This is a genomic window from Streptomyces sp. NPDC051569 (assembly GCF_044454085.1).
GTDB lineage: Bacteria > Actinomycetota > Actinomycetes > Streptomycetales > Streptomycetaceae > Streptomyces.
This window is the reverse complement of sequence record NZ_JBITDJ010000026.1, coordinates 1-56,478: the sequence shown is the minus strand read 5'-3', so window position 1 is coordinate 56,478 and position 56,478 is coordinate 1. Positions and strand designations below refer to the sequence as shown.

The following is a 56,478-nucleotide window of genomic DNA, read 5'->3' as shown; positions in this document are numbered from 1 at the left end:
TCGGCTACCTCGCCCCCGTCCTGCTCGGCGCCGGTCCCGCCGCCCTCGCCGACGCCGGAATCACCACGATCGCCGGGGCGTTGCGCCTGCGGATCACGGAGACCGTCCGGATCGGCACGGACCTGCGCGTCACCGCCGTACCCGTTCCGGCCGTTCCCGATCCGGCCGTACCCGATCCCACCACCTCCGGCACCGCCGTTTCCGGCGCCGCCGTCCCCGCCGTCCCCGGCACCCCCACCAAGGAGCGTTGAGTGTTCACCGGAATCGTCGAAGAACTGGGCGAGGTCACCGCCGTCGAGAATCTCGGTGACTCCTCCCGCTTCCGGCTGCGCGGCGCGGTCGTCACCGACGGCGCGAAGCACGGCGACTCGATCGCCGTCAACGGTGTCTGCCTGACCGTCGTCGACCTCGACCAGGGCGAGTTCACCGCCGATGTGATGGCGGAGACCCTGAACCGCTCCAGCCTCGGCGCGCTGGAGACCGGCTCCCGGGTCAACCTGGAGCGGCCCATGGCCCTCGGCGGGCGGCTCGGCGGGCACATCGTCCAGGGGCACGTGGACGGCACCGGCACGATCGTCGGGCGCAAGCCCTCCGAGCACTGGGAGATCGTCACGATCTCGCTGCCCGCCGCCCTGACCCGCTATGTCGTCGAGAAGGGCTCGATCACCGTGGACGGCGTCAGCCTCACGGTCGTCGACGCGGGCCCCGACCACTTCACCATCAGCCTCATCCCCACCACCCTCGCGCTGACCACCCTCGGCATCAAGGGACCCGGGGACCCGGTCAACCTCGAAGTCGACGTCATCGCGAAGTACGTCGAGCGACTGCTCGGCGACGGGAGCGCCGCCGCGACGGGTATCGCCGCTGCCGCCGGGAACGCTGCCGCCGGGAACGCCGCCGGGACCGAGCAGACCCAGGAGACCGGCCGATGAGCGCCGTGACCTGGCTGAACGGCGAGGCCTTCGCGGCCTTCGGCCAGCACATCGTCTGGTCCGACATGATCGGCAACGTCATCGGTCTGCTCGCGCTCGCGCTCGGCTGGCGGCGTTCGATCTGGACCTGGCCCGCCCAGTTCCTGTCCGGTCTCATCCTGGTCGGCGCCTACGCCTCCGCGCAGCTCAGCGGCGGCGTCGGCAAGCAGCTGCTGGTCATCGTCGTGGCGCTGTGGGGCTGGCGCCTGTGGCAGCGCGGCGGGCAGCGGGCCCAGGACGGATCCATCGCCATCCGGTTCGCCACCTGGCGCGAGCGCGGGGTCCTGCTCGCCGGTACCGCGCTCGGCACCCTCGCGGTCGGCGGCCTGTTCGTCGCCGTTCCCGAACTCTCCTGGAACCCCTGGCCCGACGCCTACATCTTCGTCGGCACGCTGGCCGCCATGGTCGCCCAGGCCCGGGGGCTCGTCGAATTCTGGTTCGCCTGGCTCCTCGTCGACGTCGTCGGCGTGCCCCTCGCGTTCAGCAGCGGACTCGCCTTCTCCGGCTTCGTGTACCTGATCTACCTGGCCCTCGTCCTGTGGGGCTTGCGTGACTGGTGGCTGCGTTCCCGCGCCGGCGCCACGCCTCTGGAAGGAGCAGCAGCATGACCGCACTTCCCACCTGGTACTCCACCGACAACGTCGAGGACCTCTCCCTCGACCCGGTGGAGCAGGCCATCCGCGACATCGCGGCGGGCCGCCCGGTGGTCGTCGTCGACGACGAGGACCGCGAGAACGAGGGCGATCTCGTCATCGCCGCCGAGAAGGCCACCCCCGAGATCGTCGCCTTCATGATGAGCGAGTGCCGCGGACTGATCTGCGCCCCCATGGAAGGCGCGGAGCTGGAGCGGCTCGAACTCCCGCAGATGGTCGACCACAACACCGAGTCGATGCGGACCGCCTTCACGGTCTCCGTGGACGCGGCGCCCGCGCACGGCGTCACCACCGGCATCTCCGCCGCCGACCGCGCCACCACGCTCCAGCTGCTCGCCACCGGCGACGCCGTGCCCGGTGACTTCGTACGGCCCGGACACGTCTTCCCGCTGCGCGCCAAGCCCGGCGGGGTGCTCGTACGCAACGGCCACACCGAGGCGGCCGTCGACCTGGCCCGGCTCGCGGGCCTGCGCCCGGCCGGCGCGATCGTGGAGATCGCCGGCGAGGACGGCGTGATGCTCCGGCTGCCCGAGCTGATCCCGTTCGCCCGCAAGCACGGCCTGACGATCATCTCCATCGAGGACCTGATCGCCTACCGCCGCACCTCCGAGCCGACCGTCCGGCGCGAGGCCGAGGTCCGGCTCCCCACCGCCCACGGTGAGTTCACCGCGTACGGCTACCGCTCCACCGTCGACGGCGTCGAGCATGTCGCCCTCGTCCACGGGGAGATCGGCGACGGCGAGGACCTGCTGGTCCGCGTCCACTCCGAATGCCTCACCGGCGACATCTTCAGCTCGCAGCGCTGCGACTGCGGCCCCCAGCTCCAGGCCGCCATGGCGCGCATCACCGAGGCCGGCCGCGGCGTCGTGGTCTACCTGCGCGGCCACGAGGGCCGGGGCATCGGGCTGCTGTCCAAGCTGCGCGCGTACGAGCTCCAGGAACGCGGGCGCGACACCCTGGACGCCAACCTCGAACTCGGTCTGCCCGCCGATGCCCGTGACTACGCGGCGGGCGCCCAGATCCTCGACGACCTCGGGGTCCGCGGTGTACGGCTGATGACGAACAACCCCGACAAGACCACCGCGCTCGTCCGGCACGGCCTCCGGGTCACCGGACGCGAGCCCATGCCCGTCCAGGCGGGGGAGCACAACCTCCGCTACCTGCGCACCAAGCGCGACCGGATGGGCCATGACCTGCCCTGGCTCGACGGCGCCGCCGGCGCGTCCGCCTGCGGCAACCAGTAGGACGACCGGCAGCACCTGTCGATCCGGCACGACCTGCACGACCTGCACGACCTGCACGACCTTCAGACCCAGCGACAACCAGCTTCGAGGAGAGACGTGAGCGGCAAGGGCGCACCCGTACTGACGGTGAAGAACTGCGGAGACCTCCGGGTCGCCGTGATCGCGGCGCAGTGGCACGAGAAGATCATGGACGGCCTCGTCGACGGCGCGCTGCGCGCCCTGGGGGAACTCGGCATCGACGAGCCGACGCTGCTGCGCGTCCCCGGCAGCTTCGAGCTACCGGTCGTCGCCAAGGTGCTCGCCGGACGCGGCTACGACGCGATCGTCGCGCTCGGCGTCGTCATCCGGGGCGGCACCCCGCACTTCGAGTATGTGTGCCAGGGCGTCACCCAGGGCCTCACCCAGGTCGCGGTCGACAGCGGCGTGCCGATCGGCTTCGGTGTCCTCACCGTCGACACCGAGCAGCAGGCCCTGGACCGGGCGGGGCTGGAAGGCTCGTACGAGGACAAGGGCCATGAGGCGGTCACCGCGGCCGTCGCCACCGCGACCACCCTCCGTACCATCTCCGAACCCTGGCGCTGACCCTGGAGCCCGGGGCCCCGCGCGGCCGCGTAAAGTGAGCGCCACCATGTCCAAGAAGACGTTCGAGGAGCTCTTCACCGAGCTCCAGCAGAAGGCCGCCAACGGCGACCCCGCCACTTCCCGTACCGCCGAGCTGGTCGGCAAGGGCGTCCATGCCATCGGCAAGAAGGTCGTCGAAGAGGCGGCCGAGGTGTGGATGGCCGCCGAGTACGAGGGCAAGGAAGCCGCCGCCGAGGAGATCTCCCAGCTCCTCTACCACGTCCAGGTGATGATGGTCGCGCGCGGAATCTCCCTCGACGACGTGTACGCCCACCTCTGAGCCGTTCCCGCACCGAACAGCAGCCCCACCCGGCCCGCCGGTACGCCCAACCGTCCCTCCGTACAAAGGAGTCCGACCTCATGCTGCGCATCGCCATCCCCAACAAAGGTTCCCTGTCCGGACCTGCGTCGGCGATGCTCCATGAGGCCGGCTACCAGCAGCGCAAGGAGTCCAAGGAACTCGTCCTGGTCGACCCGGACAACGACGTCGAGTTCTTCTACCTCCGCCCGCGCGACATCGCGATCTACGTCAGCTCCGGCCGGCTCGACATCGGCATCACCGGACGCGATCTGCTGCTGGACTCCGGCGCCAACGCCGAGGAGATCCTCCCGCTCGGCTTCGCCCGCTCCACCTTCCGCTACGCCACCAGGCCGGGCACCGCGAGCGGGGTCGAGGGCTTCGGCGGCATGACCGTCGCCACCTCGTACGAGGGCATCGTCGCCAAGCACCTCGCCGACAACGGCGTCGACGCCGCCGTCGTCCACCTGGACGGCGCGGTCGAGACCGCCGTCGAACTGGGCGTCGCCCAGATCATCGCCGACGTGGTGGAGACCGGCACCTCGCTGCGCAACGCGGGCCTCGAAGTGATCGGGGAGCCGATCATGACGTCCGAGGCGATCGTCATCCGCCGCACCGGCGCGGACGCCGACGAGCCGAAGGTGCGGCAGTTCCTGCGCAGGCTCCAGGGCGTCCTCGTGGCCCGTACGTACGTGATGATGGACTACGACTGCCGCGCCGAGCACCTGGAACGGGCCGTCGCCCTCACCCCGGGCCTGGAGTCGCCGACCATCTCCCCGCTGCACAACGAGGGCTGGGTCGCCGTCCGCGCGATGGTCCCGACCCGGGACGCGCAGCGGATCATGGACGATCTGTACGAGCTGGGCGCCCGCGCCATCCTCACCACGGCCATCCACGCCTGCCGCCTCTGACCCCGGGAGGACCGAGAACTCATGACCGCCCCCGCGCACCGGCCGGAACCGCCCGTCCTGCCCGTCACCTTCCGGCCGACGCGTACCCGGGCCGTGCTGCTCTCCGTCGGCGCGGTCATGTTCGCCGTCATCACCGCCGTCGCCCTGCTGCTGGACATGACCGGAGGATCGCGGATGAGTTTCATCCTCACGGCCCTCCTCATCTTCGGCGTGCTCGTGCTGCTCAGCCGCCCCCAGGTCGTCGCCGACGAGAGCGGGGTGACCGTCGTCAACGTCACCCGCACCCGCCGGCTGGCCTGGGCGGAGATCCTGCGGGTCAATCTGCGTCCCGGCGACCCCTGGGTCTTCCTGGACCTCAGTGACGGCACCAGTCTGCCCGTGCTGGGCATCCAGCCCGGCATCGCCAAGGCGCACGCCATCCGCGACGCCCGCGCCCTGCGCGCGCTCGCCGAATCCCGCTCCGCCGTCACCGACATCGGCTGAGCCCCTGCACCTGCGCGCCCCGACTTGTTTACTCTGGTGGCGGTGGCGCCGAGCGCGCCCCGCCCCGCATCCGACGGCCGCTCACCGGCCCGTGGGGCACCTGCGACCCGAGGAGTGATTCCCTCCAGCAATGGACGGATCATCCGGTAGTACTTGCGCCGCCCCCTTCGACGAGGCGGCGGCATGACCATCCCCCTTCTGCTGCTCGCCGCGGCATTCCTCCTGATCCTCGCCAACGGCTTCTTCGTGGCGGCCGAGTTCGGCCTGATCACCGTGGACCGTCCGGACGCCGAGCGCGCGGCCGCCGCCGGCGACCGCCGGGCCCGTACCGTCGTCAGATCGCTGCGGCAACTGTCCTTCCAGCTCTCCGGCACCCAGCTGGGCATCACCATCACGTCCCTGGTCGTGGGCATGCTCGCCGAGCCCGCGCTCGCCCAGCTGCTGGACGGCCCGCTCGCCGCGACCGGACTGCCCGACCGGGCCGTCTCCGGGGTGGCGGTGGTCCTCGGCATGCTGTTCGCCGCCGCCGTACAGATGGTCATCGGCGAACTCGTCCCCAAGAACTGGGCGGTCTCCCGGCCGCTCCAGGTGGCACGGTTCGTCGCCGGACCGCAGTACCTGTTCGCGCGCGTGTTCCGGCCGGTGATCTCCCTGCTCAACACCGTCGCCAACCGCCTCGTCCGGATGCTGGGCGTGGAACCGACGGACGAACTCGCCTCCGCCCGCACCCCCGGCGAGCTGGTCTCCCTGGCCCGCCACTCGGCCCGGGCCGGCACCCTCGAACAGGACACGGCCGACCTGTTCGTACGGACCCTGTCACTCGGCCGGCTCACCGCGGAGCAGGTCATGACGCCCCGCGTGAAGGTGAGCGCCCTGCAGTCCGACGCGACCGCGGCGGACGTCCTCAACCTGACCCGCGCCACCGGCCTGTCCCGCTTCCCGGTCTACCGGGACCGCATCGACGAGATCGTGGGCATGGTGCATCTCAAGGACGCGCTCCGTGTGCCCGTCCAGGAGCGGCTGCACACCCCCGCCGGACAGATCGCCGTCCCGGCGCTGCTGGTGCCCGGGACGCTGCCCGTGCAGCAGTTGCTGGAGCGGCTGCGCAGCGAACAGCCCATAGCCGTCGTGGTCGACGAGTACGGCGGTACGGCCGGGGTCGTCACCCTGGAGGACATCATCGAGGAACTGGTCGGCGAGGTCCGCGACGAGCACGACGCCGAGGGCGACGGCCGGCCGGAGCTGGCGCCCGTCGCACCCGAGGACGGCAGGCCGGCCTGGGAGGCGGACGGCAGCGCCCGTGTCCTCACCCTGCGCCGGATCGGCCTGGAGGTGCCCGACGGTCCGTACGAGACCCTGGCGGGCCTGGTCGCCGATCTGCTGGGACGTATCCCGGCCCCCGGTGACCGGGCCGAGCTGCCCGGCTGGCGGCTCTCCGTGCGCCAGGTGGACCGCTACCGCGCCGAACGGGTCCGGCTGGTCCGCACGGTGGACGCCCCGGCCGGCGCGACGGCGGACCTCCCGGCCGATGCCCCGGCCGATGACCTGACAGGGGCCCCGGCGGGCGCTGTCTCCGGTATACCGGCCGGCGCACCGGCCCAGGCCCTCCGGACCCCTCAGGTTCCCGCGATGGCGGAGGGCCCCCGATGACCGCCCTGCAACTCCTCTTCGCGATAATCCTGGTGCTCGCCAACGGCTTCTTCGTGGGCGCGGAATTCGCGCTCGTCTCCGTACGGCGCAGTCAGATCGAGCCGCACGCCGCCCTCGGTTCCGCGCGGGCGAGGCAGGCGCTGTACGGCCTGGAGAACCTGCCGCAGATGATGGCGGCGGCGCAGTTCGGCATCACCGTCTGCTCCCTGACCCTCGGCGCGGTCGCCGAGCCGACGGTGGCGCATCTGCTCGAACCCCTTTTCCACGCGGTGCGGCTGCCCGAGGGGCTGATCCATCCGCTCGGGTACGTCATCGCCCTCGCGCTGGTCGTCTTCCTGCACCTGGTCATCGGCGAGATGGTCCCCAAGAACCTCGCCATGGCCGCCCCGGAGAAGACCGCGCTCTGGCTCAGCCCCGGCCTGGTCGGCTTCGCCCGGCTGTGCCGCCCGGTGACCGCCGCTCTCGGCGCCTGCGCCCGGCTGGTGCTGCGGGCCTTCCGCGTCGAGCCCAAGGACGAGGTGGAGGCGGTCTTCACCAGCGAGCAGCTCAATCAGCTCGTCGAGGACTCCGGCCAGGCCGGACTCCTCGAACCGGAAGCCCAGGAACGGCTGGAGGACGCCCTGGAGCTGGGCAGCCGCCCGGTCACCGACGTCCTGCTCCCCAACGCCACGCTGGTTACCGTGGCCCCCTCGGTCACCCCGCGCGAGATCGAGGAGCTGACGGTACGCACCGGCTACTCCCGCTTCCCGGTCTGCGCGGAGGGGCGCGGGGCCTTCATGGGCTACCTGCACGTCAAGGACGTCCTCGACCTGGAGGCCGGCGAGCGGGCCGTACCGCAGCACGTCTGGCGGCCGATGGCGACGCTCCGGGCGGAACTCCCGCTGGACGACGCCCTCACCGTGATGCGCCGCGCCGCCACCCACCTCGCCCAGGTCGCGGACGCGTCCGGGCGGGTGCTCGGCCTGGTGGCGATGGAGGACGTCCTGGAAATGCTGGTCGGCGAGGTACGGGATCCGTCCCACCGGGAGGGCGGGCCGCGGGCGGCCCTGCTCGGTGAGCAGCGCTCCGACCAGGCCGGCCAGGTCCTGGCGCGCTGAGCGCACACGTGACGCGGCTCCCCGGGCCCGGCGGAGGTCACGGCCCGCCGGAGCCCATGGGGGCCGCGTCACGTGTGTCCGTACGTCCGGCGGCCGTCGGCGGCCGCCCGCGTGCCGCCTCAGACCGGGCCCAGCGGGCCCTCAGACCGGGCCCAGCGGTCCGCGCCCCGAGAGCACCTCTCCGTACGCCTGCATCAGGTCGGGCAGCCGCAGCGTGGCCAGGTCGTCGCGGCCGGGCGTGCCGGTGTAGCCGGAGAGCCGCAGATCGCGGTACGCGCAGCTCTTCTCGTACAGCGTGCGGGCGAAGCGGCCGTTGCCCAGCTCGTCGATCCAGCCCTGGTCGACGACGTGCCCGCTGATGGAGTGCAGCTCGTCCGCCGCTTCCTCGTCCCAGACGTCGCCGTTCTCGGCCGCCAGTACGCCGCCGATGGCGGTCAGTTCGGGCGGCCGGTAGCTGGGGAAGTCGACACGGCTGGTGAAGCGGGAGGACAGGCCCGGATTGGTGGCGAGGAGCCGGTCCATCCCCTCCGGATAGCCGGCCAGGATGACGACGAGATGGTCGCGGCTGTCCTCGGCGCGCTTCAGCAGTACCTGAAGGGCCTCGTCGCCGTACGCGTCACCCTTGCTGTAGGCGGAGTTGGAGAGGCTGTACGCCTCGTCCACGAAGAGCACCCCGCCGATCGCCGAGTCGATCAGCTCGTTCGCCTTGACGGCGGTCTGGCCGAGGAACTCACCCACCAGATCGGCCCGTTGGGCCTCGACCAGATGATCGCCGCCGAGCAGCCCGAGGGCGTAGAAGATCCGGCCGAGAATGCGCGCGACGGTCGTCTTGCCCGTGCCGGAGGGGCCCGAGAACACGAAGTGGCGCTTCGGCGGCTGGACGGGCAGCCCCTGGCCCGCCCGCAACCGGGCCATGTTCAGCTGTGCGGAGACCGCCTTGACCTGCCGTTTCACCGGCTCCAGGCCGACCATGCGCTCCAGCTCCGCCAGCGCGTCGGCGAGCAGCTCCGGATCTGTCGGGCCCTGCGGGAAGCGCGGCGGCCGGGGCCGCGCGGGGCGTGACGCCTTCTCCCGTACACCGTCGGGCACGACGGCCGGACCCGGGCCGCCGAACTGCGGCCCGCTGTCCGGCCCCGGAGCTGAGCTCGGGCCCGTCCCCGCCTCGCCGCCGAGCAGCGGATCGGAGCCCCCGGGGCCCTCGGTCCCGCTCCGCGTCTCCAGCGCGTCCAGGGTGTCCAGCGCGCCCGGCGTGTCCAGGCCGAAGCCGGCCAGTGCCACCGAGGCGCGGCCCACCGGATCGTCCGGTCCTTCGAACGCGTCGTACCCGTCGTATCCGTCGGAATCGGTGATCGCCGCGAGTCGGGCCGCGGTGTCCATGAACGCCGGATCCAGCCGGTGCACGGCCCGGTAGAGCGGCAGCGCGGCGGCGCTGCGCCCGGTGCCCTCATGGGCGCGTGCCAGCCAGTACCGCAGCTCCTTGCGCTGCGGCTGCTCGCTGCGGCAGCGCATCAGGGCCGTGGACAGCAGCGGCTCGGCCTGCCCGTACATCTCCAGCCTGACCCGGGCCATCCCGCCGAAGAGCCCCGCCTCGGTGCCCAGCAGCGGGTCGTCGACGAGCGGTTCGGTGTGCCGTACCAACTGCTCCCAGTCCTTGATCAGATAGGAGCGGCAGGCATGCAGGAAGCGCACCTGGGGATCGGCGTCCACGGGCGGGAGGCCCGCGAGGGCCCCGTCCAGCTCCGGCACATGACGGCCGTCGAGCCAGTGGGAGGCGTGGGCGAGCAGCAGATCGCGTCCGCTCTCCAGCACCGGCTGGACCCACCAGCCCAGCCAGTACCAGGAGTTGAGGGTGCGGCGGTGACGGGCGCGCTGTTCGCCGAAGCGGCCGCGGTGGCGGTACATGTGCAGCAGGGCGGTGGTGGTGTCGACGCGCAGCGCGTGCAGTCCGAGCCAGCCGTCGGCCATCCCGGGATCGAGCTGTACGGCGGCCTTGAACTCGTCCTCGGCCTGGGGATACGCCCCCATGGTGTAGGCGTCCACGCCGCGCATCCAGGCGAGGTCGGCCGGGGCCGGAGGGCCCTGCGAGCCGGTGCCGGTGTCCATCAGGTCCCCCAGCGTGCCGAACCACCTTGTCGCGGACGGGAATTGACCGCACTGAGAGCCATCGTACCTGCGCGGAGGGTGCCGGAGGGGTGTCCGGCCGGGGGCGTCATTCCCGGACGGTGGCGGTGACCCAGGGTGAGTGGGGGCGGGGGAACGGTCCGGGATGAGCCGCCGGAAACGCGGAACGAAGCCCCCGATCACGGGGGAACAACCGGGGGCCTCGCGTCCACGGCGGCTCCGAAAAGCCGCACATCGAGAACGTAGGACGTGTCCCGCCCCCGGTCAAGCCGCACAGGAGCGTGCGCGGGGAGAATGTCCGACCGCTCAGTATGGTGGCCGAATCCGATCACTGTGGGTGAGGTGATGAGGCGATCCGGCGGTCGCGCCCGGCCCTGGAGCCATCACGTACCCCTCCTGCCCCTCGCGTACCAGGGTGTCGGCGAAGGGGCGGGACGGGTCCGCCGCGAAGTGGCGAGTCTCCGCCACCGTCCAGCCGTCCCAGAAGGCGGCCTGCGCGGGTCCGTCCCGCCGCCTGCCCCGCTCCCAGGACGCCTCGGGGCCCCTCTCCATCCAGAGCAGGCGGGCCAGATACGGCCGCAGCGCCCGGCGCCCGGCCCCGACTCCTTCGACGAGGACGACCGGGGCCGGCTCCAGGGCGCGCGGCGCCCCGAAGGTCCGCAGGGTCCAGTCGTACGGCGCGTACCGCGCGGCCGAGCCGGCCGCGAGCGGCTCGATCACCTGTGCGAGCAGCCTCGGCATCCAGGCGAACAGCTCCTCGTGCGTCGCCATGTCGTCGAGCCGGAGTACGGGGGCGTCGCCCAGTGCCACCGCGAGCCGTCCCGCGAAGGTGCTCTTGCCGGAGCCCGCGTGACCGTCGACGGCGATCAGCCGGACGGGACCGCAGGAGGGCGGCAGGGCCCGCAGGACCGCCGCGGCGTCGGTCAGCTCGTTCATCCGTCCCACCCTACGAGGTCCCCGGGCGCGCCCGCCGTCGCGCCCCGCTGTACCGCCGCAGGTCACGCCACTGGTCGAGACCAATATTGCTCGCGCGACGCGGTCCGAATCGCTGGCCGTACCCCGACGCGAACCGCGATAGTTGGGCCACTGCCGAGCAGTTGTCGTCTCTCCGCACTCGACCCGCCTTCGACCGGAGGTCTCATGACCAGCCCCACTCCGCGCAGAACAGTGCTCGCCGCCGCCTTCGCGGTCGCGGCCGGAGCCGGGGCGGTGTCCGCCGTCCCGGCGGCCGCCGCCTCACCGGCCTCCCCTTCGTCAACTCCTGCCCCGACGGCCCCCGCCGCCCCCACCGCCCCCAAGTCTCTCGTGGACAACGCCTTCTGGACCTCGTACGCCGACTGGCGCTCCGGTGCCGCCCGGGGCACCCGCGCCGTGGCCGGCGCCCGGCCCTCGCTGGTGATCGACACCCCGGCGGGCCGCAGCGACTACACCGACCCCCACACCGGGAAGGCCGCCACCTGGGAGTACGCGAGCTGGACCTCACCGCTGCACCGCTCGAAGGTTCCGGCCACCGAGGTCATCGCCTCCTGGAACGCCGCGACCCCGGCCGGCACCTGGCTCCAGATCGAGCTGCGGGGCCGGTACGCGGACGGCACCGAGACCCCGTGGTACGTCATGGGCCGCTGGACCTCCGGCGACGGTGACGGGGACATCCGCCGTACGTCCGTCGACGACCAGACCGACGGGCGCAGCAGCATCTGGACCGACACCTTCTCGGTGGACGACCCGGCGAGCGGGCTGCGCCTCGCCTCGTACCGGCTGCGGCTCACCCTGTACCGCAAGCCCGGCACCCGGCTCACGCCCGTGGTCCACCGGGTCGGCGCGATGGCCTCGGACATCCCGGACCGGTTCACCGTCCCGGCCTCCGCGCCGGGGCTCGCCCGCGAGCTGACCGTGCCGCGCTACTCGCAGAACGTCCACGCCGGGCAGTATCCCGAGTACGACAACGGGGGCGAGGCCTGGTGCAGCCCCACCTCCTCGCAGATGATCATCGAGTACTGGGGTCGCACGCCCTCCGCCCAGGACCTGGCCTGGGTGAACCCGGACTACGCCGACCCGCAGGTCTGCCAGGCGGCCCGGCACACCTACGACCACCAGTACACGGGCTGCGGGAACTGGCCCTTCAACGCCGCGTACGCCGCCACCTACCGCTCCCTGAGCGCCGCCGTCACCCGGCTCGGCTCGCTCGCGGACGTGGAGACGCTCATCCGCGCCGGTATCCCCGTCATCACCTCGCAGTCCTTCCTCAAGGAGGAACTCACGGGGGCGGGCTACGGCACGTCGGGCCATCTGATGACCGTCATCGGTTTCACGGCCGAGGGCGACATCATCGCCAACGACCCGGCCTCGCCCGACGATCCGGCCGTACGCCATGTCTACCGCCGCTCCGAGTGGGAACAGATCTGGCTGCGGACCAAGCGCCACAACGCCGCCGGCACCGTGGTGTCCGGAACGGGCGGCGTCTGTTACGTCTACTGGCCGGCCGAGCCGTCCACCGCCCAGCGCCATGCCCTGGAGTCCGTGGGCCTGCTCTGATCCCGGCCCGCGTCCGGGTGGCCCCCGGGAGGAGCGGACACAGTGCCGCCCGCCGGGGGCAACCGCGGGTAACCACCCGTCAGGAGCCCCACGCGTCTCTGCGATACTGCGGGGATTCCAGGGCAACCCCGGGACGAGGGTGCGAATTTGAGTAGTAGTCAGCAGCGTGGCAAGTCCGCGCGATCGCAGGAGCGCCGCTCCGAACTCATCGCGATCGGGCGGAAGTTATTCGCCGACAGGTCATACGACGCGCTGTCGATGGACGACATCGCCCAGCAGGCCGGGGTGGCCAAGGGGCTGATCTACTACTACTTCGCGAGCAAGCGCGGCTACTACCTGGCCATCGTCGAGGACTCCGTCATCGAGCTGGTCTCGCTCGCCTCCGGCGGAGCCGAACTGCCCCGTACCGCACGCGTGCAGCGCACCGTCGAGGCCTATCTCAGCTTCGCCCAGCAGAACGAGGCGGCCTACCGCACCATCATCACGGGCGGCGTCGGCTTCGACACCGAGGTGCAGGCGATCCGCGACGCCGTGCGGACGGGACTGGTCGCGACGGTCGCCGAAGGCGCCTACGGACGCCAGGACATCCCGCACATCGCCCGGCTCGCGCTGCTCGGCTGGCTCAGCAGTGTCGAGTGGCTGACGCTCGAATGGCTGGAGTGCCAGGAACTGCGGCTGGAGATCCCGCGCGACCTGCTGGTGCGGATGCTGCGCCATACGCTGAACACCATCGAGGAGTTCGCTCCGGAGTGCCCGGCGCCGCCGCCGGACCACGACTGGCGGCCGTTCACGGGCCTCGCGGAACCCTGGGAACCGAAGCGGGACCTCCCCCCGGCCTGACACCGGGCGCGGAGGCGGGGGCCGGCGCCCAGCGGGCGGGACGCGGGGGCGGGGGCCGATGAGGCACCCCGCCCCTTTCCGGACCCCGCGGTCCGGACAGGCGCTAGCTGATCGCCCTGATCAGTTCGCCGTCGGTGGTGTCGCCGCTCAGCTCCCAGAGGAAGGTGCCGCCGAGGCCCTGCTCGTCCTTGTACGCCATCTTTCCGGCGATGGTGGCGGGCGTGTCGTAGCTCCACCACTGGTCGCCGCAGAAGGCGTACGCGGTGCCGGCGACCGTCCCGTTGGCCGGGCAGCTGTTCCTGAGGACCTTGTAGTCCTCGATGCCCGCCTCGTACCTCCCGGGTGCCGCGCCCGTCGCGGCGCCTCCCGGCTCCTTCCGCGTGACGCCGGACCAGCCGCGGCCGTAGAAGCCGATGCCCAGCAGCAGCTTCTCGGACGGGATGCCCAGCCCCTTCAGTTTGCTGATCGCCGCGGCGGAGTTGAAGCCCTCCGTCGGGATGCCCTCGTAGGAGGTGAGGGGCGAATGCGGCGCGGTGGGGCCCTGCGCCGCGAAGGCACCGAAGAAGTCGTAGGTCATCGGGTTGTACCAGTCGAGGTACCGCGCCGCGCCCGCGTAGTCGGCCGCCTCGATCTTTCCGCCGTCCGAACCGTCGGCGGTGATGGCCGCCGTCACCAGGTCGGAACCGAACGCGTCGCGCAGCGCGGACGTGAGGTTCCGGAACGCGTCCGGCCCGCTCGTGTCGCAGGTCAGGCCGCAGGAGTTGGGGTATTCCCAGTCGATGTCGATCCCGTCGAAGACATCGGCCCAGCGCGGGTCCTCGACCAGTTCGTGGCAGGACTGGGCGAACGCGGCCGGGTTCCGGGCCGCCTCGGCGAAGCCGCCGGACCAGGACCAGCCGCCGAACGACCAGAGGACCTTCAGCCCGGGGTGCAGCGCCTTGAGCTCGCGCAGCTGGTTGAAGCTGCCGCGCAGTGGCTGGTCCCAGGTGTCGGCGACGCCGTTCACGCTCTGGTCGGCGGTGTACGCCTTCTCGTAGTCCGCGTACGAGTCGCCGACCGCGCACTTTCCGGCGGTCACATTGCCGAAGGCGTAGTTGATGTGCGTGAGCTTGCCGGCCGAGCCGGAGGTCTCGATGTTCCTGACGTGGTAATTCCGGTCGTAGACACCCCAGTCGGTGAAGTAACCGACCACTTTGCCGTTCGCTGCGGGGGCTGCGGGGGCTGCGGGGGCTGCGGGGGCCGTCTGGCCGGCCGAGGCGCTGCCTCCGGCGAGCAGGGTCACTCCGAGAGCGGCCGTGCAGGCGGCGGCGACCAGCGCCCGGAGGCGGGCGCGGGGGCGGTGGAGTCCAAGCATGGTGTCTCCTCGTGGGGGAGGAAGAGCGAGTGGGGGGACGAGTGGGCGAGGGGTGAGTGGGGGAGGGGTGAGTGGGCGGGGGGTGAGTGGGGAAGGGCGAGCCGGTGAAGAACCGGAGGCGGAAAGCCGCCACATACATGACATGAACCCGTCATGTATTGACGAGGACATTAGAAGGACTAGACCACTCGGTCAATGGTTCGGACCAAGTTCCCCGGGGTGCGGGGGACTTCCCAGGAATTCTTCACCCGTGACGAAAGCCCGCCGATCGGGGATACTCAACGCGCCACAGCCGCTGGTCAGCCGCTTCCGCGATCCGGGAGGGCAGCATCGGCTGGGCACAACTGCCGTCCGGGGGCACCCCCGGACTCCAGCCGGCGGCGCCGTCACACCCTGCGCGCGCGACCGCCGTACCGCCCCGAGAGGGAGGAGAGCGCCGCCATGCCCGACCGCGCCCCGCGACCGGTGGAACGACAGCTGCCCACCGAGGAGGCTCAGGACCTCGTCGCACTCGTCCGCGACATCACCCAGCGCGAGATCATCCCCAAGGCGGCCGAGGAGGAGGAAGCGGGACGGTTCCCCCGCGAAGTCTTCGATCTGCTCTCCGCGTCGGGACTGCTCGGCCTCCCGTACGACTCCGCCCACGGCGGCGGGGATCAGCCGTACGAGGTCTACCTCCAAGTGCTCGAAGAGCTCGCCGCGGCCCGGCTCACCGTCGGCCTCGGCGTCAGCGTGCACTCGCTCGCCTGCCACGCCCTTGCCGGTTACGGCAGCAAGGAACAGCGGACTGAACACCTCCCCGCCATGCTGGGCGGCGGGCTCCTCGGCGCCTACTGCCTCTCCGAACCCTCCGCCGGCTCGGACGCCGCCTCACTGCGCACGAAGGCGGTACGGGACGGGGACGACTGGGTCATCACCGGCACCAAGGCATGGATCACCCATGGTGGCATCGCGGACTTCTGCACCGTGCTCGCCCGCACCGGCGGCGACGGAGCGCGGGGCATCACGGCCTTCCTGGTCCCCGGCGACGCCCCCGGCCTGACCGCGGCGCTCCCCGAGAAGAAGATGGGCATGAAGGGCTCGCCCACCGCCCAACTCCACTTCGACGGCGTACGGGTGGCCGACAGCCGACGGCTCGGCGAGGAGGGGCAGGGCTTCGCCATCGCGCTCTCCGCACTCGACTCCGGCCGCCTCGGCATCGCCGCCTGCGCGGTGGGCCTCGCCCAGGCCGCCCTCGACGAGGCCGTCGCCTACGCCACCGGACGACTGCAGTTCGGCAAACCCATCGCGGACTTCCAGGGGCTGCGCTTCCTGCTCGCCGACATGGCCACCCGGATCGAGGCCGGACGCTCGCTCTATCTGGCCGCCGCACGCCTGCGTGACGCCGGCCGGCCGTTCTCCCAGCAGGCCGCCATGGCCAAGCTGTTCTGCACGGACGCGGCGATGCAGGTGACCATCGACGCCGTGCAGGTGCTCGGCGGCTACGGCTACACCACGGACTTCCCCGTGGAGCGCTACATGCGCGAGGCGAAGGTGCTGCAGATCGTCGAAGGGACCAACCAGATCCAGCGCATGGTGATCGCCCGCCATCTCGCGGGCCCCGAGACCCGCTGACACCGGAGGCGGGGCCTGTCCCCCGCCCGGGTCCGGCTCGGTCCCGCCCGCCTCAGGGCAGGGAGAGCCCCCGCACCGCGACGGTGCGGGGGTTCCGTGGCGTCAGGCCGCGTGCCGCCGCATGACCGGCACCTTGAACGGGCGCGAGCCGGGGCCGCCGACATGCGAGAAAGGCTGCGTCCGCCAGTCGAGCCCCTGAGGGAGCGTCAGCAGCAGTGCGGTGTCCTGCTCCTGGGCCTCGGACGTCTCGTCGTCGACGGGCTGGGCGTCCGACGCCGCGCGGCCCGTCCCCGAGCACACCGAAAGCACGAACGGATTCCACGGCGAGGGGCACAGCGCGTGCTCCGGCAGGACGTCCTCGTCCGCCAGCAGCGCGATCGGCTGCGCACAGTCCGGGCACATGACCCGGTACATCTCGAAGGTGTCGTAGAAGTCAAAATCGTCGCTCTCGTCGAGATCGACGGGCTCCGATTCGCTACGTTCGGCGCGCTTCAGGCTCTGCATGGAGACATTCCCCCTCGGGTGGGCCGACCAGGCATGTGTGGTCTCGACCACAGCAAGCAATTCCCTCCGCGCGAGGCGGGTAACCGCGCGGCCCCGAAGGACCCTGCCGCGAACCTGTGGTGTTCGTCACATGCCGGCCGTGGGTGCCTCCCGGAACCCCCGCCGACTGTGCCGGAAGCGGCCCGGGGCCATAGGTTGATCCGTATGGAGGAGCTGGATCGTCAGATCGTGGAGTTGCTCGTCAAGGACGGCCGGATGAGCTACACCGACCTGGGCAAGGCCACCGGCCTGTCCACCTCGGCGGTGCACCAGCGGGTACGCCGGCTGGAGCAGCGGGGAGTCATCCGCGGTTACGCCGCCGTCGTCGACCCGGAGGCGGTCGGCCTGCCGCTCACCGCGTTCATCTCGGCGAAACCGTTCGACCCCAGCGCCCCCGACGACATCGCGGAACGGCTCGCCGGAGTCCCCGAGATCGAGGCGTGTCACAGCGTGGCCGGAGACGAGAACTACATCCTCAAGGTACGGGTCGCCACCCCACTGGAACTCGAACACCTGCTCACCCGTATCCGCTCCCTGGCGGGCGTCTCCACCCGGACCACGGTCGTCCTCTCCACCCCCTACGAGTCCCGGCCGCCGTCCTTCTGACACCGGCTCGTCCGCCTCCGGGGCGCCGCGCGTTCCCGCCCTCCCTCCCGGCGGCGGCGTTCCTTCGGTTCACTCGCCGGGGTGGTTTGCACTGGTTCGGCTCGCTCGCCCACGTGGGACCCGGTTTCCCGGTCGGAGGCGTCACGCGGGAGACTGGTCGGCATGACCGAGAGCGCCGCCCCCCAGAGCGAACACCGCACCGTGCTGTTGCGCGGTGGAGAAGTCCACAGCCCCGCCGATCCCTTCGCCACCGCGATGGTCGTTGAACGCGGCCATGTCGCCTGGGTCGGCTCGGAGGGCGCGGCGGACTCCTTCGCCCCCGGTGTCGACGAGGTCGTCGACCTCGAAGGCGCGCTCGTCACCCCCGCGTTCACCGACGCCCATGTCCACACGACGGCCACCGGGCTCGCCCTCACCGGCCTCGACCTTTCCGGTGCCCGGAGCCTGCCGGAGGCGCTCGGTCTCGTACGCGCCCACCGCGCCGCACACCCCGAGGACCGGATTCTGCTCGGTCACGGCTGGGATTCCGCCCGCTGGCCCGAACAGCGCCCACCGTCCCGCGCCGAGCTCGACGAAGCCGCGGCCGGCCGGCCGCTGTACCTGACGCGGATCGACGTCCACTCGGCCGTGGTGACCACCGCGCTGCTCGACCTGGTCGCCGGCGTCACCTCGCTCACCGGCTACCACCCGGACGCCCCGCTGACCGGCGCCGCCCACCACGCCGTGCGGGCGACGGCGTACGGCGCCGTCACCGCGCGGCAGCGAGCCGACGCGCAGCGGGCGGCCCGCCACCGGGCCGCGTCCCTCGGCATCGGCAGCGTCCACGAGTGCGCGGGCCCGGAGATCTCCGGCGAGGAGGACTTCACCGCGCTGCTGAGGCTGGCCGCCGAGGAGCCGGGACCGCGCGTCCACGGGTACTGGGCGGAATCGGTCACCGACGAGAAGGGTGCCCGGCGCGTGCGCGAACTGGGCGCCGTCGGAGCCGCCGGTGATCTCTTCGTCGACGGTTCGCTCGGCTCCCACACGGCCTGCCTGCACGAGCCGTACGCCGACGCCCCCCACACCGGTACCGCCCACCTCGACGCGGCCGCCGTCGCGGCCCATGTGGCCGCCTGCACCGAAGCCGGACTCCAGGCCGGATTCCACGCCATCGGCGACGCCGCGATCAGCGCGGTCACCGAAGGGGTACGGGCCGCCGCCGAGCGCCTCGGCCTGCCGCGTATCCGGGCCGCCAGGCACCGCGTGGAGCACGCCGAGATGCTCACCCCGGCCACTGTCGCCGCCTTCGCCGAACTGGGCCTCACCGCCTCCGTCCAGCCCGCCTTCGACGCGGCCTGGGGCGGCGAGGACGGCATGTACGCCCAGCGGCTCGGCGGCGAGCGCGCCCGTACGCTGAATCCGTACGCCGCCCTGCTGCGCGCCGGCGTCCCGCTCGCCTTCGGGTCCGACAGCCCGGTCACCCCGCTCGACCCGTGGGGCACCGTGCGGGCGGCGGCCTTCCACCGCACCCCCGAGCACCGGATCTCCGTCCGGGCGGCGTTCACCGCCCATACGCGCGGCGGATGGCGCGCCCTCGGCCGGGACGACGCGGGCACGCTGGTGCCCGGCGCCCCCGCCGACTACGCCGTCTGGCGCACCGAGGAACTGGTGGTCCAGGCCCCCGACGACCGGGTGGCCCGGTGGTCCACCGACCCCCGCTCGGGAACGCCCGGCCTGCCCGACCTCACACCGGGCCGCCCGCTGCCCGTATGCCTGCGGACCGTCATCGGCGGCCACACGGTGTTCGTGCGTCCGAACGAGTGACGTACGGACATTTCGCACCGCCGGCCGGCGCTTCCCGCCGTCTGCCGCGACCTGCGGCTCTTCCCCGCTGACCTGGTGATTCGGGCCAACACCGCAGGTCGGGCGGCTGTTGACAGTAGGCAGTCACCGGCCGGTAGGTTCGGCCGGGTCCACCAAGGACGTCCGTCCGGCGGCCTCCACACAGTCGTCGAACGCCGCTGGGCCATGGGGGGTGTGCCGCACCGGCGCACCGCCGCTGGGAGCCAGGTCCAGCACCCGCGTCACGGGGGCGAGGGAAGGTGTCAGCCGGCCGGCAGGTGCGACCCGGATGGGGCCCCGGCGTTCAGTAGACAACGGCTTTCGGTCGACCCGCAGCCAGCGGGTCCCAGGTCGGCCCGAAGGACGCCGGGTCCCGATCCGCAGGAGCGCTTCCGCGCCCCGCGTCGCGTAGGAAATACCTCTTCGGCACCCGATCTCCGGACATCGGCCCCCGGTCGGTCCGACACCCGGCCACCATGATGACCGAGGGGGGCGGCGCGCTCGCTAAGGTGGTGCTCCGGTGTGCAGCGACGACATCGGCGTACAGCGACTAAGGGGCAGCAGTGGACGACGGTGGTCAGCGGCGGTACGGACCGCTCGGCACGGCCTTGGTGATCATCCCGACCTTCAACGAGGCCGAGAACATCAAGCCGATCGTTGCCCGGGTGCGCGCCGCCGTGCCGGCGGCCGACATCCTCATCGCCGACGACAACAGCCCCGACGGCACGGGCAAGATCGCCGACGAACTGGCCGCCGTGGACAGCCAGGTGCGCGTACTGCACCGCAAGGGCAAGGAAGGGCTCGGCGCCGCCTACCTGGCGGGCTTCCGCTGGGGCATCGACCACGGGTACGGCGTCCTCGTCGAGATGGACGCCGACGGCTCCCACCAGCCCGAGGAGCTGCCCCGCCTGCTGACCGCGCTGAAGGGCGCCGACCTCGTTCTCGGCTCGCGCTGGATGCCCGGCGGCCGGGTCGTCAACTGGCCCAAGACCCGGGAGCTGCTGTCCCGGGGCGGCAGCACCTACTCACGGGTCCTGCTCGGCGTCCCGATCCGCGATGTCACCGGCGGCTTCCGCGCCTTCCGTACGCGGACCCTGGAGGGGCTCGGCCTCGACGCCGTCTCCTCCCAGGGCTACTGCTTCCAGGTCGACCTGGCCCGCCGCGCGGTCGCGGCCGGGTTCCATGTGGTCGAAGTGCCCATCACCTTCGTCGAGCGCGAGCTGGGCGATTCCAAGATGAGCCGGGACATCGTCGTCGAGGCGCTGTGGCGCGTGACGGCCTGGGGCGTCGAGTCCCGGGCGAACCGATTCCTCGGCCGTAAGACCTCCGGTCCGGCCTGATCATTTCGATCACCCCGGTACGCGCTCCCGGCCCCTGCCCAGGCACACTGGGGGTATGACGACCGCTCCGCCTCCCCGGCCCGTTCCCCAGCGTCCCCGCTCGCGCGCCCGCGCCTTCGTGCCGCTGGCCGTCGCTGTCTGGTTGGCGCTGGAGATCTGGCTGCTGATCACCGTGGCCGATCTCGCGGGCGGACTCACCATCCTGTTCCTGCTCGTCGGCGCGTTCGTGCTCGGCGCCGTCGTCATCAAGCGCGCCGGCCGCCGGGCCTTCGGCAATCTCACCGAGACGGTGCGTCGCGCGCAGCGGCAGCAGCAGGAGCACCCGGGCGAGCCCCTCACGCCCGATCCGGAGGCGGGGAAGAACCGCAACGGCTTCCTCATGCTGGGCGGCCTGCTGATCATGATCCCGGGACTCGTCACGGATGTGCTGGGGCTGCTGCTGCTCATCCCGCCGGTACGGACAGCGCTCGGCGGATACGTGGAGCGGTCCCTGGAACGCCGGATGAGCGGGATGGCCGCCCCGGGCACCCTGGGGGACGCCTTCCAGCAGGCCCGGATGCGCCAGCCGGACGGCAAGGTGGTCCAGGGAGAGGTCATCAAGAACGACGACCCCCGGCGCCCGAGCCGCCCCGGCGACGACGGCCCGCGCCCGCCGCTGGCCCCGTAGACCCGCCCCGTGGACCGGCCCCGTGGACCCCGCCGAAAGCGCGATCCGCGGGAAAGCGCACAGCGGAAGCGCACAGCGAAAAGCCGCAGGCTGCGGCACACACTCGGTGTGACGCAGCCCGCGGCTGTTCTGTTGTCGCTCGTTGTGCGGTGGTTACGCGGTCAGGCGGACTTCCGGCTGTCCCGCGGGTGCACGGCGATGTTCATGGCGCCGGAGCGCAGGACCGCCAGCCTCTCGGCCAGCACCTCCTCCAGCTCCTCGCGTGTGCGCCGCTCCATGAGCATGTCCCAGTGCGTACGCGCAGGCTTGCCCTTCTTCTCTTCGGGGCCATCCCCGTCCACCAGGAGTGCCATGGCGCCACACGCCTTGCACTCCCACTCCGGCGGAATTTCCGCCTCTACCGAGAACGGCATCTCAAATCGATGTCCGTTCTGGCATGCGTACTCCACCGCCTGGCGCGGGGCCAGATCGATGCCGCGGTCCGTCTCGTAGCTGGTAACCACAAGTCGCGTGCCGCGGAGAGCTCGCTCACTCATGAATCGTGCCTCCCGGGCTTGTCGCCCACAGGACAGGTGTCGCTGTCGTCGTCATCCGGTCAACGTCCGGTCGGCGGTAAAGATTCCCGTTCCGGGTCATGCGTCGCCCGTCGTGCCGCCCCTTGTTCTACCCACCAGTGCCCGGTTTGTCACATCTGGCAGAGGATGTCACCTAGCGAATTGAATTCTTCAGTACGCAGTAACGGTCCGCCTGGCAGGCCAAACGCGTACACTACCGCCCTTTGACTTCAACGTCTAAATCCGCGCCGGTACGGGGTTTCCCGCGGCGGCTATCGCCCGCCCGATCGGAACCCTCGCGAGCAGGCCGAACCCGAGCAGGAAGAACACCACCAGCGAGATGATCGCATCCCGGTAGCTCCCGGTGAGCTGATACGCGAGCCCGAACACCAGTGGCCCCAGCCAGCTCAGTCCCCGGTCGCTCATCTCGTACGCGGAGAAGTACTCGGCCTCCTTACCGCGCGGCACCAGATGCGAGAACAGCGAGCGGGACAGCGCCTGGCTGCCGCCCAGCACCAGCCCGATCGCCGAGGCCAGCAGGTAGAAGGCGACCGGCGCCCCCGCGGGCAGGAAGTACCCGGCCCCGAGGATCAGCGTCCAGACGGCCAGGGACGCGAGAATGGTCCGCTTGGCGCCGTACGACCGGGCCATCCGGCCCATGCCCAGGGCGCCCGCCACCGCCAGGATCTGCACCAGCAGCACGGCCGTGATGAGAGTCGTCTGGTCCAGGCCCAGCTCCTCGGAGCCGTAGATCGAGGCCTGGGAGATCACGGTCTGGATCCCGTCGTTGTAGACGAGATAGGCGAGCAGGAAGGAGAGCGTCAGGGGATGCCGTCGCATGTCCCGCAGCGTCGTCATCAGCTGCCGCCAGCCCGTGCCCACGGCTCCCTCGCCGCTCGGCGGCAGCCTGCGGTCGCGCAGCCTGCGGAGCGGGACGAGGGTGAAGGCGCCCCACCAGACGCCGGCCGAGGCCAGACAGATCCGCACCGCCGTCGATTCGGATACCCCGAAGGAGTCATGACCCGTGTAGAGGACGAGATTGAGCACCAGGACGAAGGCGCCCGAGGTGTAACCGAAGGCCCAGCCCCGCGAGGAGACGGAGTCCCGCTCCTCGGGCCCGGCTATCTGCGGCAGATACGCGTTGTAGAGGACCATCGAGACCGACAGGGAGGCGTTCGCCACGATCAGCAGCAGCGCGCCCAGCAGATAGCGGTCGCCGTCCAGGAAGAACATGCCCGTCGTGGCGGCCGCGCCCAGATAGGCGGCGACGGCGAGCAGTGGTTTCTTGCGTCCCGTACGGTCCGCCGCCGCGCCCGCCAGCGGCATCACCAGCACCGCCACCACGACCGACACCGAGACCGCGTACGCGAAGACCGACCCGGCGCGCACGGGGACGCCCAGCGGATGGACGAAGCCGTCCGCGTCGGCGGCCGCTTTCGCCACCGACGTCAGATACGGGCCGAGGAAGACCGTGAGCACGCTCGTCGAATAGACGGAGCAGGCGAAGTCGTAGAAGTACCAGCCGCGTTGCTCGCGCCGGCGGTCCGCCGCCGCGCTGTCGTCGGCCCGGTCCACGGTGTCAGCGGTCACCCCGCGCCCCCTCGCTCTCCCCGTGCGGACGTCCTGTCCGCCCCGCCCGGTCACTGCCAGACCCCCCGCGCGGTGAACACCGCACGCAGAACATCCAGTTGATCGGTCATGATGCCATCCACGCCGAGATCCAGGAGCGCCGCCATCCGCTCCGGTTCGTTGACCGTCCAGACATGGACCTGCAGGCCGCGCGCGTGTGCCGTCCGCACGAAGCGCTCGTCCACCACCCGGATGCCGTTCTGGCTCTCCGGGACCTGTGCGCAGACCGCGCCGGTACGGACCGGGGCGGGGATTCCGTACGAGCGGAGCCGCAGGCCCAGTACGCCCCGTACGCCGTACGAGGTGGCGAGCCGGGGGCCCGCGAGAGCGGCCGCGGCGGCCACCCGCGCCTCGGAGAAGGAGCCCACACAGATCCGGTCCCAGCTGCCGGTCCTGCGGATCAGCTCGATCAGCGGGACCAGGGCGGGCGCGGCCTTGATGTCCACGTTCCAGCGCGCCTCGGGAAACTCCTCCAGCAACTCCTCGAAGAGCGGCAGCGGTTCACTCCCCGCCACCCTGGCCTGGCGCACCTCGTCCCAGGGCAGGTCGCCGATCCGGCCCCGGGCGTCCGTCACCCTGTCCAGGGTCGCGTCGTGGAAGGCGACGAGCCGGCCGTCCGAGGTGGCGTGCACATCGGTCTCGAAGTAGCGGTAACCGAGTGCGGCCGCGCGCCGGAACGCGGCGGCGGTGTTCTCCAGGCCGTCCGCCGCGCCGCCGCGATGGGCGAACGGGATCGGTGCCGGTCGGTCCAGGTAGGGGTGGGATACGCGAGTCACCGCCGCAGTATGGCCTGCCCAGGTGACCCGGTGGTGACCACCGCGCTGCCACCGTCCGCCGCCGGGACGGCGAAGACCCGCAGGAAGAGCTGGGCGAGAGGTCCGATGGCCAGGGCGTACGCCACCGTGCCGATCCCCACCGTGCCGCCGAGCGTGAAGCCGGTGGCGACGACCGTGAGTTCGATCGCCGTGCGGACCAGTCGGACCGAGCGGCCGGTCAGCCGGTGTACGGCGGTCATCAGGCCGTCCCGTGGACCCGGGCCGAAGCGTGCCGCGATGTAGAGGCCGGTGGCCGCGCCGTTGAGGACGATGCCTGTCCCCAGCATCGCGGCCCGGACGGCCGTGCCGCGGCCGTCCGGGATCGTGGCGAGGGCGGCGTCCAGCGCGATGCCGACGGCGACGACATTGGAGACGGTGCCGAGCCCCGGGCGTTGCCGGAGCGGGATCCACAGCAGCAGGACGGCGGCGCCGACGGCGATCGATACGACGCCCATGCTCAGCCCGGTGAGCCCGGCCAGCCCCTGGTGCAGTACGCCCCACGGCTCAAGCCCGAGGCCGGCCCGGACGAGGAGCGCCGCGCTCACCCCGTACAGCGCGAGACCGGCGTAGAGCTGGGCCAGTCGGCGGGGAAGATGAAGTCCGCGAAAATCGGACGGGATGGACATATTGCTGCCCCCGGATGCGATGGTGGACTGACACATGTCACTCTGTGGCTGGTCGGAGGAGGCCAACCATGGCCAATTCGGGAAAGGTGGACTGACTTTCATGGTGCAGTGGACCTCGGCGGTCGGAGCAGCTCAGCTCGCCCGGCAGCTCAACGCTCAGCAGCGGCCCGCCGGCCCCGGTGCCCGCCGTCCCTCGGCCTACCAGGCCCTCGCCGACGGCATCCGGCTGCTCGTCCTGGAAGGCCGGGTCGCCGTGGCAGCCCGGCTCCCCGCCGAACGCGAACTGGCCCTCTCGCTGTCCGTGAGCCGCACGACCGTGGCGGCCGCGTACGAGACGCTGCGCGCCGAAGGATTCCTGGAGTCCCGCAGGGGCGCGGGCAGCTGGACCGCCGTACCGGCCGGCAATCCGCTGCCGGCGCGGGGGCTCGAACCCCTGCCGCCGGAGTCGCTCGGCTCGATGATCGATCTCGGCACCGCCGCGCTGCCCGCCCCGGAGCCGTGGCTGACCCGGGCCTTCCAGGGGGCGCTGGAGGAGCTCACGCCGTACGCGCACACCCACGGCGACTACCCGGCCGGGGTGCCCGCGCTGCGGCGGATGCTCGCCGACCGCTATACCGCGCTCGGCGTTCCGACCATGCCCGAGCAGATCATGGTCACCACCGGCGCGATGGGCGCGATGGACGCGATCTGCCATCTCTTCGCGGGCCGGGGCGAGCGGGTCGCGGTCGAGTCCCCCTCGTACGCGAACATCCTCCAGCTGATGCGGGAGGCGGGCGCGCGGCTGGTGCCGGTCGCCATGGCGGAGGGGCTGGCCGGCTGGGACGTGGGGCGCTGGCGCCAGGTGCTGCGGGAAGCGGCCCCCCGGCTCGCCTACGTCGTCGCCGACTTCCACAACCCGACCGGCGCGCTTGCCGACGAGGACCAGCGGCGCCGGCTGGTCGACGCGGCGCGCTCGGCGGGCACGGTGCTCGTCGTCGACGAAACCATGTCCGAGCTGCATCTGGAGCCGGACATCGACATGCCCCGGCGGGTCTGCGCCTTCGACCCCGCGGGCAGCACGGTGCTCACGGTCGGCTCGGCCAGCAAGGCGTTCTGGGCGGGCATGCGGATCGGATGGGTGCGCGCGGCGCCCGATGTGATCAGGTCCCTGGTCGCGGCCCGCGCGTACGCCGACCTCGGCACCCCGGTCCTCGAACAGCTCGCCGTCGACTGGCTGATGCGGACCGGCGGCTGGGAGGAGGCGGTCGCCCTGCGGCGGGCCCAGGCGCGGGAGAACCGGGACGCGCTGGTGACGGCGGTACGCGCGGAGCTGCCCGGCTGGGAGTTCGACGTGCCGCGCGGCGGGCTGACCCTGTGGGTGCGGACCGGCGGGCTGTCGGGCTCGCGCCTGGCCGAGGTGGGTGAACGGGTCGGCGTGCGGGTGCCGTCGGGGCCGCGCTTCGGGGTCGACGGGGCCTTCGAGGGGTACGTGCGGCTGCCGTTCACCGTGAGCGGCCCGGTCGCCGTCGAGGCGGCGGCCCGGCTGGCGGCCGCGGCCCGCCTCGTGGAGTCCGGGGCGAAGGCCGGCACGGATGTGCCGCGCACCTTCGTCGCCTGACGGCCTGGCGCCGGATCAGCCCCTGGGGGCGGCCGCGGACACGGGGAGGCCGGCAGTCAGCCCTCCGCCGGCACCGTGGCGGGGGCCGGTCCGTCGACGCGGTCCGGTTCCCCGTCCGGCACCCGCTCGTGGGCCGGTTCCTGCTCGTGCGCCGGTTCCTGCTCGTACGCCGGTGCCTGGTCGAGCGGAGTGTGACGTTCCGGCAGCAGGTACAGCACGGCCCGGCGGTGCGCCTCGCTCGTCGCGTCGTCGTACGGGTCGGGCGTCGCCGGGACCTGGAGCCTGAGCACCGGGCCGGTGCCGAGCCGCGCGTAGCCCCGGCCGGGCGGGATGTCCGGCGTGGGCGTGGTGTGCGGCGGCGCCCCGAGTACCGCCTCCAGCTGGAAGGGCGCGGCGGGCCCGAGGACGACCCGGGCGGGGGTGTGCGTCCGTACGGTCTCGCTCAGTGCGTCCAGATGGTCGAGCTGCTCGGCCACGACCACCGTGACCTGCGCGGCTCTGCCGTGGCGCAGGGGCACCTGCAGCAGCTGCTGCGGATCGGGCCGCCCGTCGGCGGCGGCGAGATGCCCGAAGACGCTCGGCCGGTCCACCAGGATCCACAGCGGCCGTTTGGTGTCCTCGGGGGCGGGATGGCCCGACTGGCGGGCGCGGTTGGCGGCGATGAGCCGGCGCTCCGTCTCGTTCGCGGCCCATTCGAGGCTGGAGAGCGCCCCGGCCAGTCCGCACTCGACGGCCAGCACCCCCGCGCGCCCCGTCAGGCAGGCGAACTCGCCGGTGCCGCTGCCCTCCACGATCAGGATGTCGCCGTGCTGGAGTGCCTGGAGGGCGAGGGAGCGCAGCAGGCTCGTCGCGCCGCTGCCCGGCCGGCCGACGACCAGCAGGTGCGGTTCGGTGGAGCGCGGGCCGGTGCGCCAGATCACCGGGGGCGCGTCCCGCGTGCCGTCGCCCGACAGGACCGGGACGGTGCGCTGGACCGCGCCGTCGTCGGTGAAGCCGAGTACGGACTCGCCGGGGACGGTGACGAAGCGCTGGGCGGCGATGGCGGTGGACAGCGCGGGAAGTACCCGCATCACCAGCACATTGCCCTCCTCGTCCCAGTCGAAGAGGTATTCGCGGCCGCGTCCGGACTTGGCGTGCAGCAGTTGCTCGATCCGGGCGCGTGCCTCGGGCTCGCCGTCGGGGAAGTACGGCGGATACGCCACCTGGAGCTGGGTCAGGCGTCCGTCGCCGTCGAAGGCGTGCTCACTGAAGGCCGTACTCCACGCGCCACCGTGGGTGAAGAGCGGACTCGGGTCCTCCGGTACGGAGAAGTAGGGCACCAGGGCCTCGTAGAGGGACTGGAGCCGCTTCACCTCCGCTTCGTCGGGCCCGGTCCGCACGGGCGTACGGTCCCGTCCCTGCCAGCCGGCCACGGCCATCACCGAGATCAGGGCCAGCAGCGGCCCGTACGGGATGAGCGCGACCACCAGGACGCAGGCCGTGGTCAGGAACAGCGCGGGACCGCGCCGTTCCCTGGGCGTACCGGCCCATTTCCGGCGTCCCGCGGCGGCCAGCAGCCGCAGACCACGCACGATCGTGATCAGCGGATGGAGAACGTCGGTGGCGCTGTCGGCGGCCGAGCGGGCCAGGTCGCGACTGCGAGCGATCCGGTCGCTGCCGCTGCTCAGAATGCGGGGGAGTGGTCGCCGGGCCACGTCTGTCTCCTGACGGTGCGGAAGGGATGGGCGAGTGTCAGAACTTGATCCCGCCCAGGAGGCCGGCGAGGCTCGCGCCGCCGGCCGTGATGCTCGGCGCGATGGCGGTGCCCGCCAGGTAGAAGCCGAAGAGGGCGCACACCATCGCGTGCGACGCCTTGAGCCCGTCCTTCCTGAAGAAGAGGAAGACGATGATTCCGAGCAGCACGACGCCTGACATCGACAGAATCATGAGGGTTCTCCTGGTTGAGGGGACAGTCACCATGAGTTCTTCCAGGATCACCGAAAGTATCTATGCGACAAAAGGTGCAAATGAGTGAAATGTCAGCTATTTCACTGCACTGGCCTACGTCGGAACGCTCCCCGGGTGGCGGACCGACCGGAGCGCCTGTCGCGCTCCGCCCGCGCGATGATCCCCGGCGCGGGGGTGCCCGGCCAGGCCGCCGTACGGGCAGTAGCCTGTCGGTTCACTCGTATGGCACCCCTGCCGTACGGGCAGGTCAACGGCGTGAAAGGCGGCCCATCGATGAGCGAAGCACCGGATTCCGAGGTGATCGCGCTGGCGACGAAGATCTTCGGTCTGGCCCGGCAGGGCGAGACGGCACCGCTCATCGCCTATGTCGAGGCGGGAGTCTCCCCCGACCTCTCCAACGACAGGGGCGACTGCCTGGTCATGCTCGCCGCCTATCACGGGCACGCGGAGACCGTGGAGGCGCTGCTCGCACGCGGCGCCGACCCGGACAGGACCAACGACCGTGGCCAGACCCCGCTCGCCGGCGCCGTCTTCAAGGGTGAGGACGCGGTGATCCGCGCGCTGCTGGCGGGCGGGGCCGATCCGGCCGGAGGGACTCCCTCCGCCGTGGATACCGCGCGGATGTTCGGGAAGGCTGACCTCCTGGAGTTGTTCGGAACCCAGTGACATCGGACACCGTACGATCGGCCGGCCATCGGGGGCGGCGGTAGGAAGGGGCCGGGGCCGGTGGCCACCGGCGCCCGACTCCGCTTCCCGCGTGCCGGTGGGTCTAAATGTGGTCGCGGTGGCGAAATGGCTGGGTCATCATGACGTCGGGCCTGCGAGAGGCCACCGACGAGAGGCAGGGAAGATGATTCGCACCAAGCGGAAGACGACAATCGGCCGAACATGTTGCCGCGCTGCGTAGGCATTCATCCCCCCGGTCGCGTCGACAGCTTGATGTGAGGCTTTTCCCATGTTTGATCCAGTCATAGCGCCGAGCGGCACCCTGCTCGGCCTGTTGCAGAGGGGCCGCGGCGACGGCACGCTGCACGCGCTCGCCGCGCCCCGCGCGGAGGCGCTCGCCGCCCTCAACCACTGCGTACTGAACGACCCGCGCCACGACTGGCAGGTCGAGAACCGCTCGCTCTACTACGCGCGTCTGTACCTGGATCTCCACGGCGGTCTCGACGCCGTCGACCACCATCTCTTCCGGGCCGAGGACCACTTCGACACCGAGGAGTCCAGGACCGGGCTCTCGCTCTCCGTACTCGGCCACCTCGCCTCGTACGGCCGGGCCGACGCCCTGGACCTGCTGCGCCGCTACGCCGCCGTCGGTGCTAACTGGGCCTGGGCCCTGGACGAGCTGGCCCTGCGGGACGACGACGCGGGGCTGCGCGCGCTCGCCCCGCCCATCCTCGCCCGCTTCCCCGCGACCCCGGAAGGCGAGGCCGAGCTGGCGTCCGCCGTACGGGACGCCTTCGAGCCCCGGCCCTGGCGGCTCTGGGCGGACGACCCGCGCGAGGCGGTCGGCGCGCGGATCAGGGCGGCCGGCGAACAGGGCTCGTTCGACCGCTGGCAGCGTCAGCTGCGGCCGGCCGGACCCCGCCCCGGCTGGAGCGTCCAGGCCGTCTTCGACTGGGCGCAGCAGGCACTCGAACGCGGCGCGGTGCTCCATGTGCCCGCCGCCCGGTGTCTCGCCGCCGTCGCGGGACCCGGCGACCGCCCGATGATCGTGGAGGCCGCCCGGGGCGGGCCCGACGGCGCCCGCTGCGCGGCGCTCCACTATCTCGCCGAGATCCGCGACCCCGTCGTCCTCGACCTCATCGAGGCGGCGGCGCTCAGCCCTGACCGCACCGTCGCCGACGCCGCTGTCTCCGCCTTCGAGCGGATGGCGGGCGGGGAGGCCGTCGACCGCGCCCGCGGCTGGGTGCACCGGCCCGACGCCCTCGGCGCCTCCGCCGCCGGAGTGCTCGCCACCCGGGGCGGCACCCAGGACACCCAGCTGGTGCTGGGCGCGCTGCGCGAGACCGTACGGGCCGACGGGCCCGACGCCCCCCTGCTGTGGACCCTCGTCGACGGCGCCGGCCGCCTCGGCATCGTCTGCGCCGCACCCGTACTGCGCCATGTGTACCGGGAGACCGCGTCCTCACAACTGCGCGGGCGCGCGGCACGCGCCCTGGCCGCCACCGACCCCTCCTACGCCACCGGATTCGCCGTCGAATGCCTGTGGGACTGCGAGGAGACCACCCGGGAGGTCGCCGCGCTGCACGCCGAGACCGCGGACGTACGGGTGGCGGAACGGCTGCGGCGACTCGCCGCGGACCCCGCCGAGGAGGCCGAGGTGCAGACCGCCGTACGCAGCCGGATCGGGCCGGACACCGCAGCGCTGTGAGACGGCCCGTAGCCGCTCTGTGGACACCCTCGGAGACGTGAGACCCGCCTCGAACGGGGTGAGGGCCCGCCGTCGCGGGCCCTCCGGATCGCTCCTGCGACAACTCGGTGGCCGCGTTCCTGGCGGGCCCACGGCGCCCCGCTGCCGCGCGTCCCGGCACCGGGACCCGGCTCTGACGGAGCGCCGCGATGACCACGAGGCCCGGGAGACCGGCGCCTGGTGGTGCCTCGGGGAGCCGGGCCGATCCGGCCCACCTCAGCGCCGTACCGCCACGAAACGCACCGGCGTCCCCGGCGCCGCCTGCGCCGCCGCCGCCAGGTCCCGCGCCCCGACCACCCCCACCACCGGATAGCCGCCGGTCGTCGGATGGTCGGCGAGGAACACCACGGGGCGGCCGTCCGGCGGCACCTGCACGGCCCCCACCACCATGCCCTCGCTGGGCAGCTCGGCGGTGACGGCGCGCTCCAGGGGCGGTCCTTCGGTGCGCAGCCCGATGCGGTTGCTCGCCGACGACACCCGGTACGTCCGCGTGACCAGCGTCCGCAGCGCCCCGCCGGTGAACCAGTCGTCGCGCGGCCCGAGCCGCAGACGCAGCACCAGTTCGGCCGGCGGAGCCACGCACGGCACCCAGTCGACCGGCGCCGCCGGGCCGGCCGGGGGCCCCAGCGGCAGGACGGTCCCGTCCCGCAGCGGTGCGGGGCCGAGGCCCGACAACAGATCGGTGGCGCGGCTGCCGAGGACCGGTTCGACCACGATCCCGCCGCCGAAGGCCAGGTAGGAACGGACCCCCGAGGCCGCCGCCCCGACATCGAGCAGCGCACCCGCCGGGACCCGTACGGGAGCGCCCCAGGCGACGGGCCGCCCGTCGACCGTGACCGGGCAGGGTGCCCCGGCGACCGCCACCGTCACCGCGTCACGCGGCCGCACCGCGCAGCCGCTCAGCGTCGTCTCCAGGGCAGCCGCGCCCTCCGGATTGCCCGCCAGCCGGTTGGCCAGCCGCAGGGCGGGCAGATCGAGCGCCCCGGAACGCGGCACCCCCAGATGCGCCCTCCCGAACCGCCCCAGGTCCTGCACCGTGCTCAGCGCCCCGGCACGGACCACCGTGCAGGCCCGTTCCCTCATCGGCCGTCCTCCAGCACGAACCGCACCCGCGTGCCCGGGGCCAGCAGCGCGGCGGGCTCGCGCGCCGGGTCCCACAGGACGGCGTCCGTCGTACCGATCAGCCACCAGCCGCCGGGGGAGGAGCGCGGATACACCCCGGTGTACGGGCCCGCGAGACCGACCGAGCCCGCCGGTACGGAGGTCCGGGGCGTGGGCCTGCGGGGCACGGCGTACCGCTCGTCGAGACCGGTGAGATAGCCGAACCCGGGCGCGAACCCGCAGAACGCGACCCGGAATTCGGTGGCCGAGTGGATGCGCGCGACATCCCGCTCCGACACCCCCCACAGCGCCGCGACCTCCGCCAGATCGGGGCCGTCGTACCGGACCGGCAGCGTGGACGGCCGGGAGGTGTCCGCCGCCCGCGCGGGCACGGCGGGCACCTCCCAGTCGCGCAGGCGCGCGGCGAAAGCGGCCGGGTCGTCGAGTCCGTCGAGCAGTACGGTGCGCGCGGCGGGCACGATCTCGCCTACCGGCGGCAGGGTGCCGGCGGCGCGGCGCCGCAGCAGTTCGGCGTGGAGCGCGGCCGTCCGGTCGCCGTCGGGCAGCTCGACGAGGAGCGCGTGGTCGCCGACGGGCAGCACCCTCATACGAAGGACTCCACCCTGACTCCGGCGGCTTCCAGTTCCCCGCGCACGCGCCGGGCGATATCGACCGCACCCGGGGTGTCGCCGTGCAGGCAGAGCGACCGGGCGCGGACCGGGACGGACTGCCCGCACCGGGACGTGACCACGCCGGACCGGGCCATGCGCACGGAGCGTTCCACGACGGCCGCCGGATCGTCGATCACGGCGCCGTCCTGTCCGCGCGGCACGAGGGTGCCCTCCGCCGTGTAGGCCCGGTCGGCGAACGCCTCGGTGACGACCGGCAGTCCGGCCCGCTCCGCCCGCTCGTGCAGCACCGATCCCGGCAGGCCGAGCAGCGGCAGCCGCTCGCCGGTCAGCTTGACGCCCTCGACGACGGCCTCGGCCTGCTCCTCGTCGTGGACGACCCGGTTGTACAGCGCGCCGTGCGGTTTCACGTACGCGACCCGGGCGCCCGCCGCTCTGGCGAACACCTCCAGCGCACCGATCTGGTAGGCGATCTCGGCGGCCAGCTCGTCCCCCGGTACGTCCATCGAGCGCCGGCCGAAACCGGCCAGATCGCGGTACGAGACCTGGGCCCCGATCCGTACCCCGCGCTCCGCGGCCCACGCGCAGACCCGCCGCATCGTCGCCGGATCCCCCGCATGGAAGCCACAGGCCACATTGGCGCTCGTGACGACGGTGAGGAGTTCTTCGTCCTCGGTCAGCCGCCAGCGGCCGAAGCCCTCGCCGAGGTCGGCGTTGAGATCGATGGACGCCCGGGTCATGGAGCCGCCTTCGGATCGGGGCAGAGGAATGCGCACCCTCCTGGAGCTGAGAAAGCGTAGAGGATCGTCGAACGTGACGGACGATTCGCGGCGGCCGCACGAGCCGTGTCCCTTAAGAGTCGTGTCCCGCACGAGCCGTGTCCCGTACGAGCCGTGTCCCGTACGGAACGGACAACCGCGCGAAGCCCTCCGGCCGGGCGGCCGGGAGGGGGCGGAACGGATACCGGCCGACTGCCTCGGCCACCCGCCGGGAGCGGTCAGGCATGGCGGGCGGACCGGGCGGACCGGGCGCTGACGGTGGCACGCGGCGGGGGCCGGCCCTGGTCGCTCTGCGCCGTTTCGGCCGTTGTCGGTGCGAGGACCTAATCTGTTCAGCGTGACTTCGCCTGCCTCGACGGAATTCGTTCCGCCCCAGCTCAGCGCGGGGCCGAGGCCCGCCCAGGGCCCGGCCGCCGACGAAGGGCTCGCGCGGCGGCTGCGCGCGCTCGCCTGCACCGCGCCGCTGCACGATCTGGACACCCGCAAGGCCAATCTCGCGGGGGAGTACTCGGTCTACGCGATGGCCGAAGTGGCGCTCTCCGCCATCGATCTGGTCACCCTGAACATGGACTTCGACACCGGCGCCGACCACGAGCAGATAGTGACCAGACTGCTGCCGCGCGTCGCCGCCCAGGCGCCCGCCCGGCCGGCCGCGGAGCACGAGCGGGTCGCCCGCTGGGTGCTGGAGAACCTGATCAACGTCGGCAGCGTGGACCGCGGATTCCGCGCGGTCTACGGCACGTTCGGCACCGACGGCGTCTACACGCGCAGGGACTACGACTTCAAGCTCATCGAGGAAGTGCCGGGCCACGGGGGCAGCGTCTATCTCCGGACCACCGACGAGGCGGTGAACGTGCTGGTCGGAGCGCTCGACACGGATGTCACCAGCGCGCAGATCGCCGCCGAGGTCAAGCTGGAGGTCCTGATCAGCAGGGGCCGGCTCGCCGATGCCCAGCTCGCCGCCGAACAGGCCCGCTACCGCACCGTGCAGTACGCGGAAACGCTCCGCAGGACGCTGGAGGCGACCCGCCGCAACGTGCGCGCGGTCGACTGGCTCAACGCCGTCCCGGACATGATCGACGAGGCGCTCGACCACGTCGCCGACCGGTACCGCCACGAGAACGCGATCCTCACCAACATCCGCAAGGCGCGCGACGAGGCCGAGACCGGAGCCGACCCCAGGACGGCCGAGCACAAGCGCCGCGCCGCCGAGCTGGTCGACATCGTCAAGGACTGCATCCGCCGCCACACCCAGCTGCAGTCCCGGCTGCTGGAGGCGGGCCCGCTGTTCCGCGCCGAACAGGACCGGCAGGCGTTCGCCCGGCCCACCGCGCACACCGGACTCGATCTGTACGGCCAGCTCCTCGGGCCGCTGCTGCCGCTCCCCGTGGAGCAGGCGACGCGGGTGACCGACGCGTTCTTCGCCCGGGGCACCGGCCTGCGCACCCCCGCCTCCGTCCGGGTCGGCGACCTCGTCGACCTCCTGCTGACGCCCCCGGTCGAACGCGAACACCTGGGCGCCGAGATGCCCGAGCCGGACCTGATCGCGACACCGGACGACAGCCGCTTCAGCGAGGAACAGCTGGCGACCGCGAAGGAACTGCTCGACCTGGAGCACGACGCCCCGCGCCGGCTGTCCGGCCTGCTGGCCGAGGCTCGCCGGCGCGATCCCGAACTGCCGTATCTGGTCGCTCTCCTGGCCATCCACGCGGCCAGCCCCCCGGTGGGCACGGCCTACCGCCAGGGCGAGAAGCGCCTGCTGTTCGCCGTCGACGACGGCACTCCGCTCGACGACCCCGAATTCGGTGGAGCCGATCTGATAGTGGGCACGGCCCTGCTCGACACGGCGGCCATGACCGCCGACCGTACGGAGGCGGCGTGAGCTCCCCGCACGGCCGGAGCCGCCGCGCCGCACCTTCCCCGGTCCGCATCACCCCGGCGACCGGCCGCACGACCTCCCCGGTCCGTACCGCCCCCATGACAGCCCGTACGACGTCCCCCACGATCGTCCGCAGCAAGGAGCAGCACCCGTGAGCGAGCACCACGCCGAGCACACCGCCGCGTGGAGCGACCCCGGCAGCGGCGAGGCGGCCGAGACCGCCCCGCCCGTGACCGGCGGCGCGGTCACCCCCGCCGACGCGGCCGACGCCGCGCGGCTCGTCTCCTTCGGCCTCCAGCCCAAACTGCTGCCCGCACGGGACACCGAGTACACCGAGCTGCTGCGGCGCTACCGCGAGGACAACGCCTTCGCACGTCTCGCCGACGCCATCGCCACCGGATTCGGCCTCATCGTCCTGGAGGTCTCCCCGCGCGCCGGCATGGTCGTGACCGCGGGCGAGGACTCGGTCTTCGCGGTCCGGATGGGTGACTACGCCCGCCGTGCCTCCACCGACTCCGCCGACCGCTTCCTGCACGGCCTCGCCCATCTGGCCGTCGCGGCCCTGGCCTTCCCCCGGCCCGAGGACCTCGCCGACGACGGGTACATCGGCCGGATCACGGTCAACGGCGTCGACGCGTTCATACGGCAGGCATGCCGCCGGCTGGAGGAGCGCGCCGAGGAGCAGGGCGAGAACACCGACCCGTCGAGCGACGCCCCCGGACTCGAAGCGGCCTGGCGGATCTACGCACGGCGCAGCGCGACCGGCGCCACCAAGGACGCCCGTCGGCTCGCCGGTTCCACCACCGGCATCGTCGGCAAGGCCGTCGCCTTCCTCACCGACTCCGGTTTCCTCCAGCGGACCGGCGACGACGCCGGAGGCGCGTACCGCACCACCGCCCGCTATCAGCTCCAGGTCCGGGACATGGCCGGCCACGCGGCCATGGCCGAGCTGCTGGAGCTGGGCGTCGTACCGGTCACGGACGGCTCCGCCACCCTCCTCCCGCCGCCCGAGGGCGACGACCTGGAGCTGGCGGCCGACGCGGGCCTGCCCTTCCACGCCTGAGCCCTGCTGCCCGAGTCCCGCCGGCGGGAAGAGCCGACCCCGCCCCGCCGCCCGAGTCCTTACCGCTTCGCCGCCCGGCCCTCCCGCCCCCACCGCTTTTCACCAGACGAGAGTCCCCCTCCATGTACGAGCTGTCCCGGGTCCGCCTCTACTCCATCGGACCTGCCGGTGCGCGCTACGCCGACACCGTGCTCGACCTGCGCGGAGTGGGCGCCCGCGTGCCCCACCCCGCGCCCACCCAGGCGGAGTTCTTCGAGGAGGAGCCGGTCGGCCCCCCGCGCCGCCCCGCCCCCGCGGGCGTGCTCTTCCTGGAGAACGGTGGCGGCAAGTCCGTCCTGCTCAAGCTGATCTTCTCGGTGATGCTGCCGGGCCACCGCAACACGCTCGGCGGGGCCAGCTCCGGCGTGCTGCGCAAGTTCCTGCTCGCCGACGACTGCGGCCATGTCGCCCTGGAATGGCAGCACACCCTCACCGGTGAACTCATCGTGGTCGGCAAGGCGAGCGAATGGCGCGGCCGCCAGGTGTCCAACGACCCCAGGAAGTTCGCCGAGGGCTGGTACTCCTTCCGGCCGGGACCCGGCCTCAGCCTCGACTCCCTCCCGGTCGCCGAGTCCACCGCCGTCCGGCCCCCCGTCGAGGGCGTCTCGGGCGCGCGCGGCCGGCGCCGCACCATGAAGGGCTTCCGGGACGCGATCACCGAGGCCGGCAAGGTGTACCAGCATCTCGACGTGCACTGGGAGGAGATCCACGACCGCTGGAACGAACATCTCGGCGAGCTCGGCCTCGACCCCGAACTCTTCCGCTACCAGCGGGAGATGAACGCCGACGAGGGTGAGGCCGCGGGCCTCTTCGCGGTCAAGAGGGACTCCGATTTCACCGATCTGCTGCTGCGCGCCGTCACCGACGCCCGGGACACCGACGGACTCGCCGATCTCGTCGGCGGCTTCGGCAGCAAACTGGGCCGCCGCGCCGAACTCACCGCGGAGCGCGACTTCACCGCCGGCTCCGCCGACCTCCTCGGCCGGATCGTCGAGGCCACCGGCGCCCGCTCCCGTGCCCGCGACATCCACGCGGGTGCCGAGCGCCGGGCCCGTACCCTTGTCCGCCGGCTCATGGCCCGCGCCGCCGACGAGCGCGAACGGGCCGCCGTACTCGCCCAGCAGGTCACCGCGGCCGCGCACACCGTGACCGGAGCCGAGCAGGCGTGCGGCCGCAGCTCACTGATCGCCGCCGAACTCGCCTACCGGCACGCCTCCCTGGCCCTGGCCGTCGCCGAGAAGCGCACCGCCGCCCAGCGCCGCGAGCTGACCGACGCCCGTACGCTCCAGTCCGCCTGGCAGGCCGCCGAGAACGTCCTGCGCCACCGCGCCGCCGCCGACCGCTCGGCCCGCGTCGCCGTCGCGATCCGGGAAGCCGAGCGGGACGCCGCCCCCGCGCTGGCCGCGCGGGCGACCGCCGCCGCCGACCTCGTACGGGCCCTGCACGCCGCCGCCGACGACGGTGAGCGACTGGCGAACGAGGAGGAGGAGCGCTCCGCCGTCCTCCAGGAGACCGGCGAGGCCGCCCACCGCGACGCGACCTCCGCCGCCACCGAGGCGCAGCGCGCCCGCAGCGAGGCCGGGCACCTGCGCCAGCGCCTCGCCGAGGTCGAGCAGGAGACCGCCGAGGCGGTACGGGCCGGCTGGCTCGACGACACCGAGCCCGACGCCGACCCGGCCCGCGCCGCGCTCGCCGCGAGCGACGCGGAGAAACCGGCCGTCGCGGCCTGGGACAGCGCCCGCGAGGCCGCGCGTACGGCAGCCGAGCGGGCCAGGGAAACGGCCTCGGCGGAGGCCCGCGCCGAACTGGCCGCGGCGCGCGCCGCCGACGCGGCCGAGGCCGCCGAGCAGTCCTACGACGCGGAGCGCCGCGCCGCGCAGTCCATCGCGGGGCACCAGCGGTTGGCCGAACTGCTCAGCCTGCCCGCGCCCGGCGCCCCGGCAGGGGTCCCGGCGCCGCGCAGCGGCACGGCCGGCGACGGGACCCGTACGGGACAGCCGGGAGCCACGGCATCGGCCGCCCCCCGGCGGACCACCGAAGACACCCTCAGCGCCGAGGAGCTGGACCGTTACGCCGACGAGCTGCGCGAGCTCCTGGACCGGTCCGTCACCTCCGCCGAACGGCAGCTCTTCGATCTGCGGACCGCCGCCGCCGACGACTCCCGCATCCTCGGCGCGCTCGGCGACGGCGGGCTGCTGCCCCCGGGACCCGATGTCCTCGCCACCGTCGAATACCTCGGCGAGCACGGCATCCCCGCCCTGCCCGGCTGGCGCTATCTCGCCCAGGCCGTCGACCCCGCCGACCACGCCGCCGTCCTGGCCGCCCGGCCCGAACTGGTCGACGGCGTCGTGATCACCGACCCGGCCTCGCACGCCCGCGCCCGCGAGGTCCTCGCCGGCGCCGCCCTGCTGCCCCGGTCCACCGTCGCCGTGGGCACCGCCGCCGCGCTGCTGGCACCCGTTCCGGGCCCGGACGACGCCGGTGACAGCGGTGTGTTCCTCGTACCGCCGAACCCCGCCATGCACGACGAGCACGCCGCCGACGAGGAACGCCAAGCGCTGCGTACCCGCGCGGCCGCGCGCGACGAGGAGATCCGGCTGCTCGCGGCCCGTCTCAGTGGCGACCGCTCGCTCGCCGCCCGCCTCGGCTCCTGGCGGACCGACTGCCCGCCCGGCATGCTCACGGAGCTGGCCGCCGCGGCCGGCGTCGCCAGGGAGGCGGCGGAGACGGCCGCGGCGACGCTCACCGAGGCCCGTACCGCACGCGCGGAGGCCGACGAGGTGGCCGCCGAGACCGCCCGGGTCCGTGACGAGCGCCAGGAGGCCGCCCAGCGTGCCCGCCGGGCCGCCGACGCCCTGGCCGGCCTCGCGTTCCGGCTGCGCGAGCGGTCCGGCTGGCAGGCCAAGCTCCGCGAACTGGCCGACGACGCGGCCGAGTACGAGGCCCGGGCCGCCGTATGCCTGGACCGGGCCCGCGCCGCCGACGAGGACCGCAGGGCCGCCCAGCGCGCCGGCGACGACGCCCGCCGTACCGCCCGCGCCCTGCGGGCCGAGCGCGCCGAGATCGCCGGCGCGCCGGAAATCCTCCCGGACCTCGCGCAGGACGCTCCGCGCGTCTCGCTGCCCGCCCTGCGCGAGGCCTACCGGGCCGCCTCCCAGCTCTACGAGAAGGTCGGCGTGGGAGCCGACCTGCGCGCCGAGCAGGCCCGCGCGGAGAGCGACGAGAGCGCCGCCCTCGCCGAGCTGGACCGGCTCACCAACAAGGTCCGCACCCGCGCGGGCCAGCTCCTCGAATCCACCGACGGCGCCGACGGCCCGTCCCGTCAGGCGGCCGCCGCCCGCGCCGAATCGCTCGTCCAGCTCCTGGAATCGCGCGTCACCACGGCCAGCGAGCAGCTGGGCCGGCTGCGCGGCGACGCGGAGCGGCTCGCCCCCACCGATGGCGACGCGCACACCGAACTGCCCGGTGAACTGGTCCCGGCGGACGCCGAGCAGGCACAGAGCATGCTGCGCACCGCCACCACCGAACTCGCCGTACGCACCGACGCGCTGGAGACCGCACGGGGTGCGCACAGCGAGCTGCTGTACGCCCACCGGGCCGCCGAGGACGGCGCGGGCGGCTTCGACGAGACCTCCGCCCTGCTGCGCGATCTGTTGCGCGGCGCGGTGACCGAGGAACCCGACCAGGGCCACGGCGGCGCCGGACGAGCGGGCGGTGAGGAGACACCGCAGGCACCGGAGCCGTACCCCGGCACCCTGGAGGAGGCACGGCAGTCCGCGTCCGAGGCCCGCCGCTCCCTGCGCGGCTGCGCGTCCGACCTCGCCGCGGCGGAAGCCGGCGTACGGGAAACCTGCGACGTGCTCGTACGGCACGCCAACTCCACCCGCTACGAGCAGGTGCGCACCCCGGCCCGCCAGCAGATCCGCGAACTGCCCGCCTCGGCGCTGCCCGAGCACGCGGCGCGGTGGGCCCAGGCCTTCGCACCCCGGCTGCGGGTGCTGACGGACGAGCTGGCCCAGCTGGAGCGCAACCGTGACTCCATCGTCGACCGGCTGCGCGGGCTGGTGGAATCCGCCCTGACCACGCTCCGTTCGGCGCAGCGCCTGTCCCGGCTTCCCGAAGGACTGGGGGAATGGTCCGGTCAGGAGTTCCTCCGGATCCGCTTCGAGGAGCCGGACCGGTCGGCACTCGGCGAGCGGCTCGGCGAGGTCATCGACGAGGCGACCCGCGCCGCCCTCAAGAAGAACTCCGACCTGCGCAGGGACGGCATGTCCCTGCTGCTGCGCGGGGTCCACGCGGCACTTCAGCCCAAGGGCGTCGCCGTCGAGATCCTCAAGCCCGACGCCGTGCTGCGCGCGGAGCGGGTCCCCGTCGGGCAGATGGGCGACGTCTTCTCCGGCGGCCAGCTGCTCACCGCGGCGATCGCCCTGTACTGCACGATGGCGGCGCTGCGCAGCAACGACCGGGGCCGCGACAAGCACCGGCACGCCGGAACGCTCTTCCTCGACAATCCGATCGGCCGCGCCAACGCGACCTATCTGCTGGAGCTCCAGCGCGCGGTCTCGGACGCCCTGGGAGTGCAACTCCTCTACACCACCGGCCTCTTCGACACCACGGCGCTGGCGGAGTTCCCCCTCGTCATCCGGTTGCGCAACGACGCGGATCTGCGCGCCGGACTGAAATACATCAGCGTGGAGGAGCACCTGCGCCCCGGCCTGCCGCAGCAGGATCCGGACGGCGAACCGGTGCACGGTGAGATCACCGCGACGCGGATGTTCAAGCGGACCCCGGAGCCCGTCGCGGAGTGACGCCGGAGCGGAGCGCCCGCCCCGGGGACATGAGCGGCGGGAGCGAACCCTCCGGGGCCCGGACTTTCGCGGCCGGAACCTTCGGGGCGCGCTCCGCTCGTCAGCGGGGCGCGCGCTCCGCTCGTCACCGCCTCACGCCTCGCTCAGCGTCTTCGAGGCCGGCCGCCGTATCCGCGCCGCGCCGCGCACGCCGCCGGGCGCCCCGGCGCGCACCGCCTTCCGGGCCGCGCGCCGGGCCCTGCGCCGCTCCCGGCGCAACCGCCGCGCCGTGCTGCTGGGCACGGACACCACGCCGTGGCGCTGGTTCCACACCTGGCGCGTCACCCAGACGTCCAGCACGCCCCAGGTCGCTCCCACCGTCGACACCACGCTGCTCAGCACCATGGGGAAGGCCAGCCAGGAGCCCGCCAGCGTACTGAGAAACGCGATCATGGCCTGAAGCAGTGTCACCGCCATGATGATCACCGCCCGTACGGCGGCCTTTCTGACCGGATCCGGCATCCGGTACCGCACCGCCGGCTCCTCGGTCCAGAGCCCCGGCGAGACATTCGCGTATCCGTCCGCCGGTGCCGTGCCATGTTGCTCGACCATCCCCATGGACCGTCACTCCCCACCGCTGTCCGACTCAAGGGTGACTGCCCGGCTGCCCATATTTCACGCCCCGCAGTCCTCCCAACTCCCCGCACACAAGGACGAATGACCGAAGGGGATGATTCCCCGCAGAGGATGAAGCCGAATGATTTCGGCCAACCGCCCGAGGTTTGACCCCGTCGCGCCCGGACTTCCGCACGTCGGCAGCGGAAGTCATCTCGCCGAATATCAGCACAACTGATGATCAAACAGTCGTGCAATGGCCGAAAAATATCCGGACGTGCCTTCGAGTTGCCAGTGCGGCAGTAGTAGGCTCGCGCCGTTTGTTGACGGAGAATCTCCCGCACCGGGCGGGGATCGAGCTGGGGGAGGCCATGCGCTTTCGCGGGAAGTCCATCCGCCGGAAGATCGTGGCGCTGCTGCTCGTGCCGCTCGTCTCGGTCACCGCGCTCTGGGGCCTGGCCACCACGCTCACCGGCCGCGAGGCCATCCAACTCCTGGATGTCGCCTACGCCTTCGATCAGGTGGGCCACCCCATCGAGGAGACGATCCGGGTCGTCCAGAACGAGCGCCGCCAGACGCTCGTCTACCTGGCCGACCCCCGGTCCTCCGACTCCCTGACCGAACTCCACGGCCTGCGCTCCGAGACCGACCGGGCCGTCGCCCAGGTCATGGCGCACGTCGACGCCGTACGCGACCGGCTGGACGAGTACGAGTCCCAGCAGCTCGCCTCCGTCGTCGACGCCCTGGACGGCCTCACGACGATGCGCCGCTCCGTCGAGAACAACCGGGTCTCCCGGGCCCAGGCACTCGACTTCTACAACCGGATCATCGACCCCGGCTACAGCCTCCTCGCCGCCCTGCACGGGCGTGAGGACGTGGACGAGGACAACTGGGGCCGCGCGCTGATCGGGCTCGACCGCGCCAAGGAGATGCTCTCCCGCGAGGACGCGCTGGTCGTCTCCGCGCTGATCGCCCGCCGGATCACCGCGGACGAGATCCGAGCCGTCTCCGACCTGGTCGCGAGCCGCACGCTGCTCTACCAGACGAATCTGTCCGACCTGCCGGCCTCGGACCACGCGACACTGGAGCAGTACTGGCGCACCGCGGACACCCTGACCCTGCGCGACACGGAGGACCGGCTCATCGTCGCGGGGGCCGGCAAGAACCCCAAGACGGTCGACGCCGCGCGCTGGCAGGAAATGACCGCCCCGGTCCTGGAGGACCTCTCCCACGAGAGCGTCCAGGCCGGCGACCTGTACCGGGACCACGTGGCACCCGTCCGGCGCGAGGTGTTCATCCGCCTCGTCGTGGCGGGTGTGGTGGGATTCGGCGCTCTCCTCGTCTCCGTGATCGTGTCCGTACGCGTCGGCCGCCACCTGATCCGCGACCTCTCCCGGCTCCGCAGGGAGGCCCACGAGGTCTCCGGCGTACGGCTCCCCAGCGTCATGCGCCGGCTCGCCGCCGGTGAACAGGTCGACGTGGAGACCGAGGCGCCGCAGCTCGATTACGAGAAGGACGAGGTCGGCCAGGTAGGCCAGGCACTCAACACCCTCCAGCGCGCCGCGGTCGAGGCCGCCGTGAAGCAGGCCGACCTCCGGCGCGGCGTCTCCGAGGTGTTCGTCAACCTCGCCCGCCGCAACCAGGTCCTGCTCCACCGTCAGCTCACCCTCCTGGACACCATGGAGCGCCGCACGGAGGACACCGAGGAGCTCGCCGACCTCTTCCGCCTGGACCACCTCACCACCCGTATGCGCCGGCACGCCGAGGGCCTGGTGATCCTCTCCGGAGCCGCGCCGTCCCGGCAGTGGCGCAAGCCGGTCCAGCTGATGGACGTCGTACGGGCCGCGGTCGCCGAGGTCGAGGACTACGAACGCATCGAGGTACGCAGGCTGCCGCGCATCGGCGTCGGCGGCCCGGCGGTCGCCGACCTCACCCACCTCATCGCCGAACTCCTGGAGAACGCCACGGTGTTCTCGCCCCCGCACACCGCCGTACAGGTGCACGGGGAGCGGGTCGCCAACGGCTTCACCCTGGAGATCCACGACCGCGGGCTCGGCATGACCCCGGACATCCTCCTCGACGCCAACCTGCGTCTCGCGGAGACCCCCGAGTTCGAGCTGTCCGACACCGACCGCCTCGGTCTGTTCGTGGTCAGCCGGCTCGCCCAGCGGCAGAACGTACGCGTCTCCCTCCAGCCCTCCCCGTACGGCGGCACCACCGCGATCGTCTTCCTGCCGGTCGCGCTGCTCACCGACGCCCCCGAGACCGAGGGCACCGGCTTCCGGCTCGACCGCAAGAACGCTCCCGAGCGGGGCCGCGGCCGCACCGAGAGCGGTGGTGGCCGCCGTACCGCGCTGGCGCAGGTCCCCACCGGAGTGAGCAGCGTCCCGTCCGTACTCGACGGCCCCATCGAACTCGAACCCCCGGTCGGTCTTCTCGGCAGGGACGGCGGACCGGTGCGCGGCGGAGGTGACGGCATCGCCGATCTGGAGGACACGGAGAGCGAGCGGGGCGGGGTGTTCCGGGCTCGCGAACACCTTCGTGAAGCCGGTCAGGAACCGCGCGGCCGCTACGACCGGAGCCGCCGGACCCCGGACGAACCGCCCGAGTCGGCCGACGCCCCGCTCGTCCTGCCCCGGCGGCGGCCCCCGACACTCGTCGCGGACCGGGGCCGCCGGGTGGACGAACCGGGCAGGACCGCGCCGGCGGACGGACCGGTCGGCGGCACGGGCGGCCGGACCTGGGCGGAGACGCCCGCGCGGTCAGCGGGCCGGGCAACGCCCGGCGAGACGCCCGACCTGGTGGACGGGTTGCCCCGCCGCGTCCGGCAGGCCAGCCTCGCCCCCCAGCTGAGGGACACGGCACCGGCGCGCGACAACGCCAAGAGGCCCGCCGCGGGCCACGACACCGAGCGGGACGCGGACGAAGTACGCAGCCGCATGGCTTCGCTCCAACGGGGCTGGCAGCGCGGTCGTCGGCAGAACGAGGCCGAGGACTCCACCGGACCCGGCGATACACAAGGAACCACATCGGAGGGGGACGGTCGATGACCGCACCGAACGCCGCAGTACGCAAGACCACCGACCCCGACGCCGGCGGAGAGCTCAACTGGCTCCTCGACGAGCTCGTCGAGCGGGTCGCCAGTATCCGGAAGGCAGTGGTCCTCTCCGGTGACGGCCTCGCCACCGGCACCTCCCGGGACCTCACCCGCGAGGACGGCGAGCATCTCGCCGCCGTCGCCTCCGGATTCCACAGCCTCGCCAAGGGCGTGGGCCGGCACTTCGAAGCGGGCAAGGTCCGGCAGACCGTCGTCGAGCTGGACGACGCCTTCCTCTTCGTCACGGCGGCGGGCGACGGCAGCTGTCTGGCCGTCCTGTCCGACGCGGACTCCGACGTCGGCCAGGTCGCCTACGAGATGACGCTCATGGTCAAGCGGGTCGGCGTACATCTCGGTACGGCGCCCCGGTCCGGTCTCAGCACCGGAGGGTGAGTCCGTCGGCATGAGTGATCCAGGTCAGGATCCGAAGCACTGGTTCGACGGCGAAGCCGGACCGGTGGTACGCCCGTACGCGATGACGCGTGGCCGCACCAGCAGCGCGACACGCCACCGGCTGGACCTGATCGCGGTCGTCGTCCCCGAGCCCGCGGCCGACGACCCCGGCCGGGACCAGACGCTCTCTCCCGAACACGTCGAGATCGTCGAACGCTGTCTCGACTCCCCCCAGTCGATCGCCGAACTGGCCGCGGGCCTCGACCTTCCCGTCGGGGTGGTCCGGGTCCTGGTCGGCGATCTCGTCGAGGACGAACTCGTGCACGTAACCCGTCCCGTTCCGCCGGCAGAGCTGCCGGACGTGAGCATTCTCCGCGAGGTGATCAATGGTCTTCGGGCGCTCTAGCCGCAGGCCGCGTCCGGTCGAGCCGGTGACGCTGAAGATTCTGGTGGCCGGTGGCTTCGGGGTGGGCAAGACCACCCTGGTGGGCGCGGTCAGCGAGATCAGACCCCTGCGCACCGAGGAGATACTGAGCGAGGCCGGCCGGCCCGTCGACGACGTCGGCGGCGTGGAGGCCAAGACGACCACCACGGTCGCCATGGACTTCGGCCGGATCACGCTGCGCGAGGACCTGGTGCTGTACGTCTTCGGCACTCCCGGCCAGGACCGCTTCTGGTTCCTCTGGGACGAACTGGCCCAGGGCGCCCTCGGCGCGGTCGTGCTCGCCGACACCCGGCGCCTCGCGGACTCCTTCGCCGCCGTCGACTACTTCGAACGGCGCGACATCCCGTTCACCGTCGCCGTCAACTGCTTCGAGGGAGCGGACCGCTTCCCGGGCGAGAGCGTACGGTCGGCGCTCGACCTCGACCCGGAGGTCCCGCTGGTGATGTGCGACGCGCGCGAGCGCGAGTCCGTCAAGGAAGTCCTGGTCTCGGTCGTCGAGCACGCCATGAAGCGCGCGGCGAAACAACGCGAGCACGCCGCCACCTGAGCCCGCACGCAGGCCCGTAGCCCCTCAGTTCCTGCGGGGGTACGGGCCTCTTGGGCGGCCGGTCGCACCGGGAACAGCCGTGGCCCGCGCGACCGGGCGCCACAACCGAGCGGCACAGCGGGGAAGCACCGGCCCGGGTCAGTGCCGGACGACCGAGCGCCGGGCCACGGGAAAATCGAAGTAGCGGTCCGGGAACGTCTCCGGCCGGTACGTGAAGTGCCACCACTCCTCGGGCAGGTTGACGAACCCGGCCCCGGCCAGCGTCCGCTTCAGCAGCTGCCGGTTCTCCCGCTGCCTGCCCTGGATCCGGGGATCGTCGGTGTGCGCGAGCGTATCGAAGCAGTCGAAACCGGTGCCCATGTCGACGGAGTTGTCGGGGAAACGGTCCTTCTTCGGCCCGTAGCAGGGAGCGAGCTTCTCACCCGGTACATACGGGCGCGTCGGCAGCGCCGGAAGCCTGACGATCGTCAGATCCACCGTGCCGCCCCGGCTGTGCCCGGACTTCTCCGCGAGGTAACCGTCCGCGAACAGCCGCGACTTGTCGACGCGCGGATAGAACTCCGGCTTCATCCGCTCGTCCTGGAGATCCCTCGCCCACCGCACGAAGTGATCGACAGCGCGCTGCGGCCGGTAGCAGTCGTACACCTTGAGGGAGTAGCCCCGCCGCAGCAGCTCCGCCTGGGCCCGGCGCAGGGCCTCGGCGGCCGGGCGGGTGAGGAGGCAGACCGGCTGCTCGTATCCGGTCACCGGCTCACCCATGAAGTCGTGCGGGGTGCGGTAGCGCATCTCCTGGACGACGGTCGGCGCGACCGAGCGCAGAGCCACGAACTCCGGCGGCGCGCCGGGCCCGGGCGCCGCCCGCCCGGCCGACGCGGCGGCGGTCGCGGTGACGGCCGCCGCCGGGGGAACGGTCGCGGCGAGGAGTACGGCGGCCGAAGCGGTCAGCAGACGGCGCGGGAACGAGATTGTTGTCATGAACACCTTTGTCCCTCGGTTCCCTGACCCCCGCACTGGGCGATCGGATACAGTCCGCGCGTGTCCGAGCACCGGAAGAAGCCTGCCCCGAACTCCCACTGCGGCAGTTGCGGCACGCCGTACCCCGCCTCCGCCGGCTGGCCCCGCACCTGCGCGTCCTGCGGCGCCACCGCCTACCGCAACCCGCTTCCCGTCGCCGTCGCCCTCCTGCCGGTCCAGGACCGCGAGGGCACCTCACTGATCGTCATCACCCGCACCATCGCACCCGCACGCGGCGGTACCGCCCTCCCCGGCGGCTTCGTCGACCACACCGAGGACTGGCGGCACGCGGTCGTCCGGGAACTCGCCGAGGAGACGGGCATCGAGGCCGTGGCAGGGGACGTACGACTCGCCGACGTCCTCAGCTCGCCCGACGGCCACCTGCTCCTCTTCGGTCTGCTCCCGCGCCGCCCGGCCGGCCGGCTGCCCCCCTCGGCCCCCACCGACGAGACAACCGGCTACCACCTGCTGCGCGCCCCGGCGAAGCTGGCGTTCCCGCTGCACACGGAGGCGGTGCGGTCCTGGTTCGCCGGCCGTTACGACCCTGCCGGGCGCCTCTGACGGGCGCGCGCCACCGGGCGCGCTTCACCGGGCATGCCTGCCCGGGCGCGGCTGACCGGCTCATCGCGACGCACCCTCCGGCTCACCACCCGCGCCCCGCACCCGTACCGTCCACTCCGGCCGCGCCGCGCCCTGGTCCGTGATCCGCTCCACCAGGACCTCGCCCTCCACCAGCCGCGACGTGTACCGCTCCACCTCCGCCTGCTCCCAGCCGTCCCCCGGGTCACCGACCACCAGCCCGCCGCCCGGGACACCCGCCGCCGGAGCCCACACCTCCAGTTCCAGCCGGCCGCCCTCTCCCCGTACCGGAATCACCGCACCCGCCCGTGCCAGCACCGGGATACGTGCGGAGGGCGCGTCCAGCAACACCTGACCAGGACCCTCGTAGGCCCGCTCGGTGACCGTGTCGTACCACCTGCCGCGCGGCAGCCGCACCGCCCGCCGGTCCGCGCCCGGTTCCAGGACCGGCGCGACCAGCAGCGCGTCACCCAGCAGGAACGTGTCCTCGCAGTCGCGCAGATCCCGGTCCTCCGGCGCGCCCCACCACAGGGGCCGCGCGTAGGGCGCCCCCGTGAGTCTCGCCAGCTGAGCCAGCGTCACGAAGTAGGGCCGCAGCCGCTCCCGCGCGTCGAGCGCCGTCCGGGCGTGTTCCAGCACCTCAACACCGAACTCCCACGGCTCCCTGCGGCCCGCGTCGATCGCCGCGTGCGTACGGAACAGCGGCAGGTACGCCCCCAGCTGGAACCACCGCAGGTAGAGCTCGGGCGACGGGCTCCCGTCGAAACCGCCCACGTCGGGACCCGAGTACGGCACCCCGCAGAGTCCGAGCCCCAGTACCAGCGAGAGCGAGGCCCGCAGCCCCGGCCAGCCGGTCGACACATCGCCGGACCAGGTGCCGCCGTACCTCTGCATCCCCGCCCAGCCGGAGCGTGAGAAGAGAAAGGGCCGCTCATCGGGGCGCAGCTTCCGCAGCCCTTCGAAACCGGCCCGCGCCATGGCGAGGCCGTACACGTTGTGGGCCTCACGGTGGTCACCGCCCGCGCCCTCCAGATGGTGCCTGGCCGACCGTGGCAGCGTCGTGTCACCGAACGGCGCGAAGGACACCGGCTCGTTCATGTCGTGCCACACCCCGGCGAAACCCTGCGCCAGCCGCTCCTCGTACAGTCCGCCCCACCAGGCCCGCACCGCCGGATCCGTGAAGTCCGGAAAGACGCACTCCCCGGGCCAGACCACGCCCCGCACCTCCCGCCCCCGCGCGTCCCGCACAAAAGCGCCCGCCCCGGAACGGCTGCTCGCCGGGCTTCCGACCGCCGGTCCGCTGCCCGCCGGTCCGCTGCCTGCCGGCCCACCGACCGCCGCGCCGCTCTCGTACACCGCGTTCCCGCGCTCCGCCTTCACCGCGGGATCGACGATCGAGACCAGCCGGACGCCGTCCGCACGCAAATCCTCCGCCAGCCCCGGCAGATCCGGGAAGCGCTCCCGGTCCACGGTGAAGACCTGATGCGCGTCGTAATGATCGATGTCCAGATGGACCGCGGACAGCGGCAACCGCCGCTCCCGGTACCCCGCGACGATCCGCCGCACCTCCCGCTCGCTGCCGAAACCCCACCGCGCGTGCTGCGGACCCAGCGCCCAGGACGGCGGCGGTGTCGGCGCCCCGGTGAGCGCCGTCCAGCCGTGCAGCACCCGCGCGGGTGTACCGATCACCACCCAGCAGCGCAGCGGCCCGCCGTCCATCCGCAGCTCACTCGTGCCGGGCCGGTCGTGCCCCGAACCGGCACCCTCCTCACCCTCGCGGAGGATGACCCTGCCGTCCCAGGAATTGTCATGGAACGCCAGGTGGGTCCCCGCGTCGGCCACCACCAGCTGCACCGGCATCGTCACGTACAGCGGATCGTCCCCCGGACCGAAACCACCGCCCGGATCGGTGTTCCACAGCCGGTACACGCCGTCCCGCAGCCGAGGGCCGGAAGCCCGCCCGCCCAGCCCGAAGAACCGCGCGTCCGCCGGTACCTCCGTCCGCTGCACCCAGCGCGCCGGACCGCCCGCGACCGGCTCCCACCAGCGGGGCGGCAGCTCCCGCCGCAGCACCACACCTCCCGGCGTACGGACCTCGACACCCCCGTGGCGCGAGACCGCCACCGTCACGCGCTCCGACACCACCCGCCAGCCACCGTCCGTATCGGGCTCCAGCCCGGCGCGCGGATCCGGTTCCGGAGGAGGCCCGGCCAGCGCGTACGAGGGCAGCGGCTCCGCACCGTCCCACCCCCAGAACACCGCGCCGCCCACGGTGACACACACATGCAGCTCCGCCCGGGCGAACCGTACGGTGCCGCCTCCCGGAAGCGGCTCGGCGTCGCTCACCGGCCCCGGCACCCGGGCCCGCTCCGCACCGCGCGGCCCCAGCTCCCTGGCATCCGTACGCCAACGGCGCCACGCCGAACGCGCCGCGCGGAATCCCTGTGCCGAGCCCGCCACTTTTATCGAACGCACCAGTTCACGACCGTCCATGGCGCTCAGCCTGCCATCGGTCCCGGCCGGGTGGTAATTCGTTCAACTCCCGTTCACCCGTGTCGCGAAAGCCGACCCGCCCACCGGCCACGGACGGCGAAGCCTGGTGTGAAAGACGATCACATGGCATCGTCCGTGTCAGCCGCGCGCACGGGCACACCCACGCCCCGGCGCGCGACCGGCGCACACCACGCGCCGACCGCACACACCCGCGTCGAGTCAGCCCGGGAGCCGCCCCCATGACCGCAGCAGCACACCCCGCCCCTCTCTGGCAGCCGGACCCCGACCGCATCGCCGCCGCCCGCGTCACCCGCTTCCAGGCATGGGCCGCCGAACGGTACGGCGCACCGGCCGAGGGCGGCTACGCGGCGCTGCACCGCTGGTCGGTCGCGGAACTCGAAACGTTCTGGGCCGCCGTCGCCGACTGGTTCGACATCCGCTTCTCCACCCCGTACGAACGGGTCCTCGGCGACCGCACCATGCCCGGCGCCCGATGGTTCCCCGGCGCCACCCTCAACTACGCGGAACACGCCCTGCGCACCGCCGAGGACCCGGACCGCGCCGACGCCCCCGCGCTCCTGTACGTCGACGAGACACAGGAACAGGCCGCCGTCAGCTGGTCCGAACTGCGCCGCCAGGTGGGCGCGCTCGCCGCCGAGCTGCGCGCCCTCGGCGTACGCCCCGGAGACCGCGTCAGTGGCTACCTCCCCAACATCCCGCAGGCCGTCACCGCGCTGCTCGCCACCGCGGCCGTCGGGGGAGTCTGGACCTCGTGCGCCCCGGATTTCGGCGCCCGCAGTGTCCTGGACCGCTTCCAGCAGGTCGAACCCGTCGTGCTGTTCACCGTCGACGGCTACCGCTACGGCGGCAAGGAACACGACCGTACCGACACCGTCGCCGAACTCCGCCGCGAACTGCCCACCCTGCGAGCCGTGATCCACATCCCGCTCCTGGGCACCCCGGCCCCCGACGGCGCCCTCGACTGGTCCGTCCTCACCGCCCCTTCCGGGGACGCCGGCCCCACCGACGCCGGCCCCGTCTTCGAACAGGTCCCGTTCGACCACCCCCTCTGGGTCCTCTACTCCTCCGGCACCACCGGCCTGCCCAAAGCCATCGTCCAGTCCCAGGGCGGCATCCTCCTCGAACACTTCAAGCAGATCGGGCTGCACTGCGACCTCGGCCCCGAGGACCGCTTCTTCTGGTACACCTCCACCGGCTGGATGATGTGGAACTTCCTCGTCTCCGGCCTCCTCACCGGCACGACGATCGTGCTGTACGACGGCAGCCCCGGTTACCCGGCGATCGACGCCCAGTGGGGCGTCGCGGAACGGACCGGCACCACGCTCTTCGGCACCTCCGCCGCGTACGTCATGGCCTGCCGCAAAGCGGACGCGCACCCCGGCCGCGACCACGACCTCTCCCGCGTCACCTGCGTCGCCACCACCGGCTCCCCCCTGCCCCCGGACGGCTTCCGCTGGCTCCACGACGAGGTCTCCGAAGACCTCTGGATCGCCTCCGTCAGCGGCGGCACCGACGTCTGCAGCTGCTTCGCCGGAGCCGTGCCCACCCTTCCCGTCCACATCGGCGAGCTGCAGGCCGCCTGCCTGGGCACCGATCTCCAGGCATGGAACGCGCAGGGCGAACCGGTCATCGGCGAGGTCGGCGAACTCGTGGTCACCAACCCCATGCCGTCCATGCCGATCCGCTTCTGGAACGACCCCGACGGCAGCCGCTACCACGACAGCTACTTCGAGATGTTCCCCGGCGTCTGGCGCCACGGCGACTGGATCACCCTCACCGACCACGGCTCGGTCGTCATCCACGGCCGCTCCGACTCCACCCTGAACCGCCAGGGTGTCCGGATGGGCTCCGCCGACATCTACGAAGCCGTCGAAAGACTCCCCGAGATCCGCGAATCGCTCGTCATCGGCCTGGAGGAACCGGACGGCGGCTACTGGATGCCCCTCTTCGTCCATCTCGCCGAGGGAGCCGTTCTCGACGAGGCGCTCACGCGGCGCGTCCAGCAGACGATCCGTCAGCAGCTTTCCCCGCGCCATGTTCCCGACGAGATCATCGAAGTTCCCGGTGTCCCGCACACCCTGACCGGCAAGCGCATCGAGGTCCCGGTCAAACGCCTCCTCCAGGGCACACCACTGGACCGGGCCGTCAACGCCGGCTCCGTGGACAACCTCGAACTCCTCCGCTTCTACGAGAACCTCGCCCGCGAACGGCGCTGACCGCCACCCCGCCACCGCCCGCCCGGACGCGTTGTCAGACCCCCTGGTTACTGTGAGTGAGCAATCATCGACAGCACTCAGGGGGATGTCCATGGCGCACACCGAGTACAGCGAGCAGGCCGGCCGGGCGGACAGGTCCGGGCAGCGCGGGACGGCCAGGGCGATGCGGCGCAGACTGCGGCGCGAAGTCCCCACCACGGTCGGCGTGCTCGCCGACGAGCGGGACTTCACCGCGATGCGGTGCTACCGGACTTTCACCTTCGACGACCACGACACCTATCTGCGGCAGATCGACGGACTGCTCAGGTCCCTCGCCTCCCAGGGCGCACACACCACCGTCACCCTCTTCGACCCGGAGGAGTTCGTGGAGTACTGCGCGGACACCGGACTCGACCCTGACACGGCGGCAGGCCGCAGCCGCTTCACGGCCTGGACCGCCGCGAGCGGCGCGACCGTCGCCTACACCGGCCAGCCGATCGACGCGCTGCTCCCGCTGCTCATCAACACCGCCGTCCGCAAAGCCACCTGGGAATACGTCACGACGCTCCTCGCCGACCTCGGCGAGTGCGCCGACTGCGGACAGGACATCGGACGGGCCGCCTTCGACCACGCCTCCCACATCCTGCTGCGGCTGCTCGAAGAAGCGGGCCCCGGCACCCATCACCTCGTCTGCAGCATCCCCGCCGCGGACGAACAACTCCTCGCCGTCCTGCACGCCGACAACGCCGATCACCCTGATGACCCGGATCACCCCGACCGGTCCGAAGGAGCACTCGCCCGGCTCGACTCCTCCGAGGGCGCCGAATTCGTCAGCGTGCTGGCCGCCGGGATCGCCCTGGACAGTCCCGGAGGCGTGGTGCTCCGTACGACAGGCCCCGGCGCCCCCGACCAACTGCACGGCTGGCGCCTCCAACGAGGCCATCTCGTCCCGCTCACCGCGGGCGAGGTCTTCAACGCCTACTGCACCGACGCGGACACCGGGGAGCCGCTCTCCCCCGAGTCCGGCGTGGAATACCGCGCCGGATTCGACCTCGGCCTCGACGACACCGGCACACATCACTGAGCACACATCACCGAAGGGTGAAGGGGCTCCCCGCCGTGACACGGCGGGAAGCCCCTTCACCCTCAGCTCAGTTCACGCACCGGCTCACTCGCCGGACAACACCGCCCGCGCGGCCTGCCGGGCACCCTCGGCGGTGTCGGCGGCCCGCGCGGCGGCGGCGGCCCGCTCGCACTGCGCCAGCGTGTGCTCCGCCAGAGCCGACCGCACATAAGGAATCGAGGCCGCGCCCATCGACAACGACGTCACACCCAGCCCGGTGAGCACGCACGCCAGCAGCGGATCGGCCGCGGCCTCACCGCACACCCCGCAGCTCTTGCCCTCGGCCTTGGCTCCCTCGGCCGACAGCGCCACCAGATCGAGCAGCGCCGGCTGCCACGGGTCCTGCAACCGCGACACCGCACCCACCTGGCGGTCGGCGGCGAAGGTGTACTGCGCGAGGTCATTGGTCCCCAGCGACAGGAACTCGACCTCCTGCAGAATCGAGCGCGCCCTCAGTGCGGCGGACGGAATCTCCACCATGGCGCCGAACTTGGCGCGCAGCCCCGCCTCACGGCAGGCGTCCGCGAACGCCTTGGCGTCCGTACGGTCGGCCACCATCGGCGCCATGACCTCCAGATACACCGGCAGACCCTCGGCCGCCTTCGCCAGCGCGGTCAACTGGGTCCGCAGCACGTCCGGGTGGTCCAGCAGACTCCGCAGACCACGCACTCCGAGCGCCGGGTTCGGCTCGTCGGCCGGGGTCAGGAACTCCAGCGGCTTGTCCGCGCCGGCGTCCAGCACCCGTACGACGACCCGCCCTTCGGGGAACGCCTCCAGCACCTTGCGGTACGCCTCGACCTGCTTCTCCTCCGACGGCGCCTGCCTGCTGTCGTCGAGGAACAGGAACTCGGTACGGAACAGACCGACACCCTCCGCGCCCGCCTCGACGGCAGCGGCCACATCGGCCGGCCCGCCGATATTGGCGAGCAGCGGCACCTTGTGCCCGTCCGAGGTCGCACCGGGGCCTGTGGCACCGGTCAGCGCGGCCTTCCGTGCCGCTGCGGCCGCCTCCAGCTCCGCCCGCTTCTCGGCGCTCGGCTCGACGAAGACATCGCCGGTGCTGCCGTCGACCGCGACCACGGTGCCCTCGGCCAGTCCCGCGGCGCCCGGCAGCGCGACGACCGCCGGCACCCCGAGCGCCCGCGCCAGAATGGCGCTGTGGCTGGTCGGCCCGCCCTCCTCGGTCACGAATCCGAGGACCAGAGCCGGGTCGAGCAGGGCGGTGTCCGCGGGAGCGAGATCGCGGGCGATCAGTACATAGGGCTCGTCACTGTCGGGCACGCCAGGCATCGGGACACCCAGCAGCCGGGCGACGATACGGTTCCGCACGTCGTCCAGGTCCGCGACCCGCCCCGCCAGGTACTCGCCGGCGTTCGCGAGCAGCTCGCGGTACGAGGCGAACGCGTCGTACACCCCGCGCTCCGCCGTGCTGCCCACGGCGATCCGCCGCTCCACGTCGGCCATCAGCTCAGGGTCCTGAGCCATCAGGGCCTGAGCCTCCAGCACGGCCTGGGCCTCGCCACCGGCGAGATTGCCGCGCGCGATCAGGTCGGCGGCCACCGCGTCGACAGCCTGGCGGGCGCGACCCTGTTCACGGCCGGCCTCCTCCGCGGGGATTGTCTTGGCCGGCGGCTCCAGGACCGCCGTCCCCATGTGCCGGACCTCGCCGATCGCCACTCCGTGGCTGACGCCGACGCCTCGCAGCGTTGTCTCCATTTGACCGTCTCTCCGATGTGATGGGGGACGAGCGGTCAGCGCTCGTCCAGGACGTACGGGTCCTGGGTCACTGCCAGGTGAACAGCGTGTCGCCGGTCGTGACGTCGCCGTCCTCACGGAGGTCGGACAGCGAGTCGGATGTGGCCTCCAGCGCGATGACCGGGCAGACGGGGGACTTGCCGGCCGCTTCGACCGCTGCCGGGTTCCAGCGAACGACGGGCTGTCCGAGAACGACGGTGTCGCCCTTGTTGACGAGCAGTTCGAAACCTTCTCCATTGAGCTGCACCGTGTCGATACCCAGGTGGGTCAGCACGCCGTGCCCGGACGCGTCGACCACGACAAAGGCGTGCGGGTGCAGCGAGACCACGACACCGTCGACCGGAGAGACGGCCTCGCCGGGCTCCCGTACGGGATCGATGGCGGTGCCAGGACCTACCATCGCGCCGGAGAACACCGGGTCGGGCACAGCGGCGAGTCCGATGACGCGTCCGGGCAGTGGGGCAGTCACGATGGTCATGGGGAGCCTCCCAAGGGGCGGAGATTCGGGGGCCGCCGTCACCGTCTGTGATGGGACGACGTGCTGTTCCGAAGGGTAAGTCATAGGAAGTGACGGTTCCGCATGAGAGTGACCGGTTGACAGATGTGCAAACCGCATCGGAGGGGATTTGCCTGTGCCGATGCGCGCGCTGTAGAGTCGTACCTCTGCTTGACCCCAACACGACTGTAGTCGGGGGTCGGTAGCACCTATCAAGCCTTGATCTAGTCGGATTGTCATTCGCATGTCTGCGAATCGGTGGTCCGAGGGACGAGAAAAGCCTGGTAATGTTTGAGCCGCCGGAAAGGGAAACGCGAAAGCGAGAACCTGGAAAGCACCGAGGAAGTCGGAAGCGAAAAGCATCTGATAGAGTCGGGAACACAAAGTACAGAACAAAATGAAACACCGAAGGGAAGCGCCCGGAGGGCCCCGGTGAAACGGGACCGAAGGAAGCGTCCGTTCCTTGAGAACTCAACAG

General features: G+C 72.4%; 49 protein-coding genes (1 of these 49 only partly in view). 31 read left to right on the top strand and 18 right to left on the bottom strand.

Annotated features, from left to right (window positions below):
* The 10 genes from ribD to ACIBAE_RS26945 form a co-directional block, all read left to right on the top strand.
* Positions 1–251, top strand: the 3' portion of a protein-coding gene (gene ribD / locus ACIBAE_RS26990; protein ID WP_399290297.1) for a bifunctional diaminohydroxyphosphoribosylaminopyrimidine deaminase/5-amino-6-(5-phosphoribosylamino)uracil reductase RibD. Its footprint begins 913 nt before the window's first position; only the last 251 of its 1,164 coding nucleotides appear in the window; the start codon falls outside the window, past its left edge; the stop codon is at positions 249–251.
* Entirely contained in the window at positions 252–932 is a 681-nt protein-coding gene (locus ACIBAE_RS26985; RefSeq protein WP_399290261.1) for a riboflavin synthase, read from the top strand.
* Positions 929–1,579, top strand: a complete 651-nt coding sequence (locus tag ACIBAE_RS26980; protein WP_399290259.1) for a nicotinamide riboside transporter PnuC — start codon at positions 929–931, stop codon at positions 1,577–1,579. The genes ACIBAE_RS26985 and ACIBAE_RS26980 overlap by 4 nt, the downstream gene beginning before the upstream one ends.
* A complete protein-coding gene (locus ACIBAE_RS26975) occupies positions 1,576–2,868 on the top strand; it encodes a bifunctional 3,4-dihydroxy-2-butanone-4-phosphate synthase/GTP cyclohydrolase II (RefSeq protein WP_399290257.1) in 1,293 nt (430 codons plus the stop codon). The genes ACIBAE_RS26980 and ACIBAE_RS26975 overlap by 4 nt, the downstream gene beginning before the upstream one ends.
* A 96-nt stretch (positions 2,869–2,964) precedes the next feature.
* Entirely contained in the window at positions 2,965–3,450 is a 486-nt protein-coding gene (gene ribH / locus ACIBAE_RS26970; RefSeq protein ID WP_399290255.1) for a 6,7-dimethyl-8-ribityllumazine synthase, read from the top strand.
* Between the two features lie 46 nt (positions 3,451–3,496).
* The gene (locus ACIBAE_RS26965) at positions 3,497–3,769 is read left to right on the top strand and encodes a phosphoribosyl-ATP diphosphatase (protein WP_020128904.1); all 273 of its coding nucleotides are present in this window, start codon (positions 3,497–3,499) and stop codon (positions 3,767–3,769) included.
* Between the two features lie 80 nt (positions 3,770–3,849).
* Positions 3,850–4,698, top strand: a complete 849-nt coding sequence (gene hisG / locus ACIBAE_RS26960) for an ATP phosphoribosyltransferase (protein WP_399290253.1) — start codon at positions 3,850–3,852, stop codon at positions 4,696–4,698.
* Positions 4,699–4,719: 21 nt separating this feature from the next.
* Positions 4,720–5,181, top strand: a complete 462-nt coding sequence (locus ACIBAE_RS26955; protein ID WP_399290251.1) for a PH domain-containing protein — start codon at positions 4,720–4,722, stop codon at positions 5,179–5,181.
* A 183-nt stretch (positions 5,182–5,364) separates the two neighbouring features.
* Positions 5,365–6,831 carry a hemolysin family protein gene (locus ACIBAE_RS26950; protein WP_399290249.1) on the top strand — a complete coding sequence of 489 codons (1,467 nt, stop codon included), beginning with the start codon at positions 5,365–5,367 and terminating at the stop codon, positions 6,829–6,831.
* Positions 6,828–7,928 carry a hemolysin family protein gene (locus ACIBAE_RS26945; RefSeq protein ID WP_399290248.1) on the top strand — a complete coding sequence of 367 codons (1,101 nt, stop codon included), beginning with the start codon at positions 6,828–6,830 and terminating at the stop codon, positions 7,926–7,928. Before ACIBAE_RS26950 ends, ACIBAE_RS26945 begins: the two co-directional genes overlap by 4 nt.
* 141 nt (positions 7,929–8,069) lie before the next feature.
* Here ACIBAE_RS26945 and ACIBAE_RS26940 read toward each other — a convergent pair whose 3' ends face one another.
* Both ACIBAE_RS26940 and ACIBAE_RS26935 read right to left on the bottom strand, forming a co-directional pair.
* Positions 8,070–10,031, bottom strand: a complete 1,962-nt coding sequence (locus ACIBAE_RS26940) for an AAA family ATPase (protein ID WP_399290246.1) — start codon at positions 10,029–10,031, stop codon at positions 8,070–8,072.
* Between the two features lie 324 nt (positions 10,032–10,355).
* Positions 10,356–10,985: a uridine kinase gene (locus tag ACIBAE_RS26935; protein WP_399290244.1), complete on the bottom strand. Its 630-nt coding sequence runs from the start codon at positions 10,983–10,985 to the stop codon at positions 10,356–10,358.
* A gap of 204 nt (positions 10,986–11,189) precedes the next feature.
* Here ACIBAE_RS26935 and ACIBAE_RS26930 point away from each other — a divergent pair, with 204 nt between their 5' ends.
* Complete coding sequence (locus ACIBAE_RS26930) at positions 11,190–12,584, top strand: peptidase C39 family protein (protein WP_399290242.1); 1,395 nt, start codon at positions 11,190–11,192, stop codon at positions 12,582–12,584.
* A gap of 147 nt (positions 12,585–12,731) precedes the next feature.
* Complete coding sequence (locus ACIBAE_RS26925) at positions 12,732–13,424, top strand: TetR/AcrR family transcriptional regulator (protein ID WP_399290240.1); 693 nt, start codon at positions 12,732–12,734, stop codon at positions 13,422–13,424.
* Between the two features lie 103 nt (positions 13,425–13,527).
* Here ACIBAE_RS26925 and ACIBAE_RS26920 read toward each other — a convergent pair whose 3' ends face one another.
* Complete coding sequence (locus ACIBAE_RS26920; protein ID WP_399290238.1) at positions 13,528–14,778, bottom strand: glycoside hydrolase family 18 protein; 1,251 nt, start codon at positions 14,776–14,778, stop codon at positions 13,528–13,530.
* A 441-nt stretch (positions 14,779–15,219) separates the two neighbouring features.
* Between ACIBAE_RS26920 and ACIBAE_RS26915 the strand changes: the two genes are divergently transcribed.
* The gene (locus ACIBAE_RS26915; protein WP_399290236.1) at positions 15,220–16,392 is read left to right on the top strand and encodes an acyl-CoA dehydrogenase family protein; all 1,173 of its coding nucleotides are present in this window, start codon (positions 15,220–15,222) and stop codon (positions 16,390–16,392) included.
* A gap of 102 nt (positions 16,393–16,494) precedes the next feature.
* Here the strand turns inward: ACIBAE_RS26915 and ACIBAE_RS26910 are convergent, their stop codons facing one another.
* Complete coding sequence (locus ACIBAE_RS26910) at positions 16,495–16,896, bottom strand: hypothetical protein (protein WP_399290234.1); 402 nt, start codon at positions 16,894–16,896, stop codon at positions 16,495–16,497.
* Positions 16,897–17,100: 204 nt separating this feature from the next.
* Here ACIBAE_RS26910 and ACIBAE_RS26905 point away from each other — a divergent pair, with 204 nt between their 5' ends.
* The 4 genes from ACIBAE_RS26905 (at position 17,101) to fxsA (ending at position 21,369) form a co-directional block, all read left to right on the top strand.
* Positions 17,101–17,541 carry an Lrp/AsnC family transcriptional regulator gene (locus tag ACIBAE_RS26905; RefSeq protein WP_399290232.1) on the top strand — a complete coding sequence of 147 codons (441 nt, stop codon included), beginning with the start codon at positions 17,101–17,103 and terminating at the stop codon, positions 17,539–17,541.
* A 162-nt stretch (positions 17,542–17,703) separates the two neighbouring features.
* On the top strand, positions 17,704–19,344 hold the full coding sequence (locus ACIBAE_RS26900; RefSeq protein ID WP_399290230.1) for an amidohydrolase: 1,641 nt from the start codon (positions 17,704–17,706) through the stop codon (positions 19,342–19,344).
* A 581-nt stretch (positions 19,345–19,925) separates the two neighbouring features.
* Positions 19,926–20,702 (top strand): polyprenol monophosphomannose synthase, encoded by a 777-nt coding sequence (locus tag ACIBAE_RS26895; RefSeq protein WP_399290228.1) that lies wholly within the window; start codon positions 19,926–19,928, stop codon positions 20,700–20,702.
* 55 nt (positions 20,703–20,757) lie between these two features.
* The gene (fxsA, locus tag ACIBAE_RS26890; protein ID WP_399290226.1) at positions 20,758–21,369 is read left to right on the top strand and encodes an FxsA family membrane protein; all 612 of its coding nucleotides are present in this window, start codon (positions 20,758–20,760) and stop codon (positions 21,367–21,369) included.
* 161 nt (positions 21,370–21,530) lie between these two features.
* Here fxsA and ACIBAE_RS26885 read toward each other — a convergent pair whose 3' ends face one another.
* From ACIBAE_RS26885 to ACIBAE_RS26870, 4 genes are all read right to left on the bottom strand, one after another.
* Positions 21,531–21,905: an RNA polymerase-binding protein RbpA gene (locus ACIBAE_RS26885; protein WP_007262928.1), complete on the bottom strand. Its 375-nt coding sequence runs from the start codon at positions 21,903–21,905 to the stop codon at positions 21,531–21,533.
* Positions 21,906–22,160: 255 nt separating this feature from the next.
* Complete coding sequence (locus ACIBAE_RS26880) at positions 22,161–23,513, bottom strand: MFS transporter (protein WP_399290224.1); 1,353 nt, start codon at positions 23,511–23,513, stop codon at positions 22,161–22,163.
* Positions 23,514–23,563: 50 nt separating this feature from the next.
* Positions 23,564–24,328 (bottom strand): glycerophosphodiester phosphodiesterase family protein, encoded by a 765-nt coding sequence (locus tag ACIBAE_RS26875; protein ID WP_399290222.1) that lies wholly within the window; start codon positions 24,326–24,328, stop codon positions 23,564–23,566.
* Complete coding sequence (locus ACIBAE_RS26870) at positions 24,325–24,993, bottom strand: YitT family protein (protein ID WP_399290221.1); 669 nt, start codon at positions 24,991–24,993, stop codon at positions 24,325–24,327. Before ACIBAE_RS26870 ends, ACIBAE_RS26875 begins: the two co-directional genes overlap by 4 nt.
* A gap of 100 nt (positions 24,994–25,093) precedes the next feature.
* Between ACIBAE_RS26870 and ACIBAE_RS26865 the strand changes: the two genes are divergently transcribed.
* Positions 25,094–26,590 (top strand): PLP-dependent aminotransferase family protein, encoded by a 1,497-nt coding sequence (locus ACIBAE_RS26865; RefSeq protein ID WP_399290219.1) that lies wholly within the window; start codon positions 25,094–25,096, stop codon positions 26,588–26,590.
* A gap of 56 nt (positions 26,591–26,646) precedes the next feature.
* On the opposite strand, the gene ACIBAE_RS26860 is transcribed toward ACIBAE_RS26865, so the two are convergent.
* Entirely contained in the window at positions 26,647–28,284 is a 1,638-nt protein-coding gene (locus ACIBAE_RS26860) for a hypothetical protein (protein WP_399290217.1), read from the bottom strand.
* 37 nt (positions 28,285–28,321) lie between these two features.
* Positions 28,322–28,516, bottom strand: coding sequence for a hypothetical protein (locus tag ACIBAE_RS26855; RefSeq protein ID WP_114658195.1), 195 nt, complete (start codon positions 28,514–28,516; stop codon positions 28,322–28,324).
* A 294-nt stretch (positions 28,517–28,810) separates the two neighbouring features.
* Between ACIBAE_RS26855 and ACIBAE_RS26850 the strand changes: the two genes are divergently transcribed.
* Both ACIBAE_RS26850 and ACIBAE_RS26845 read left to right on the top strand, forming a co-directional pair.
* Positions 28,811–29,203, top strand: a complete 393-nt coding sequence (locus ACIBAE_RS26850) for an ankyrin repeat domain-containing protein (RefSeq protein ID WP_399290215.1) — start codon at positions 28,811–28,813, stop codon at positions 29,201–29,203.
* Between the two features lie 289 nt (positions 29,204–29,492).
* Positions 29,493–30,911 carry a HEAT repeat domain-containing protein gene (locus tag ACIBAE_RS26845; RefSeq protein ID WP_399290213.1) on the top strand — a complete coding sequence of 473 codons (1,419 nt, stop codon included), beginning with the start codon at positions 29,493–29,495 and terminating at the stop codon, positions 30,909–30,911.
* A gap of 255 nt (positions 30,912–31,166) precedes the next feature.
* Here ACIBAE_RS26845 and ACIBAE_RS26840 read toward each other — a convergent pair whose 3' ends face one another.
* Genes ACIBAE_RS26840 through ACIBAE_RS26830 form a run of 3 tightly spaced genes read right to left on the bottom strand, consistent with a single transcriptional unit; the run spans position 31,167 to position 33,420 of the window.
* Positions 31,167–32,033, bottom strand: coding sequence for a biotin-dependent carboxyltransferase family protein (locus ACIBAE_RS26840; protein WP_399290211.1), 867 nt, complete (start codon positions 32,031–32,033; stop codon positions 31,167–31,169).
* On the bottom strand, positions 32,030–32,659 hold the full coding sequence (locus tag ACIBAE_RS26835; RefSeq protein ID WP_399290210.1) for an allophanate hydrolase subunit 1: 630 nt from the start codon (positions 32,657–32,659) through the stop codon (positions 32,030–32,032). The genes ACIBAE_RS26840 and ACIBAE_RS26835 overlap by 4 nt, the downstream gene beginning before the upstream one ends.
* A complete protein-coding gene (locus ACIBAE_RS26830) occupies positions 32,656–33,420 on the bottom strand; it encodes a LamB/YcsF family protein (RefSeq protein WP_399290208.1) in 765 nt (254 codons plus the stop codon). The genes ACIBAE_RS26835 and ACIBAE_RS26830 overlap by 4 nt, the downstream gene beginning before the upstream one ends.
* Positions 33,421–33,796: 376 nt before the next feature.
* Between ACIBAE_RS26830 and ACIBAE_RS26825 the strand changes: the two genes are divergently transcribed.
* From ACIBAE_RS26825 to ACIBAE_RS26810, 4 genes are all read left to right on the top strand, one after another.
* Complete coding sequence (locus ACIBAE_RS26825) at positions 33,797–35,341, top strand: hypothetical protein (RefSeq protein ID WP_399290206.1); 1,545 nt, start codon at positions 33,797–33,799, stop codon at positions 35,339–35,341.
* Positions 35,338–35,493: a hypothetical protein gene (locus ACIBAE_RS26820; protein WP_399290204.1), complete on the top strand. Its 156-nt coding sequence runs from the start codon at positions 35,338–35,340 to the stop codon at positions 35,491–35,493. Before ACIBAE_RS26825 ends, ACIBAE_RS26820 begins: the two co-directional genes overlap by 4 nt.
* Positions 35,490–36,401 carry a hypothetical protein gene (locus tag ACIBAE_RS26815; protein ID WP_399290202.1) on the top strand — a complete coding sequence of 304 codons (912 nt, stop codon included), beginning with the start codon at positions 35,490–35,492 and terminating at the stop codon, positions 36,399–36,401. Before ACIBAE_RS26820 ends, ACIBAE_RS26815 begins: the two co-directional genes overlap by 4 nt.
* Before the next feature lie 122 nt (positions 36,402–36,523).
* The gene (locus ACIBAE_RS26810; protein WP_399290200.1) at positions 36,524–41,248 is read left to right on the top strand and encodes a hypothetical protein; all 4,725 of its coding nucleotides are present in this window, start codon (positions 36,524–36,526) and stop codon (positions 41,246–41,248) included.
* Between the two features lie 132 nt (positions 41,249–41,380).
* Here ACIBAE_RS26810 and ACIBAE_RS26805 read toward each other — a convergent pair whose 3' ends face one another.
* Entirely contained in the window at positions 41,381–41,839 is a 459-nt protein-coding gene (locus ACIBAE_RS26805) for a hypothetical protein (RefSeq protein WP_399290198.1), read from the bottom strand.
* Positions 41,840–42,213: 374 nt separating this feature from the next.
* Between ACIBAE_RS26805 and ACIBAE_RS26800 the strand changes: the two genes are divergently transcribed.
* The 4 genes from ACIBAE_RS26800 to ACIBAE_RS26785 are packed head-to-tail and all read left to right on the top strand — an operon-like array spanning position 42,214 to position 46,324.
* Positions 42,214–44,892, top strand: a complete 2,679-nt coding sequence (locus tag ACIBAE_RS26800; protein ID WP_399290296.1) for a nitrate- and nitrite sensing domain-containing protein — start codon at positions 42,214–42,216, stop codon at positions 44,890–44,892.
* Complete coding sequence (locus tag ACIBAE_RS26795) at positions 44,889–45,332, top strand: roadblock/LC7 domain-containing protein (protein WP_399290196.1); 444 nt, start codon at positions 44,889–44,891, stop codon at positions 45,330–45,332. The genes ACIBAE_RS26800 and ACIBAE_RS26795 overlap by 4 nt, the downstream gene beginning before the upstream one ends.
* A 10-nt stretch (positions 45,333–45,342) precedes the next feature.
* Entirely contained in the window at positions 45,343–45,738 is a 396-nt protein-coding gene (locus ACIBAE_RS26790; protein ID WP_399290194.1) for a DUF742 domain-containing protein, read from the top strand.
* Positions 45,719–46,324: a GTP-binding protein gene (locus ACIBAE_RS26785; RefSeq protein WP_399290192.1), complete on the top strand. Its 606-nt coding sequence runs from the start codon at positions 45,719–45,721 to the stop codon at positions 46,322–46,324. The genes ACIBAE_RS26790 and ACIBAE_RS26785 overlap by 20 nt, the downstream gene beginning before the upstream one ends.
* A 138-nt stretch (positions 46,325–46,462) precedes the next feature.
* On the opposite strand, the gene ACIBAE_RS26780 is transcribed toward ACIBAE_RS26785, so the two are convergent.
* On the bottom strand, positions 46,463–47,299 hold the full coding sequence (locus tag ACIBAE_RS26780; protein ID WP_399290190.1) for a M15 family metallopeptidase: 837 nt from the start codon (positions 47,297–47,299) through the stop codon (positions 46,463–46,465).
* Between the two features lie 60 nt (positions 47,300–47,359).
* Here ACIBAE_RS26780 and ACIBAE_RS26775 point away from each other — a divergent pair, with 60 nt between their 5' ends.
* Positions 47,360–47,899, top strand: coding sequence for an NUDIX domain-containing protein (locus ACIBAE_RS26775; protein WP_399290188.1), 540 nt, complete (start codon positions 47,360–47,362; stop codon positions 47,897–47,899).
* 60 nt (positions 47,900–47,959) lie between these two features.
* On the opposite strand, the gene ACIBAE_RS26770 is transcribed toward ACIBAE_RS26775, so the two are convergent.
* Complete coding sequence (locus ACIBAE_RS26770; RefSeq protein ID WP_399290186.1) at positions 47,960–50,410, bottom strand: TIM-barrel domain-containing protein; 2,451 nt, start codon at positions 50,408–50,410, stop codon at positions 47,960–47,962.
* 239 nt (positions 50,411–50,649) lie between these two features.
* Here ACIBAE_RS26770 and ACIBAE_RS26765 point away from each other — a divergent pair, with 239 nt between their 5' ends.
* Both ACIBAE_RS26765 and ACIBAE_RS26760 read left to right on the top strand, forming a co-directional pair.
* Positions 50,650–52,647 carry an acetoacetate--CoA ligase gene (locus ACIBAE_RS26765; protein ID WP_399290184.1) on the top strand — a complete coding sequence of 666 codons (1,998 nt, stop codon included), beginning with the start codon at positions 50,650–50,652 and terminating at the stop codon, positions 52,645–52,647.
* Between the two features lie 91 nt (positions 52,648–52,738).
* Positions 52,739–53,710: a hypothetical protein gene (locus ACIBAE_RS26760; RefSeq protein ID WP_399290182.1), complete on the top strand. Its 972-nt coding sequence runs from the start codon at positions 52,739–52,741 to the stop codon at positions 53,708–53,710.
* An 84-nt stretch (positions 53,711–53,794) separates the two neighbouring features.
* On the opposite strand, the gene ptsP is transcribed toward ACIBAE_RS26760, so the two are convergent.
* On the bottom strand, positions 53,795–55,465 hold the full coding sequence (ptsP, locus tag ACIBAE_RS26755; protein ID WP_399290181.1) for a phosphoenolpyruvate--protein phosphotransferase: 1,671 nt from the start codon (positions 55,463–55,465) through the stop codon (positions 53,795–53,797).
* 67 nt (positions 55,466–55,532) lie between these two features.
* Complete coding sequence (locus ACIBAE_RS26750; protein WP_399290179.1) at positions 55,533–55,982, bottom strand: PTS glucose transporter subunit IIA; 450 nt, start codon at positions 55,980–55,982, stop codon at positions 55,533–55,535.
* Between the last annotated feature and the right edge of the window lie 496 nt (positions 55,983–56,478).

Excerpts from the sequence above, each read along its gene's own strand:
- ACIBAE_RS26980 (WP_399290259.1), top strand. The coding sequence starts at position 929 with ATGAGCGCCGTGACCTGGCTGAACGGCGAGGCCTTCGCGGCCTTCGGC.
- ACIBAE_RS26975 (WP_399290257.1), top strand. The coding sequence starts at position 1,576 with ATGACCGCACTTCCCACCTGGTACTCCACCGACAACGTCGAGGACCTC.
- ACIBAE_RS26965 (WP_020128904.1), top strand. The coding sequence starts at position 3,497 with ATGTCCAAGAAGACGTTCGAGGAGCTCTTCACCGAGCTCCAGCAGAAG.
- hisG (WP_399290253.1), top strand. The coding sequence starts at position 3,850 with ATGCTGCGCATCGCCATCCCCAACAAAGGTTCCCTGTCCGGACCTGCG.
- ACIBAE_RS26955 (WP_399290251.1), top strand. The coding sequence starts at position 4,720 with ATGACCGCCCCCGCGCACCGGCCGGAACCGCCCGTCCTGCCCGTCACC.
- ACIBAE_RS26950 (WP_399290249.1), top strand. The coding sequence starts at position 5,365 with ATGACCATCCCCCTTCTGCTGCTCGCCGCGGCATTCCTCCTGATCCTC.
- ACIBAE_RS26945 (WP_399290248.1), top strand. The coding sequence starts at position 6,828 with ATGACCGCCCTGCAACTCCTCTTCGCGATAATCCTGGTGCTCGCCAAC.
- ACIBAE_RS26940 (WP_399290246.1), bottom strand. The coding sequence starts at position 10,031 with ATGGACACCGGCACCGGCTCGCAGGGCCCTCCGGCCCCGGCCGACCTC.
- ACIBAE_RS26935 (WP_399290244.1), bottom strand. The coding sequence starts at position 10,985 with ATGAACGAGCTGACCGACGCCGCGGCGGTCCTGCGGGCCCTGCCGCCC.
- ACIBAE_RS26930 (WP_399290242.1), top strand. The coding sequence starts at position 11,190 with ATGACCAGCCCCACTCCGCGCAGAACAGTGCTCGCCGCCGCCTTCGCG.
- ACIBAE_RS26920 (WP_399290238.1), bottom strand. The coding sequence starts at position 14,778 with ATGCTTGGACTCCACCGCCCCCGCGCCCGCCTCCGGGCGCTGGTCGCC.
- ACIBAE_RS26915 (WP_399290236.1), top strand. The coding sequence starts at position 15,220 with ATGCCCGACCGCGCCCCGCGACCGGTGGAACGACAGCTGCCCACCGAG.
- ACIBAE_RS26910 (WP_399290234.1), bottom strand. The coding sequence starts at position 16,896 with ATGCAGAGCCTGAAGCGCGCCGAACGTAGCGAATCGGAGCCCGTCGAT.
- ACIBAE_RS26905 (WP_399290232.1), top strand. The coding sequence starts at position 17,101 with ATGGAGGAGCTGGATCGTCAGATCGTGGAGTTGCTCGTCAAGGACGGC.
- ACIBAE_RS26900 (WP_399290230.1), top strand. The coding sequence starts at position 17,704 with ATGACCGAGAGCGCCGCCCCCCAGAGCGAACACCGCACCGTGCTGTTG.
- fxsA (WP_399290226.1), top strand. The coding sequence starts at position 20,758 with ATGACGACCGCTCCGCCTCCCCGGCCCGTTCCCCAGCGTCCCCGCTCG.
- ACIBAE_RS26885 (WP_007262928.1), bottom strand. The coding sequence starts at position 21,905 with ATGAGTGAGCGAGCTCTCCGCGGCACGCGACTTGTGGTTACCAGCTAC.
- ACIBAE_RS26870 (WP_399290221.1), bottom strand. The coding sequence starts at position 24,993 with ATGTCCATCCCGTCCGATTTTCGCGGACTTCATCTTCCCCGCCGACTG.
- ACIBAE_RS26865 (WP_399290219.1), top strand. The coding sequence starts at position 25,094 with ATGGTGCAGTGGACCTCGGCGGTCGGAGCAGCTCAGCTCGCCCGGCAG.
- ACIBAE_RS26855 (WP_114658195.1), bottom strand. The coding sequence starts at position 28,516 with ATGATTCTGTCGATGTCAGGCGTCGTGCTGCTCGGAATCATCGTCTTC.
- ACIBAE_RS26850 (WP_399290215.1), top strand. The coding sequence starts at position 28,811 with ATGAGCGAAGCACCGGATTCCGAGGTGATCGCGCTGGCGACGAAGATC.
- ACIBAE_RS26845 (WP_399290213.1), top strand. The coding sequence starts at position 29,493 with ATGTTTGATCCAGTCATAGCGCCGAGCGGCACCCTGCTCGGCCTGTTG.
- ACIBAE_RS26840 (WP_399290211.1), bottom strand. The coding sequence starts at position 32,033 with ATGAGGGAACGGGCCTGCACGGTGGTCCGTGCCGGGGCGCTGAGCACG.
- ACIBAE_RS26835 (WP_399290210.1), bottom strand. The coding sequence starts at position 32,659 with ATGAGGGTGCTGCCCGTCGGCGACCACGCGCTCCTCGTCGAGCTGCCC.
- ACIBAE_RS26830 (WP_399290208.1), bottom strand. The coding sequence starts at position 33,420 with ATGACCCGGGCGTCCATCGATCTCAACGCCGACCTCGGCGAGGGCTTC.
- ACIBAE_RS26810 (WP_399290200.1), top strand. The coding sequence starts at position 36,524 with ATGTACGAGCTGTCCCGGGTCCGCCTCTACTCCATCGGACCTGCCGGT.
- ACIBAE_RS26805 (WP_399290198.1), bottom strand. The coding sequence starts at position 41,839 with ATGGTCGAGCAACATGGCACGGCACCGGCGGACGGATACGCGAATGTC.
- ACIBAE_RS26800 (WP_399290296.1), top strand. The coding sequence starts at position 42,214 with ATGCGCTTTCGCGGGAAGTCCATCCGCCGGAAGATCGTGGCGCTGCTG.
- ACIBAE_RS26795 (WP_399290196.1), top strand. The coding sequence starts at position 44,889 with ATGACCGCACCGAACGCCGCAGTACGCAAGACCACCGACCCCGACGCC.
- ACIBAE_RS26790 (WP_399290194.1), top strand. The coding sequence starts at position 45,343 with ATGAGTGATCCAGGTCAGGATCCGAAGCACTGGTTCGACGGCGAAGCC.
- ACIBAE_RS26785 (WP_399290192.1), top strand. The coding sequence starts at position 45,719 with ATGGTCTTCGGGCGCTCTAGCCGCAGGCCGCGTCCGGTCGAGCCGGTG.
- ACIBAE_RS26780 (WP_399290190.1), bottom strand. The coding sequence starts at position 47,299 with ATGACAACAATCTCGTTCCCGCGCCGTCTGCTGACCGCTTCGGCCGCC.
- ACIBAE_RS26770 (WP_399290186.1), bottom strand. The coding sequence starts at position 50,410 with ATGGACGGTCGTGAACTGGTGCGTTCGATAAAAGTGGCGGGCTCGGCA.
- ACIBAE_RS26765 (WP_399290184.1), top strand. The coding sequence starts at position 50,650 with ATGACCGCAGCAGCACACCCCGCCCCTCTCTGGCAGCCGGACCCCGAC.
- ACIBAE_RS26760 (WP_399290182.1), top strand. The coding sequence starts at position 52,739 with ATGGCGCACACCGAGTACAGCGAGCAGGCCGGCCGGGCGGACAGGTCC.
- ptsP (WP_399290181.1), bottom strand. The coding sequence starts at position 55,465 with ATGGAGACAACGCTGCGAGGCGTCGGCGTCAGCCACGGAGTGGCGATC.
- ACIBAE_RS26750 (WP_399290179.1), bottom strand. The coding sequence starts at position 55,982 with ATGACCATCGTGACTGCCCCACTGCCCGGACGCGTCATCGGACTCGCC.